The organism is Streptomyces sp. NPDC052016, assembly GCF_044548445.1.
GTDB lineage: Bacteria > Actinomycetota > Actinomycetes > Streptomycetales > Streptomycetaceae > Streptomyces.
In genome coordinates, this window is the sequence record NZ_JBIUBX010000022.1 from 1 (window position 1) to 54707 (window position 54707).

General features: G+C 72.6%; 52 protein-coding genes and 4 pseudogenes (1 of these 56 running past the window's edge). 28 read left to right on the top strand and 28 right to left on the bottom strand.

Annotated features, from left to right (window positions below):
- The coding region (locus tag ACIHAR_RS25875) for an alpha/beta hydrolase (protein WP_400022148.1) at window positions 1-533 on the top strand (533 nt) is incomplete at its 5' end.
- A 351-nt stretch (window positions 534-884) separates the two neighbouring features.
- Window positions 885-1637, top strand: a complete 753-nt coding sequence (locus tag ACIHAR_RS25880) for a maleylpyruvate isomerase family mycothiol-dependent enzyme (RefSeq protein ID WP_400022149.1) — start codon at window positions 885-887, stop codon at window positions 1635-1637.
- Between the two features lie 101 nt (window positions 1638-1738).
- On the opposite strand, the gene ACIHAR_RS25885 is transcribed toward ACIHAR_RS25880, so the two are convergent.
- A complete protein-coding gene (locus ACIHAR_RS25885) occupies window positions 1739-2131 on the bottom strand; it encodes a MarR family winged helix-turn-helix transcriptional regulator (protein ID WP_400022151.1) in 393 nt (130 codons plus the stop codon).
- A gap of 86 nt (window positions 2132-2217) precedes the next feature.
- Between ACIHAR_RS25885 and ACIHAR_RS25890 the strand changes: the two genes are divergently transcribed.
- Window positions 2218-3792: an MFS transporter gene (locus tag ACIHAR_RS25890; protein WP_400022153.1), complete on the top strand. Its 1575-nt coding sequence runs from the start codon at window positions 2218-2220 to the stop codon at window positions 3790-3792.
- A 117-nt stretch (window positions 3793-3909) separates the two neighbouring features.
- Here the strand turns inward: ACIHAR_RS25890 and ACIHAR_RS25895 are convergent, their stop codons facing one another.
- The 3 genes from ACIHAR_RS25895 to ACIHAR_RS25905 all read right to left on the bottom strand — a co-directional run bounded on the left by ACIHAR_RS25895 (window position 3910) and on the right by ACIHAR_RS25905 (window position 6849).
- Window positions 3910-4575: a response regulator gene (locus tag ACIHAR_RS25895; protein WP_400022155.1), complete on the bottom strand. Its 666-nt coding sequence runs from the start codon at window positions 4573-4575 to the stop codon at window positions 3910-3912.
- Window positions 4572-5840 carry a sensor histidine kinase gene (locus tag ACIHAR_RS25900; RefSeq protein WP_365464495.1) on the bottom strand — a complete coding sequence of 423 codons (1269 nt, stop codon included), beginning with the start codon at window positions 5838-5840 and terminating at the stop codon, window positions 4572-4574. Before ACIHAR_RS25900 ends, ACIHAR_RS25895 begins: the two co-directional genes overlap by 4 nt.
- Before the next feature lie 316 nt (window positions 5841-6156).
- Window positions 6157-6849, bottom strand: coding sequence for a TetR/AcrR family transcriptional regulator (locus ACIHAR_RS25905; protein ID WP_365464498.1), 693 nt, complete (start codon window positions 6847-6849; stop codon window positions 6157-6159).
- A 152-nt stretch (window positions 6850-7001) separates the two neighbouring features.
- On the opposite strand from ACIHAR_RS25905, the gene ACIHAR_RS25910 reads away from it, so the two are divergent.
- The gene (locus tag ACIHAR_RS25910) at window positions 7002-7457 is read left to right on the top strand and encodes a nitroreductase/quinone reductase family protein (RefSeq protein ID WP_400022158.1); all 456 of its coding nucleotides are present in this window, start codon (window positions 7002-7004) and stop codon (window positions 7455-7457) included.
- A gap of 355 nt (window positions 7458-7812) precedes the next feature.
- Here ACIHAR_RS25910 and ACIHAR_RS25915 read toward each other — a convergent pair whose 3' ends face one another.
- Window positions 7813-9045 (bottom strand): geranylgeranyl reductase family protein, encoded by a 1233-nt coding sequence (locus tag ACIHAR_RS25915; RefSeq protein ID WP_384648078.1) that lies wholly within the window; start codon window positions 9043-9045, stop codon window positions 7813-7815.
- 135 nt (window positions 9046-9180) lie between these two features.
- Here ACIHAR_RS25915 and ACIHAR_RS25920 point away from each other — a divergent pair, with 135 nt between their 5' ends.
- Window positions 9181-10536 carry a dipeptidase gene (locus ACIHAR_RS25920; RefSeq protein ID WP_365464507.1) on the top strand — a complete coding sequence of 452 codons (1356 nt, stop codon included), beginning with the start codon at window positions 9181-9183 and terminating at the stop codon, window positions 10534-10536.
- 65 nt (window positions 10537-10601) lie between these two features.
- The gene (locus ACIHAR_RS25925; RefSeq protein WP_400022161.1) at window positions 10602-11318 is read left to right on the top strand and encodes an MBL fold metallo-hydrolase; all 717 of its coding nucleotides are present in this window, start codon (window positions 10602-10604) and stop codon (window positions 11316-11318) included.
- Window positions 11319-11675: 357 nt separating this feature from the next.
- On the opposite strand, the gene ACIHAR_RS25930 is transcribed toward ACIHAR_RS25925, so the two are convergent.
- The 4 genes from ACIHAR_RS25930 to ACIHAR_RS25945 form a co-directional block, all read right to left on the bottom strand.
- On the bottom strand, window positions 11676-12719 hold the full coding sequence (locus ACIHAR_RS25930; protein ID WP_400022163.1) for an NUDIX domain-containing protein: 1044 nt from the start codon (window positions 12717-12719) through the stop codon (window positions 11676-11678).
- A gap of 139 nt (window positions 12720-12858) precedes the next feature.
- Window positions 12859-13059, bottom strand: coding sequence for a hypothetical protein (locus tag ACIHAR_RS25935; protein WP_365464516.1), 201 nt, complete (start codon window positions 13057-13059; stop codon window positions 12859-12861).
- A gap of 207 nt (window positions 13060-13266) precedes the next feature.
- Complete coding sequence (locus ACIHAR_RS25940; RefSeq protein ID WP_400022165.1) at window positions 13267-17520, bottom strand: hypothetical protein; 4254 nt, start codon at window positions 17518-17520, stop codon at window positions 13267-13269.
- Between the two features lie 208 nt (window positions 17521-17728).
- Window positions 17729-18682: an ROK family protein gene (locus tag ACIHAR_RS25945; protein WP_365464522.1), complete on the bottom strand. Its 954-nt coding sequence runs from the start codon at window positions 18680-18682 to the stop codon at window positions 17729-17731.
- Window positions 18683-18874: 192 nt separating this feature from the next.
- Here ACIHAR_RS25945 and ACIHAR_RS25950 point away from each other — a divergent pair, with 192 nt between their 5' ends.
- From ACIHAR_RS25950 to ACIHAR_RS25960, 3 genes are all read left to right on the top strand, one after another.
- On the top strand, window positions 18875-19924 hold the full coding sequence (locus ACIHAR_RS25950) for a LacI family DNA-binding transcriptional regulator (RefSeq protein WP_365464525.1): 1050 nt from the start codon (window positions 18875-18877) through the stop codon (window positions 19922-19924).
- A gap of 234 nt (window positions 19925-20158) precedes the next feature.
- Window positions 20159-20650, top strand: a complete 492-nt coding sequence (locus ACIHAR_RS25955) for a hypothetical protein (protein ID WP_400022168.1) — start codon at window positions 20159-20161, stop codon at window positions 20648-20650.
- An 86-nt stretch (window positions 20651-20736) separates the two neighbouring features.
- Window positions 20737-21156: a VOC family protein gene (locus tag ACIHAR_RS25960; protein ID WP_400022170.1), complete on the top strand. Its 420-nt coding sequence runs from the start codon at window positions 20737-20739 to the stop codon at window positions 21154-21156.
- A gap of 117 nt (window positions 21157-21273) precedes the next feature.
- On the opposite strand, the pseudogene ACIHAR_RS25965 reads toward ACIHAR_RS25960, so the two are convergent.
- A pseudogene (locus ACIHAR_RS25965) lies at window positions 21274-21357 on the bottom strand (deaminase); the annotation flags it as partial.
- Between the two features lie 31 nt (window positions 21358-21388).
- On the bottom strand, window positions 21389-22693 hold the full coding sequence (locus tag ACIHAR_RS25970; RefSeq protein ID WP_365464534.1) for a DUF6986 family protein: 1305 nt from the start codon (window positions 22691-22693) through the stop codon (window positions 21389-21391).
- A 173-nt stretch (window positions 22694-22866) separates the two neighbouring features.
- On the opposite strand from ACIHAR_RS25970, the gene ACIHAR_RS25975 reads away from it, so the two are divergent.
- Window positions 22867-23784 carry an endonuclease/exonuclease/phosphatase family protein gene (locus ACIHAR_RS25975; RefSeq protein ID WP_400022172.1) on the top strand — a complete coding sequence of 306 codons (918 nt, stop codon included), beginning with the start codon at window positions 22867-22869 and terminating at the stop codon, window positions 23782-23784.
- A gap of 74 nt (window positions 23785-23858) precedes the next feature.
- Here the strand turns inward: ACIHAR_RS25975 and ACIHAR_RS25980 are convergent, their stop codons facing one another.
- From ACIHAR_RS25980 to ACIHAR_RS25995, 4 genes and pseudogenes are all read right to left on the bottom strand, one after another.
- Complete coding sequence (locus ACIHAR_RS25980; protein ID WP_365464540.1) at window positions 23859-24821, bottom strand: electron transfer flavoprotein subunit alpha/FixB family protein; 963 nt, start codon at window positions 24819-24821, stop codon at window positions 23859-23861.
- 51 nt (window positions 24822-24872) lie between these two features.
- Window positions 24873-25661, bottom strand: a complete 789-nt coding sequence (locus ACIHAR_RS25985) for an electron transfer flavoprotein subunit beta/FixA family protein (RefSeq protein WP_365464543.1) — start codon at window positions 25659-25661, stop codon at window positions 24873-24875.
- 218 nt (window positions 25662-25879) lie between these two features.
- Window positions 25880-26389, bottom strand: a complete 510-nt coding sequence (locus ACIHAR_RS25990; protein WP_400022175.1) for a flavin reductase family protein — start codon at window positions 26387-26389, stop codon at window positions 25880-25882.
- A gap of 208 nt (window positions 26390-26597) precedes the next feature.
- Window positions 26598-27010 (bottom strand): annotated as a pseudogene (locus ACIHAR_RS25995) (TlpA family protein disulfide reductase).
- A gap of 75 nt (window positions 27011-27085) precedes the next feature.
- On the opposite strand from ACIHAR_RS25995, the pseudogene ACIHAR_RS26000 reads away from it, so the two are divergent.
- Together ACIHAR_RS26000 and ACIHAR_RS26005 are read left to right on the top strand one after the other, a co-directional pair.
- A pseudogene (locus tag ACIHAR_RS26000) lies at window positions 27086-27387 on the top strand (DUF4395 family protein).
- 186 nt (window positions 27388-27573) lie between these two features.
- Window positions 27574-28302 carry a lysophospholipid acyltransferase family protein gene (locus ACIHAR_RS26005; RefSeq protein ID WP_365464549.1) on the top strand — a complete coding sequence of 243 codons (729 nt, stop codon included), beginning with the start codon at window positions 27574-27576 and terminating at the stop codon, window positions 28300-28302.
- Between the two features lie 52 nt (window positions 28303-28354).
- On the opposite strand, the gene ACIHAR_RS26010 is transcribed toward ACIHAR_RS26005, so the two are convergent.
- The 4 genes from ACIHAR_RS26010 to ACIHAR_RS26025 form a co-directional block, all read right to left on the bottom strand.
- On the bottom strand, window positions 28355-28927 hold the full coding sequence (locus ACIHAR_RS26010) for a transglutaminase domain-containing protein (protein WP_365464552.1): 573 nt from the start codon (window positions 28925-28927) through the stop codon (window positions 28355-28357).
- A gap of 80 nt (window positions 28928-29007) precedes the next feature.
- Window positions 29008-30081, bottom strand: a complete 1074-nt coding sequence (locus ACIHAR_RS26015) for a low specificity L-threonine aldolase (RefSeq protein ID WP_365464555.1) — start codon at window positions 30079-30081, stop codon at window positions 29008-29010.
- Entirely contained in the window at window positions 30078-30824 is a 747-nt protein-coding gene (locus ACIHAR_RS26020; protein WP_365464558.1) for an SDR family NAD(P)-dependent oxidoreductase, read from the bottom strand. The genes ACIHAR_RS26015 and ACIHAR_RS26020 overlap by 4 nt, the downstream gene beginning before the upstream one ends.
- 44 nt (window positions 30825-30868) lie before the next feature.
- The gene (locus tag ACIHAR_RS26025; RefSeq protein WP_400022179.1) at window positions 30869-32266 is read right to left on the bottom strand and encodes a DUF6421 family protein; all 1398 of its coding nucleotides are present in this window, start codon (window positions 32264-32266) and stop codon (window positions 30869-30871) included.
- A gap of 259 nt (window positions 32267-32525) precedes the next feature.
- Here ACIHAR_RS26025 and ACIHAR_RS26030 point away from each other — a divergent pair, with 259 nt between their 5' ends.
- Window positions 32526-33209: a glycerophosphodiester phosphodiesterase gene (locus tag ACIHAR_RS26030; protein WP_400022181.1), complete on the top strand. Its 684-nt coding sequence runs from the start codon at window positions 32526-32528 to the stop codon at window positions 33207-33209.
- A 6-nt stretch (window positions 33210-33215) separates the two neighbouring features.
- Here ACIHAR_RS26030 and ACIHAR_RS26035 read toward each other — a convergent pair whose 3' ends face one another.
- Complete coding sequence (locus ACIHAR_RS26035) at window positions 33216-33755, bottom strand: GNAT family N-acetyltransferase (protein WP_365464566.1); 540 nt, start codon at window positions 33753-33755, stop codon at window positions 33216-33218.
- 69 nt (window positions 33756-33824) lie between these two features.
- Between ACIHAR_RS26035 and ACIHAR_RS26040 the strand changes: the two genes are divergently transcribed.
- Together ACIHAR_RS26040 and ACIHAR_RS26045 are read left to right on the top strand one after the other, a co-directional pair.
- A complete protein-coding gene (locus ACIHAR_RS26040) occupies window positions 33825-34217 on the top strand; it encodes a VOC family protein (RefSeq protein WP_365464569.1) in 393 nt (130 codons plus the stop codon).
- A 72-nt stretch (window positions 34218-34289) separates the two neighbouring features.
- Window positions 34290-35054 carry a VOC family protein gene (locus ACIHAR_RS26045; protein ID WP_365464572.1) on the top strand — a complete coding sequence of 255 codons (765 nt, stop codon included), beginning with the start codon at window positions 34290-34292 and terminating at the stop codon, window positions 35052-35054.
- Between the two features lie 71 nt (window positions 35055-35125).
- On the opposite strand, the gene ACIHAR_RS26050 is transcribed toward ACIHAR_RS26045, so the two are convergent.
- Window positions 35126-35716 (bottom strand): MarR family winged helix-turn-helix transcriptional regulator, encoded by a 591-nt coding sequence (locus tag ACIHAR_RS26050; protein ID WP_400022184.1) that lies wholly within the window; start codon window positions 35714-35716, stop codon window positions 35126-35128.
- Complete coding sequence (locus tag ACIHAR_RS26055) at window positions 35713-37359, bottom strand: FUSC family protein (protein WP_400022186.1); 1647 nt, start codon at window positions 37357-37359, stop codon at window positions 35713-35715. The genes ACIHAR_RS26050 and ACIHAR_RS26055 overlap by 4 nt, the downstream gene beginning before the upstream one ends.
- Window positions 37360-37557: 198 nt before the next feature.
- Here ACIHAR_RS26055 and ACIHAR_RS26060 point away from each other — a divergent pair, with 198 nt between their 5' ends.
- The 7 genes from ACIHAR_RS26060 (at window position 37558) to ACIHAR_RS26090 (ending at window position 42243) form a co-directional block, all read left to right on the top strand.
- Window positions 37558-38115 (top strand): DUF5134 domain-containing protein, encoded by a 558-nt coding sequence (locus tag ACIHAR_RS26060; RefSeq protein WP_365464581.1) that lies wholly within the window; start codon window positions 37558-37560, stop codon window positions 38113-38115.
- 106 nt (window positions 38116-38221) lie between these two features.
- A complete protein-coding gene (locus ACIHAR_RS26065; protein ID WP_400022189.1) occupies window positions 38222-39157 on the top strand; it encodes a M56 family metallopeptidase in 936 nt (311 codons plus the stop codon).
- A gap of 66 nt (window positions 39158-39223) precedes the next feature.
- Window positions 39224-39895, top strand: coding sequence for a phosphatase PAP2 family protein (locus ACIHAR_RS26070; RefSeq protein ID WP_400022191.1), 672 nt, complete (start codon window positions 39224-39226; stop codon window positions 39893-39895).
- A complete protein-coding gene (locus tag ACIHAR_RS26075; protein WP_365464587.1) occupies window positions 39892-40164 on the top strand; it encodes a hypothetical protein in 273 nt (90 codons plus the stop codon). Before ACIHAR_RS26070 ends, ACIHAR_RS26075 begins: the two co-directional genes overlap by 4 nt.
- Before the next feature lie 207 nt (window positions 40165-40371).
- Complete coding sequence (locus ACIHAR_RS26080; protein ID WP_400022193.1) at window positions 40372-40611, top strand: hypothetical protein; 240 nt, start codon at window positions 40372-40374, stop codon at window positions 40609-40611.
- Window positions 40612-40621: 10 nt separating this feature from the next.
- Window positions 40622-41314 carry an HAD family hydrolase gene (locus tag ACIHAR_RS26085; protein ID WP_400022195.1) on the top strand — a complete coding sequence of 231 codons (693 nt, stop codon included), beginning with the start codon at window positions 40622-40624 and terminating at the stop codon, window positions 41312-41314.
- Window positions 41315-41568: 254 nt separating this feature from the next.
- On the top strand, window positions 41569-42243 hold the full coding sequence (locus tag ACIHAR_RS26090) for a helix-turn-helix domain-containing protein (protein ID WP_365464593.1): 675 nt from the start codon (window positions 41569-41571) through the stop codon (window positions 42241-42243).
- On the opposite strand, the gene ACIHAR_RS26095 is transcribed toward ACIHAR_RS26090, so the two are convergent.
- The gene (locus tag ACIHAR_RS26095) at window positions 42231-43733 is read right to left on the bottom strand and encodes a hypothetical protein (RefSeq protein ID WP_365464596.1); all 1503 of its coding nucleotides are present in this window, start codon (window positions 43731-43733) and stop codon (window positions 42231-42233) included. The two genes, ACIHAR_RS26090 and ACIHAR_RS26095, sit on opposite strands and share 13 nt — an antisense overlap.
- Window positions 43734-43931: 198 nt before the next feature.
- Here ACIHAR_RS26095 and ACIHAR_RS26100 point away from each other — a divergent pair, with 198 nt between their 5' ends.
- The gene (locus ACIHAR_RS26100; protein ID WP_400022198.1) at window positions 43932-44576 is read left to right on the top strand and encodes a DUF305 domain-containing protein; all 645 of its coding nucleotides are present in this window, start codon (window positions 43932-43934) and stop codon (window positions 44574-44576) included.
- A gap of 129 nt (window positions 44577-44705) precedes the next feature.
- Here ACIHAR_RS26100 and ACIHAR_RS26105 read toward each other — a convergent pair.
- Window positions 44706-44861: pseudogene (locus tag ACIHAR_RS26105) on the bottom strand (DUF6214 family protein); the annotation flags it as partial.
- Between the two features lie 281 nt (window positions 44862-45142).
- Here ACIHAR_RS26105 and ACIHAR_RS26110 point away from each other — a divergent pair.
- Window positions 45143-46516: an FAD-dependent oxidoreductase gene (locus ACIHAR_RS26110; protein WP_400022200.1), complete on the top strand. Its 1374-nt coding sequence runs from the start codon at window positions 45143-45145 to the stop codon at window positions 46514-46516.
- A 94-nt stretch (window positions 46517-46610) separates the two neighbouring features.
- The gene (locus ACIHAR_RS26115) at window positions 46611-47999 is read left to right on the top strand and encodes a nucleobase:cation symporter-2 family protein (RefSeq protein ID WP_365464605.1); all 1389 of its coding nucleotides are present in this window, start codon (window positions 46611-46613) and stop codon (window positions 47997-47999) included.
- Here ACIHAR_RS26115 and ACIHAR_RS26120 read toward each other — a convergent pair.
- Window positions 47919-48272 carry a helix-turn-helix domain-containing protein gene (locus ACIHAR_RS26120; RefSeq protein ID WP_365464608.1) on the bottom strand — a complete coding sequence of 118 codons (354 nt, stop codon included), beginning with the start codon at window positions 48270-48272 and terminating at the stop codon, window positions 47919-47921. The two genes, ACIHAR_RS26115 and ACIHAR_RS26120, sit on opposite strands and share 81 nt — an antisense overlap.
- 118 nt (window positions 48273-48390) lie before the next feature.
- Here ACIHAR_RS26120 and ACIHAR_RS26125 point away from each other — a divergent pair, with 118 nt between their 5' ends.
- The gene (locus tag ACIHAR_RS26125; protein WP_365464611.1) at window positions 48391-49470 is read left to right on the top strand and encodes an NADH:flavin oxidoreductase/NADH oxidase; all 1080 of its coding nucleotides are present in this window, start codon (window positions 48391-48393) and stop codon (window positions 49468-49470) included.
- Window positions 49471-49573: 103 nt separating this feature from the next.
- Here the strand turns inward: ACIHAR_RS26125 and ACIHAR_RS26130 are convergent, their stop codons facing one another.
- The gene (locus ACIHAR_RS26130; RefSeq protein WP_400022203.1) at window positions 49574-50137 is read right to left on the bottom strand and encodes a DUF2087 domain-containing protein; all 564 of its coding nucleotides are present in this window, start codon (window positions 50135-50137) and stop codon (window positions 49574-49576) included.
- 499 nt (window positions 50138-50636) lie between these two features.
- Between ACIHAR_RS26130 and ACIHAR_RS26135 the strand changes: the two genes are divergently transcribed.
- Complete coding sequence (locus ACIHAR_RS26135; RefSeq protein WP_365464617.1) at window positions 50637-51428, top strand: pectate lyase; 792 nt, start codon at window positions 50637-50639, stop codon at window positions 51426-51428.
- A gap of 60 nt (window positions 51429-51488) precedes the next feature.
- Here ACIHAR_RS26135 and ACIHAR_RS26140 read toward each other — a convergent pair whose 3' ends face one another.
- Window positions 51489-52247, bottom strand: a complete 759-nt coding sequence (locus ACIHAR_RS26140) for a PaaX family transcriptional regulator C-terminal domain-containing protein (protein ID WP_400022285.1) — start codon at window positions 52245-52247, stop codon at window positions 51489-51491.
- Window positions 52248-52318: 71 nt separating this feature from the next.
- Here ACIHAR_RS26140 and ACIHAR_RS26145 point away from each other — a divergent pair, with 71 nt between their 5' ends.
- The gene (locus ACIHAR_RS26145; RefSeq protein ID WP_400022205.1) at window positions 52319-53983 is read left to right on the top strand and encodes an acyl-CoA dehydrogenase family protein; all 1665 of its coding nucleotides are present in this window, start codon (window positions 52319-52321) and stop codon (window positions 53981-53983) included.
- 257 nt (window positions 53984-54240) lie between these two features.
- On the opposite strand, the gene ACIHAR_RS26150 is transcribed toward ACIHAR_RS26145, so the two are convergent.
- Window positions 54241-54707, bottom strand: partial view of a hypothetical protein gene (locus ACIHAR_RS26150; protein ID WP_400022207.1) — the 3' portion only. It continues 118 nt past the right edge of the window; 467 of the gene's 585 nt are visible here — the last part of the coding sequence; its start codon lies beyond the right edge, outside the window — the gene reads right to left on this strand; the stop codon is at window positions 54241-54243.

Here is a 54707-nt window from a genome sequence, read left to right on the forward strand (position 1 = left end):
AGGGCGCGTCCAAGGGGCTGGACGCCACCCGCATCGCCGTCGCCGGCGACTCCGTCGGCGGCAACATGACCGCCGCACTCACCCTGATGGCCAAGGAACGCGGCGACGTCCCCCTGGTCCAGCAGGTGCTCTTCTACCCGGTCACCGACGCGAGCTTCGACACCGGCTCCTACCGCCAGTTCGCCGAGGGCTACTTCCTCCGCCGCGACGCCATGCAGTGGTTCTGGGACCAGTACACGACCGACGAGGCCGAGCGCGCCCAGATCACCGCGTCCCCGCTGCGCGCCACCACCGAGCAGCTCACCGGCCTGCCCCCGGCCCTCGTCATCACCGCCGAGGCCGACGTCCTGCGCGACGAGGGCGAGGCCTACGCCAACAAGCTGCGCGAGGCGGGCGTCCCCGTCACCGCCGTCCGCTACCAGGGCGTCATCCACGACTTCGTGATGCTCAACGCCCTCCGCGAGACCCACGCCGCCGACGCCGCCATCAACCAGGCCGTCGCGACCCTGCGCACCGCCTTCACCGCGGCCTGACCAGCGCACTCTGAAGCCGGGTGCAGAGGGAGGGGCGCGGAGGGAAGGGCCGGCCCGGGACGGGAACGTCTCCGGAGCCGGCCCTGCCGCACGGCCCAGCGCCACCCTTCCGCCCAGCGCAGCGCCGCTCCGTCGCCGCGGGGGCGACTCCCGGCGCCTTCCCGACAGGCGCCGCGCACGCGGTCTCGGTCCGGGACAAGAGCGCCACGCCCCTCGCACCCTCCGACCCGCCACCGACCCGCCCCCGCCCTCCCCGCCGGGACGGAGGCGCCGTAGGAGCCTGTCCACAGCCGCGGCTCGTCAGCGGGTGACGCCTAGGGTCGAGCTCACTCCATTTGGCACACTCACGCCATGGACACTGCCGAGTTCATCCACGCGCTCGACCACGAAGGCCAGTCGCTCGCCGCCGCCGCGGCCCAGGCCGGCCCCGACGCCAAGGTCCCGACCTGCCCCGACTGGGAGGTGCGGGACCTGCTGCGGCACACGGGGATGGTGCACCGCTGGGCGACGTCTTTCGTGGCCGAGCGCCGCACTTCCCCCCACGCGGGCGACGGGCTGCCGGATCTCGACGGCGAAGAGCTGCTCACCTGGTTCCGGGAGGGGCACCGGCGGCTCGTCGACACCCTGGCCGCCGCACCACCCGACCTGGAGTGCTGGCACTTCCTGCCCGCCCCCTCGCCGCTCGCCTTCTGGGTCAGGCGGCAGGCACACGAGACGGCCGTGCACCGGGTCGACGCGGAGTCGGCGCGCGGTACGACTCCCGAGGAGTGCGCCGCCTCCCTCTCCCCCGGCTTCGCGGCGGACGGGATCGACGAGTTGCTGCGCGCCTTCCACGCGCGTGCCAAGAGCAGGGTCCGCACCGGGACGCCGAGCGTCCTGCGGGTGCGGGCGACCGACACGGACGACGCCGTGTGGACCGTACGCCTGTCGCCCGAGCCGCCCGTCGCGGTGCGGGACGGTGCGGGGGACGCCGACTGCGAGGTGACGGGAACGGCCGCCCAGCTCTATCTGGCGCTGTGGAACCGGCTGCCGTTCCCCGCCGTCACGGGGGACGCCACGCTCGCCGACCTGTGGCGCGAGAACTCCGCGGTGACGTGGAACTGACCTGGAACTGAGCGGCCGGCAAACCCGGTTGCCCCTACCGAACGCCGCGCCGGTAGACCGGCCCGCCAGAAAGTCGGCTGTCAGCCGTGAGCCGTGGACCGTCAGTCCGCGAGCATCCTCGTCAGCACCGCGCGCTGCACCGGCAGCACCTCGCCGTGCAGCGCGCGCCCCTTCCCCGTGAGCGCCACGCGGACGCCCCTGCGGTCCTCGGGGCACATGGCACGCTCCAGGAGACCGTCCTTCTCCAGCCGGGCGATGAGCCGCGACAGGGCGCTCTGGCTCAAGTGGACCCGCCCGGCGATCTCCTGGACGCGGAAGCTGCACGAGCCGTCGGTCGGAGCTCCTCCGGCGAGGACGTCGAGGACCTCGAAGTCGCTGCCGCACAGGCCGTGTTGGTGCAGCGCCCGGTCCAGTTCGCACTGGGTCCGCGCATGCAGCGCCAGGATGTCCCGCCACTGTTCCACGAGCGCCTGTTCGGCCTTCTTCGCCGCCATGTCCGCACCGTAGCAGAGAACCGAGTTCATTGCACCGTAATTAAATGCGCTTGCATCTCATGCATACGCATGTAGTGTTCTGCGGCATGACCTCTCCGCTCTCCTCCTCCCCCGCGTCCTCCCCGTCGGAGGTTCGCTGGACCTCGCGGCTGTGGGGCACCCTGCTGGTGCTCTGCGCGGCGATGTTCCTCGACGCGCTGGACGTGTCGATGGTCGGCGTCGCCCTGCCGTCCATCGGCTCCGACCTCGGACTGTCCACCTCGACGCTGCAATGGATCGTCAGCGGCTACATCCTCGGCTACGGCGGTCTGCTCCTCCTCGGCGGCCGCACCGCCGACCTGCTCGGCCGCCGCCAGGTCTTCCTGGTCGCCCTGGCCGTCTTCGCGCTCGCCTCGCTGCTCGGAGGCCTGGTCGACTCCGGTCCGCTGCTGATCGCCAGCCGTTTCATCAAGGGCCTGAGCGCGGCCTTCACGGCCCCGGCGGGCCTGTCGATCATCACCACGACGTTCCCGGAGGGTCCGCTGCGCAACCGCGCGCTCTCCATCTACACCACCTGCGCCGCCACCGGCTTCTCCATGGGCCTGGTCCTCTCCGGCCTGCTGACGGAGGCCAGTTGGCGCCTCACCATGCTGCTGCCGGCACCGATCGCGCTGATCGCCCTGCTGGCGGGTCTGAAGCTGCTGCCGCGCAGCGCACGCGAACAGCGGCACAACGGCTACGACATCCCGGGCGCCGTCCTCGGCACCGCGTCGATGCTGCTGCTGGTCTTCACCGTCGTCCAGGCGCCCGAGGTGGGCTGGACCTCCGCCCGCACGCTGCTGTCCTTCCTCGCCGTGGCCGTCCTGCTGACCGTCTTCGTCCTCGTCGAGCGGCGCTCGGCCGGCCCACTCGTCCGCCTCGGCGTGCTGCGCTCCGGCAGCCAGATCCGGGCCCAGCTCGGCGCCATGACCTTCTTCGGCTCGTACGTCGGCTTCCAGTTCCTGGCCACGCTCTACATGCAGACACTGCTGGGCTGGTCGGCGCTGCACACGGCGCTGGCCTTCCTGCCTGCGGGTGCGCTGGTCGCGCTGTCCTCGACCAAGGTGGGCTCCATCGTGGACCGGTTCGGCACCCCGCGGCTGATCGTGGCGGGCTTCGCCCTGATGGTCGTCGGCTACGCGCTGTTCCTGCGCGTCGACCTGGACCCGGTGTACGCGGCCGTGATCCTGCCGAGCATGCTGCTGATCGGCGCGGCCTGCGCGCTGGTCTTCCCCTCGCTCAACATCCAGGCCACGAACGGCGTTGAGGACCACGAGCAGGGCATGGTCTCCGGTCTGCTGAACACCTCGGTGCAGGTGGGCGGTGCCATCTTCCTGGCCGTGGTGACGGCGGTGGTGACCGCGGGCGCCCCGGCCGACCCGACCCCGCAGGCCGTCCTGGACAGCTACCGTCCCGGCCTGACGGTGGTCACCGCGATCGCCGCCCTGGGCCTGCTGATCACCCTGACCGGCCTGCGGACCCGTCACGGCCGGCGGTCGGTCGTGGTCGCCAGGTCCACCGAGACCACCGCGTCCACCGAAGCCACCGAAGCCACCGAAGCCACCGAAGCCACCGAAGCCACCGAAGCCACCGAAGCCACCGTGGAGGAGGCGCGCGCGGAGCGGGTACCGGTCCGCGACTAGGGCCGCCCGCACACCTGCGCCCGGCGGGGCCGATGCCCGCCGGGCGCACGCCTGTGTGGGTCACCGTACGGGCGGCGGGGGTGGTGAGCGGCCGGCCCGTTTCCGCGGCGCGGGCGCTCAGCCCAGCCAGCCAGGCCGGACGAGGCCCGACTCGTAGGCGAGCACCACGAGCTGGGCCCGGTCACGCGCGCCCAGCTTGACCATGGTGCGGCTGACGTGGGTCTTGGCGGTGAGCGGGCTGACGACGAGCCGGCGGGCGATCTCCTCGTTGGACAGACCGATCCCGACCAGCGCCATCACCTCCCGTTCCCGCTCGGTGAGCAGGGACAGCGCACCGGCCGCGGCGGGCTCCTTGGAACGCGCGGCGAACTCGGCGATGAGCCTGCGGGTCACGCCCGGCGAGAGCAGCGCGTCCCCGGCCACCACCGCCCGTACGGCGCGCAGGAGTTCGTCCGGCTCGGTGTCCTTCACGAGGAAGCCGGAGGCACCCGAGCGGATCGCCTCGAAGACGTACTCGTCGAGCTCGAAGGTGGTGAGCATGACCACCTTGACGTCGGTGAGCGCCTCGTCCTCGGTGATACGGCGGGTCGCGGCCAGCCCGTCGAGCGCCGGCATGCGGATGTCCATGAGGACGACGTCCGGCCGCAGCGCACGCACCGCGCGCACGGCCTCCGCACCGTCGGCGGCCTCCCCGGCCACCTCGATGTCCGGCTGCGCGTCCAGCAGCGCCCGGAACCCCGCCCGGACCAGCGCCTGGTCGTCGGCGAGCAGTACGCGGATCACCGGTCCTCCCTGACGTCCGGCGGCGCCTCGCGGCCCACGCGCTCCTCCCCCGCCCTCGACGGCAGGACGGCCAGGACCCGGAAGCCCCCGTCGTCCCGGGGTCCCGCCTCGATCGTGCCGCCCAGGGCCGCGGCCCGCTCCCGCATGCCCGCGAGGCCGTTGCCGCTGCCGCCCGCGTCGGCGCCGGCCGCCGGGCCGTCGTCGTCGATCCGCAGCCGCAACGTCCCGCCCGTCCGATCGAGGTGCACGCGCGCGTGGCGCGAGCCCGAGTGCCGTACGACGTTGGTGAGGGCCTCCTGGACGATCCGGAAGGCGGCGAGGTCCGTGCCGGGCGGCAGCCGGGGCGGCTCCCCCGTGACCTCGACCGTCAGACCCGCGCGCGCCGCCTGCTCCACCAGCTCGGGAAGCCGGTCCAGGCCGGGCGCCGGGGCGCGCGGGGCCTCGCCCGGGGTCCGCAGGGTGTCGAGTACCTGACGCACCTCGCCGAGGGCCTCCTTGCTGGCCGACTTGATGGTGGTGAGCGCGGTGCGCGCCTGGTCCGGGTGGGAGTCGAGGAGAGCGAGGCCGACACCCGCCTGGACGTTGATGACGGAGAGGCTGTGGGCGAGGACGTCGTGCAGCTCCCGGGCGATGCGCAGCCGCTCCTCGTCGGCACGGCGCCGGGCGGCCCGGGCACGCTCCGCCCGCTCCCGGGCCCACTGTTCACGGCGGATCCGCGCCAGCTCCGACAGCGCCAGGATCGCCACCACCCAGGCGGCGACCACACCCTCCTGCGCCCACGAGGCCGCCGAGTCGCCGGCCGGCGGCAGCCACCGGTACAGCCGGTGCGCGACCAGCAGGTGAACGGCCCACAGCAGGCCCAGGGCCGTCCAGGCGGCCCGTCGGTGCCCGGCGACGACGGCCGCGAAGCAGGCCACGGCGACGGTCAGCAAGACCGGACCGTACGGGTAGCCGGCGCCCAGGTAGAGCGCGGCGGCCCCGGCCGTGCCGAACACCACGGGGACGGGGTGCCGGTTCCGCCACAGCAGTGATGCGGCGGCACCGAGCAGCAGCAGGCGCGCGAAGGCGTCGAGGGCCGCCCGCTCGCCCTGCTGCTCGTGGGCGGCGAAGTTCGAGCCGACGAGGACGAAGACCGTGAGCAGCAGGGTGGACCTCCAGGGCCACCGGCCACCCCGCTCCTCGTCCCCCCAGCGGCCCGGCCACGGCGGCCCGTGCCGCCACCACCGGGCGGGCCCACCGCGCTCACGCACCCGCTCCTCGTCCATGTCCGCCACGCTAGACGCCCCCGGCCGCCGCCGACGTCCGCCGGGCGAGGTGACCTGTGGTACTCCCCGCGAAGTACGCGGGGCGGTGCCGTCGGGGGCCGCTCGCCGCGTCGCGGCCAGGAGCCGTTCGCCGAAGGGGCGGCAGGGCGTCGCGGTCAAGAGCCGCTCGCCGAAGGCGCGGCTGGCCTCCGCGAACCCACTCCCCGGCGACTCGGTGATGCGGAAGTCCGCGGCCGGCAAGGCGAGGTGCCCGGGCCTCTCCCGGGCCGCGGCGCGGGTCTGCCCGGGGCCGGGGCACCCCGGGCACCCCGGTTACCTAGGCCAGTCCCACCCCGTGGGCGAGCCGCGTCACCGCGTGCCGGAAGAACGGCTCCCGCTCCTCCACCACCCGGTGGAACTGCCCGAACAGCTCGAAGCCGACCAGCCCGTACAGCTGCGCCCAGGCAGCGACCAGTACCGCGACGGTCTCCGGGGGAAGGTCGGGCGCGAGGTCGGCGGCCATGCGTTCGGCCTCGGCGCGCAGTTCGTCCGGCAGCGGCGGCAGCTCGGTCCCTCCGGCCCTCTGGCGTGCGTCGCGCACGATGCCGACGAGGAGGACGCCGACGCGGGCGGCGGAGGGAACGGTCGTCTCGGGTGCGTGGTAACCGGGCACCGGCGAGCCGTAGATCAGCGCGTACTCGTGCGGATGCGCCAGCGCCCAGCCGCGCACCCCCTCGCAGACCGCGACCCAGCGCCGGACGGGGCCGGCGTCCGCGACCGCGGCATGGGCGGCCTCCGCGGTCGCGCCCAGGGAGTCGTAGGCGTCGATGATGAGCGCGGTGAGGAGGTCGTCGCGGCTGGGGAAGTAGCGGTACAGCGCGGAGGAGACCATGCCCAGCTCGCGGGCCACGGCCCGAAGGGAGAGCTTGGCGGCGCCCTCGGCCGCGAGCTGTCTGCGCGCCTCTTCCTTGATGGCGGCGGTCACTTCGATCCGGGCGCGGGCGCGGGCCCCTCGTGCTGCGCTGCTCATGCCGTCAGTGTGCCACGGAAGCAGAGCGGTGCACGCGGTTCGGAGCGGTGAACACAAAAGAGAGCGGTGCTCTTGCTCTGGATCACCGATCCGGTGCAGACTCCTCACAAGGAAAGCGAGAGCACCGCTCTCTCAATAACTGGGGGCTCACCATGTCGTCGTCATCGCCGTACTACCTCAAGGGCAGCCCGCTCAACGTCCGCTTCAACAGCGTCATCGGCTGGCTGGCCCGGCGTGGACTCAGCATCGCGGGCACGGCGGAGATGTCCGTACGCGGCCGCAAGAGCGGTCGGATGCAGCGCATCCCGGTCAACCCGCACACCTACGAGGGCGCGCAGTACCTGGTCTCGGCCCGCGGCCACTCCCAGTGGGTGCGCAACATGCGCGTCGCCGGCGGTGGGGAACTGCGCGTGGGGCGCAAGGTGCGGACGTTCTCCGCGGTGGAGCTTCCCGACGCGGAGAAGCTCCCGATCCTGCGGACCTACCTGGAGAAGTGGGGCTGGGAGGTCAACCAGTACTTCAACGGGGTCACGGCCAGGTCGACCGACGAGGAGATCGCCGCCGCGGCCCAGGACCACCCGGTGTTCCGGATCACGGTCGACGGCTGAGCCGCGGTGCCTCCGACCACGGTCGACAACGAAGCCCCGCGATCCTGACCACGGTCGACAGCGGATCCCCCCGTCGTTCCGGATCACGGTCGACGGCTGAGCCCCGGTGCTCCCGACCACGGTGGACAGTTGAGCCGCGGTGCCTCCGACCACGGTCGACAACGAAGCCCCGCGATCCTGACCACGGTCGACAGCGGATCCCCCCGTCGTTCCGGATCGCGGTCGACGGCTGAGCCCCGGTGTTCCGGATCACGGTCGAAGACCTAGCTAGCACCGGTGTTCCAGATCGCCGTCGACGGCCAAGCCCCGCTGTTCCGGATCGCGCTCGACGACCGGGCTCGGTGTCTCGCGCCTCTCAGGAGCCGCTCTCCTCGGCGGACTGCCGCCGGTCCATCATCATCAGCGCGCGCTGGGCGAGCGGGTGCGTGCGGACCAGCTCGCCGAGCGAGGTCCGGCCGCGGGTGATGTCCGCGAACGCGCGCCAGGCCGGGCGGAAGCCGGTGAGGATCGCGTGGAGGAGGCCCGGGCGCCGCTCGAAGACGGCCAGCATCCGCTTGCCCACGCTCATCTCCACACCGAGGCCCGCCTTGATCGCGAACGCGTAGTTCAGGGCCTGGCGGCGGGCGTCCACCGCGTCGTGCGCCTCCGCGATACGGACCGCCCACTCGCCCGCGAGCCGGCCTGAGCGCAGCGCGAAGGAGATGCCCTCGCGGGTCCACGGCTCCAGCAGGCCCGCCGCGTCCCCGCAGACCAGCACCCGCCCGCGCGAGAGCGGGGAGTCGTCGGCGCGGCAGCGGGTCAGGTGGCCCGAGGAGATGCTCGGTTCGAATCCGGCGAGGCCGAGCCGCCCGACGAAGTCCTCCAGGTACCGCTTGGTGGCGGCGCCTTCACCGCGCGCCGAGATGACGCCGACGGTCAGCGTGTCGCCCTTGGGGAACACCCAGCCGTAACTGCCGGGCATGGGGCCCCAGTCGATGAGGACCCGTCCCCTCCAGTCCTCGGCGACGGTTTCCGGCACCGGGATCTCCGCCTCCAGGCCGAGGTCCACCTGGTCGAGCTTCACCCCGACGTGGGCTCCTATGCGGCTGGCGCTGCCGTCCGCGCCGACGACCGCGCGGGCCAGCAGTGTCTCGCCGCCCTGCAGGACGACCGCGACCGTCCGCCGGTCCGGCACCGCCGAGCCGTGCTGCTCGACGCGCTGCACGGTGACGCCCGTACGCAGCTCGGCGCCCGCCTTCTGGGCGTGCTCGACGAGCTGCTGGTCGAACTCCGGCCGGTTGATCAGGCCGAACAGCATCTGCCGGGAGCGGCGGGTGCGGGTGAAGCGTCCGTTGTGGGAGAAGGTCACCGCGTGCACCCGGTCCTGCAGGGGCAGTTCGAAGCCCGGGGGCAGCGCGTCGCGCGAGGGGCCGATGATGCCGCCGCCGCACGTCTTGTAGCGGGGCAGCTCCGCCTTCTCCAGCAACAGCACGCGCCGCCCCGTGACCGCCGCCGCGTAGGCGGCCGAAGCCCCCGCGGGTCCCGCGCCCACCACGACGACGTCCCACACCTGCCGCACGTCGTCCGCTGAAGAGTTCTCGCTGCTCACGATGGTCTACTGCTCCCGATCAAGCCGCCTGCCGCACCTGTCCCCCCGCATCCTACGACCGAGATCGCCACAGCCCGCTGTGGGAGGATCGACGGCACTCATCGGTACAACGTCGCACCCACAAGGAGCGTGCCCATGTCGTCGAATCCGGTCGCCGAGACCGTCGCCGCCCTGATGCCCAGGGCGAAGGCGGAGCTCACCGAACTGGTGGCGTTCAAGTCGGTGGCGGACTTCGACCAGTTCCCCCGCAGCGAGAGCGAGGCCGCGGCGAACTGGATCACGGCCGCGCTGCGCGCCGAGGGCTTCCAGGACGTGGCCCTGCTCGACACGCCGGACGGCACACAGTCGGTGTACGGCTACCTGCCCGGCCCCGCGGGGGCCCGGACCGTCCTGCTCTACGCCCACTACGACGTGCAGCCGCCGCTGGACGAGGCCGGCTGGGACACCCCGCCCTTCGAGCTGACCGAGCGCGACGGCCGCTGGTACGGGCGGGGCACCGCCGACTGCAAGGGCGGCTTCATCATGCACCTGCTGGCCCTGCGCGCCCTCAAGGCGAACGGCGGGGTCCCGGTCCACGTGAAGGTGATCGTGGAGGGCTCCGAGGAGCAGGGCACGGGCGGTCTTGAGCGTTACGCCGAGGAGCACCCGGACCTGCTCGAGGCCGACACCATCGTCATCGGCGACGCGGGCAACTTCCGCGTCGGCCTGCCCACCGTCACCTCCACCCTGCGCGGCATGACCATGATGCGGGTGCAGGTCGACACGCTGAAGGGCAACCTGCACTCCGGCCAGTTCGGCGGCGCCGCGCCGGACGCGCTCGGCGCTCTGATCCGCGTCCTGGACTCGCTGCGCGCCGAGGACGGCTCGACCACCGTCGACGGGCTGACCGAGGGCTCGGCCTGGGAGGGCCTGCAGTACGACGAGGAGCAGTTCCGCCGCGACGCCAAGGTCCTCGAGGGCGTCCGGCTCATCGGCTCCGGCACGGTCGCCGACCGCATCTGGGCCCGCCCCGCGGTCACCGTCCTCGGCATCGACTGTCCGCCGGTCGTCGGCGCCACCCCGTCCGTGCAGGCGAGCGCCCGCGCGCTGATCAGCCTGCGGGTGCCGCCGGGCGTGGACGCGGCAGAGGCCACCAAGCTGCTCCAGGCCCATCTGGAGGCGCACACGCCGTGGGGCGCCCGGGTGCAGACCGAGCAGATCGGGCAGGGCCAGCCGTTCAGCGCGGACACCGCGAGCCCGGCGTACGCGGCGATGGCCGAGGCGATGGCGGTGGCCTACCCCGGCCAGGAGATGCAGTACGCCGGCCAGGGCGGCTCCATCCCGCTGTGCAACACCCTCGCCGCCCTGTACCCGCACGCGGAGATCCTCCTCATCGGCCTGAGCGAGCCGGAGGCGCAGATCCACGCGGTCAACGAGAGCGTGTCCCCGGAGGAGCTGGAGCGCCTCGCGGTGGCGGAGGCGCTCTTCCTGCGCACCTACGCGGCGAGCTGAGCCACCGGCTCTGCCGACAGCAGAGGGCCTCGCCCACCCGGCGGGGCCCTCTCTACGGTCGTCCCATGGACGTCGTCGAGCTCCTCCCCCGCCTCCACCTCCTGCGCTTCCCGGTCGGCCAGGCCTACCTCTGGCGCGACGGCGACGAGCTGACGCTCGTCGACGCCGGACCGCCCGGCTCCGGCAGGGCGATCGCCGGCGCGGTCACGGCCCTGGGGCACACTCCCCAGGCCGTACGGCGTGTCGTGCTCACCCACTTCCACGAGGACCATGCGGGCGGCGCGGCCGAGGTTGCCGCCCTCACCGGGGCGGAGGTGCTGGCGCACGCCGCCGAGGCGGCCGTCGTACGAGGTGACGTCCCCGGCCCGGCGCCGGTGTTGGAGGACTGGGAGCGCCCCCTGCACGCGGCCGCCCTCGCGCAACTGCCGCAGGGTGACTACGAACGGCCCGATGTCGTCACGGAGTTGACCGACGGGGACGTGCTGGGCTTCGGCGGCGGCGTACGCGTGGTCCACGTGCCCGGCCACACCGACGGCAGCATCGCCCTGCTCCTTCCCCACCACGGGGTGCTGTTCACGGGTGATACGGTCGCCGCCTCGCCCGTCGACGGCGCGGTCATCCCGGGGGTCTTCAATCTCGACCTGCCCCTGACGGTGGCGGCGTTCCGGCGACTGGCCGCCCTCGACGCGGACGTGGCCTGCTTCGGCCACGGCGACCCGGTGCTCGGACGTGCCTCGGCGGTCCTGCGTGACGCGGCGGCCAAGCACCCGGCCTCCCGGTGAGGACGGGGTCATGCCCCCTCCGCGCGCGTCACCGCCCATCACGGCTTCGCCGCCGCCTCGCCCTCCTGAGCGACCGTGACCTCACGGACCTGGTGGCCCACGGTACGCCCACCTGGCGAAATGGCTCGTCACCGACGTGTACGGCCTCGTCGGCGAGGAACGCGCGGAGTTCGTGCGCGCCCGCGCCGAGGGGGGCCTGCGCCCCGAGGTAATCCGGACGGGGCCGCCGCTGCCCCCGTCCGGATTCCCTCGGGGCGCCACCGTGATGACCGATGTCGAGCGACGGCCGCGGGAGGAGAGCAGGTCGACCCCGTATCCGGCGGAGGGCGCTGTGGCGAGCCGGCTCCGCCGGGTGGCTCACCCGAGCGGGATTCCCGCCTCCAGGTACAGCGCGGCGCCCCGCTCGCGTGCCCTGAGCGCCCAGCGCAACCGCTCGTAGCGGACCGGCGGCAGCAGGCCGGCGGCCTCCTCCTCCGTGACGAAGCGCCAGGCCCGCAGCTCCGGTCCGGGCAGCAGCAGCCCCTCGGCCGTCGCGGAGTCGAGCCGGCCGCCGTCGAAGAGGAGGCGCAGTCCGCCGTACCCGGGAGGCGTCGGGCGCTCCCAGTCGACGACGAGCAGCCGGGGGACGTCGTCCAGCCGGACGCCGGTCTCCTCCTCGACCTCGCGCATCCCCGCGCGCGCGGGTGCCTCGCCGGGCTCCACGACACCGCCGGGGAACTCCCAGCCGGGCTTGTAGGTCGGGTCGACGAGCAGGACCCGGTCCCGCTCGTCGAAGAGCAGTACCCCGGCGGCCAGCGTCTCGGCGGTGGGCTCGGGGGTCTGCACGATGTCACAGGCGGGTACGGTCCCGCTGCCGACGGCCTCCGCGATGCGCACGGCGGTCTCGTACGGGGTGAGAGCGCTGGTGTCGACGGGGTGGGCGTCGGCGGTGAGCCAGGCGGCGAGGGCGGCGCGGTACGGCTCGATGTGGTCGTACGACCACTGCCGTACGCGTATCTCGCCGTCGGGGAGGTCGGGCGGGATCTCCCGCCCGGCTATTCGCTCGCGCAGGATCGTTTCCGCCGGAGCGAGGAGCACATGCCGGACGGGGATCCGCCGGGCGGCGAGGCCACCGAAGATCTCGTCGCGGTACTCCTGGCGCAGCAGGGTCATGGGGACGACGAGGGTGCCGCCGAGCTCGCCGAGCAGCGCGGCCGCGGTGTCGATCACCAGCCGGCGCCAGATCGGCAGGTCCTGGAAATCGCCGACCTCGGCGAGACGCTTGGCCGGCAGCAGATGCGGGAGCCCCGCGCCGACGACCTCCGGGTCGAAGAGCGTGCTGTTCGGGATCAGGTCGAGCAGTTCCCGTGCGGTGGTCGTCTTCCCCGCGCCGAACGCGCCGTTGATCCAGACGACGGTCACTTGTCCCCCTCTTCTGTTGGCCCCCTGTGGCTTGCCCGCTCCACCCTGCCACGGAAACCACCTCCCGTAGAGGGCGCCCGACGCCGTGGCGCCGGCCCCCTCACGGTGGGGGCCGGCGCCACGGTCTCTTTCGGAACCGTCAGTCCCTCTCGCCGCCCAGGGCGTCCTCGTCGACGCCGGACAGGCTGTCACTGGCGACGGCCGGGTCGATCGTGCTGAGGGTGTCCCCCACGTTCAGCCCGTCGAGGTTCTCGCCGCCGAGGCCGTGCGAGGGGGTGATGGCCGCGACGACGAAGCCGGTGGCGAGGGAGGCGATGGCGAGCATGCTGCGCTTCTTCATGGCCGGTTCAACGCGGGAACGCGGTCCGGGTCACGCGTTTCCGTGGGCGAGCCGGACGCCCGGTCGCGGACCGCCGTCGAAGCCGTCCGCAGGCGCGGCGGCCGGCGCCCGCCAGGCCCGAGACCGCCCTCGTCGCTGCCGCCGGGCGGCCGCGGAGGGGCTCGTCGTCGTGCCCTCCCCGCGCCTCGGCCTCCGTGTGACTCGGCGTCAGTAGAGCGGCCGGTACTCCAGCAGCTCCCGCCATCCGCCGGAACCGCCTTCGGCCCGCCCGTGCAGGTAGTTGCTGCCTCTCATGCTCTCCCTCAGCGAGGCGGGGGTGCCCTCCTCGCGGAAGAGGACGTCCAGCCACGCCGGTTTGGGCTTCAGCTGGGCCGCGGCCGACACCACCGGAGCGCAGAACGCCGGTTCGCACAGCATCCGGCGTACCCAACGCTCCTGTTCGGCGGGGGTCAGCCGGGTGCACAGGTCGCCCAGGAAGACCGCCCAGAGCCGGGCGATGTCCCGTTTCCACTTGACGTCCCTCGGCTGGACCCGGTGCAGTGCCTCCACGACGATCGCCGTGAGCCGGGCCGCCTCCCCGGGGTCCTCGGGCAGGAGCCTCTCCATGAGGAATCCCAGGGAGCGGAAGATCTCGCTGACCGTCCCGCTGCCCAGCTCCGTCCCCACGTCGTAACCGGCGCGTTCGGCCAGGCAGATCACGAACGCCACACTGCGGTCGGCACTGTGCGGCCCCGCGAGGTGGGCGTGTGCCTGGGCGAGCAGGATGCGGGCGTTGGACTCATGACTGATCACCTGCTCGGTGGCCCGCCTCGGCGGCTCGGCCCTGGCCTCCCGGCCGGCCTTGAGCAGCGGTCTGAGGAGACGCAGCAGCGCGGCCGGGGCGGTGGCGTCCCACACCCGGTCCGGAACCGTCACGGTCGCCAGCTCCAGCAGGGCGTTGCGCAGGTCCTGGGCCGCGGCGTCCTGCCACGCCCCTACGATCTCGTCGACCGTCGGACGGTCGTCGTGGCCGAGCCGGAGCAGCACCTTCCAGAGGATGTAGCCGTGCCGGCGGATGTCCGGTCTGCGGTCGAGAACGAGTTCCCGCCGGTACTCGACGAGTGTCCTGCGGTGTGTCGGCAGGACCCGGGCCCAGGCCGGCAGGGTGCCCTTCTCCCGCGCCCTCATGGCCTTGGCCATGTCCCCGAGCGTCTGGTGGAGTACCTCGGGGTCCGCAGCGGTACGGGCGTACGCGATGAGACGGCCGAGCAGCTCCGGGTGACCGGGCACGGCGTACTGCAACTGGCCGATCATGTTCTCCAGCGCGGCTCGCCCCGCCCGGGTGCCGCGCAGGTCCTCCTGGACGTTCCGGTCGTCGACGAGCGCGTCCAGGACCCGCTGTGCCTGTGGGTGTCCCGCGGTGGAGGCGGGGATCAGGAACGAGCTGAGGCCTGTGTTGCTCAGCCACAGCGACTGGGTCGGAGCTTCGGGCAGCAGCGTCAGGAGGACGTCCGGGGGGAGCTTGGCCTCCTGAAGGGCGTTGCGCCACAGCCATCTCTCGTCCTTGCCGCCCGACGGCGCGTTCTCCTCGCACGGCAGTGAGCGCAGGGCCTGGGCGCAACGGCGCCGGGCCTCGACGGTGAGGGCGTTCTCCGTCTCGGGAGGCGGTTCCTGATCGCTCGCGCCGGTCCGAGGGTCGTGGCGGAACCGGGAGGCCCGGCCGACGAGCGCCTCCGAGAGGACGCCGTAGCAGACGGCGAGTTGCCGTGCCGGGTGCCGGGTGGAGAGGGCCGCGTCCAGGAACTCGCCCGGGTCCAGGTCCATTCCGTTCAGTACGGCCGCTGTGTACATGCGCAGCCTCGTCCGCAGGGCCGGCACGCTCCCCGGCCCGCCGTCGTCTCCGGCCGCCGAATCCCCGGTGCCCAGCCGGCTGCGCAGCTCCCGCCGGACCTCCTCGGGCCGCGGCGCGCTGCCGAGGTAGAACCGGCTGAACGCGCGCTCGAAGGGCACGGTGTCCTGTTTGTCCGGGCGGATGCCCGCGAACGCCCGCAGGAACGCGTCGACCCCCTTGCGGACCAGGCGGGGCGGGATGCTCCAGTTCGCCATCCGGACCAGCAGGTCGGTCAGCAGGGTCAGGCGTCCCGTGCGGACGGCCGCCTGCCAGAAGTCGACGGCGAGGTCCACGGCGCGTTCGGCATCGGCTCCCGCGACGGCGTCGAGGAGACGGAACGGCAGCCTTTCGTTGTGGTGCAGTTCGTTCGCGGGCAGCGACTTCAGCCAGTCGAAGCAGGCGTGCTCGCGGGTGAACGTCTCGACGGCCACGATGTCCTGGGTCGCGAGCCGTACGAGCGCCTCGAGCACGCCCTTTCTGACCCGTCTGGTGTCCCGGTCCGCGGCCCACAGCAGGGCGAGGTCCCCCAGGGGGCGGCGCAGGTCGTCGTGCGTCACGGACGGCACGAGCCGCAGGAACCGGTCGATCATCGGGGTGTCCGCCCGCCGCAGGGCGAGCGGGGCTCGCTCGCGCACCAGAGGGCCGGGGCGTTTGAGCTTGGCGTAGACGCGCAGGCCCATGCCCAGCAGAGCCGGGTCGTCGGAGGCCAGCCACTCCGCGAGGGCCGCGTCCGCCCGTTCCGTCGAGAAGGTCTCGCCGTCCGCCTCGGGCAGCCGTCCGGCCATCAGCAGGACCTCACTGGCGACCTCACCGAAGTAGAGGTCCCCGGGGTCGCGGCTCACCCGTTTCATCAGGTCGTCGACGGCCGCGGGCCCGCAGGCGAGCACGCCGCGTGCCGCGGCGTGCTCGAAGAAGGTCTGGTGGAAGAACCAGAGGTATCCGGTCTGTTCCCGGATGGCGAGGACGCCTCGTGACCGCAGCGCCTCCACGGCCTCCGTGACATCGGTGCCGTCCTGCGCGGCGCGACCGGGTGTCCGAGCCAGCTGGTGGGCGATGCGGTGTTCGAGGTCGGCCCGCCGCGCGTCCAGCCGGCTGGAGGCGAGGATCAGCCGCGCGGCGGCGCGGGCATGCGGCGACAGATCGGGCGCGACCGGCGTCGTGGACGCCCGCCAGGCCCGTTGATCGCTCACCACCCGTCGCTGCCAGAACCGGTCGTACAGATGGGGCGTGTCCACGTCTTCGTCGGGTTCAGCGGGTGCGTACAGCTCGAACAGGAGCCGCAACGCGAAGGGGTTGACGCACACCTCGCGCAGTGCCCGGCCCCGGGAGGCGGCGTTCATCACCCTTTGGACCACCGCGTGAGGGGACGGTGCCTGTTCCAGGCCCTCGTAGAAGCCACGGGCATAGATGCGGACGGCTTCGGGCCACTCGTCGGCGTCATAGGAGGCGAGGATTCTCGTCCGGATGCTGATCCCGGCCCGCTCGACGGAGTGCGTCAGGCGCTGGGCCTCCACCGGGCGGCAGGTCAGGAGCGTGGGCAGGCGCAGCCGGTCCGCCGCGCGCACGACGTCCACGACGAGGGCGCAGGCGTCGTCGCTGTGCATGAGGAGGTCCACGGTGTCGATCAGGAGCACGGTCGAGGGGTCCCGCCGCGCCGCCTGTCCGACGGCACGGAGGACCGACTCGGGGCTCAGGGCGCCCGTTCGGCGGGCCGGGGCTTCGGGCGTGGATTCGTGGAGGCCGGACAGCAGGCTGCTCGCACGGATGAAGAGGGGCTGCCGTCCCTGCTCGGCGAAGCGCGTGTGGAGGCTCCAGACGAGGCTCGTCTTGCCGTAGCCAGCCTCGCCGACCACGGCCGTGCATCCCGGGGACCGCAGTGCCGAGACGAGGTCCTGCTCGATGGTGCGCTGGACGTACAGCCCCTCGGAGAGCCGCAGTTCCCGTCCCAGTGGATGCAGACCGACGATCTCCGCCTCGGCGGCGGACGCCTGCGAGCTACGCCATAACTCCGCCAGTTCGGCGGGGTCGCCCCCCTGTCGGCCGCCGGGTGTGGTGTCGCGTGGGGGAAGTACCGGTCGCGGGCCGAGCTCGGGTTCACGCTCGTACGGCTGGTCCAGCAGGTGACGCAGGAGCTTTTCGGCGCCCTCGACGGTGATCGGGTCGACGCGGAAGGGCGGTACGGCGGTGCTCAGGAGGTACGCGGGCAGGTCGTCCGGCGAACCGCCGGGCAGCAGGACGGTGAGGATGCGCCGGTGCCAGGTCCAGGGGTTCTCATAGACGTAATTCTCCAAATGTCCGGTCTCCCACGCGACCCCCCGTCCCACCCCGGGTCTCTCGGTGCCCTCGGCCCGCCGCCGGTAGGCGGGCGACCCGATCACGAGGACGAAGCCCGCCGCTCGGCTCTCGCTCGCCATCCAGCGGGGCCAGTTCGGGCGGTGCTCGGCGGCCACACGGTCCAGCTGCGCGTCGACGTGGTTGGCACGCAGGAGCAGGTACAGATCGCGCACGCGCTCGGCGTGGACACCACCGTCGTCCTCATGCGCGTAGGAGATGAACACCCGTGGCGCGTAGGCTGATCGGGCACGCGTCATGACGTCGCACCTTACCGCTCACGCTCCATGGCGGGTGCCCTGAAGGACCGGGTGGATCAGCGGAGTCGTGTGCCGGGCCCGGGTTTGCTCGAGCCGGCCCGGGGTTGCTCGAGCGTCCAGGACGTCAGGGAAGCCTCGTTCGATCGTCACGAGGTCGGTGGTGGCCCGCTGGGGCCCTTATCCGTCTGAACGTTCCTGCAGAGGCCGGTCACACGCCCGCCGCGGCCACCCCCGCGTTCCCCGCGAGGGCCGCGGCGGCCGCTCCCACCAGCCCCGCGTCCGTGCCCATCTGCGCGGGCACCACGGTCAGGCGCCGGACGAAGGACAGAGTCGCGTAGTCGGCGAGCGACCGCCGCAGCGGGGTGAGGAGGACGTCGCCCGCCTTGCCCACGCCTCCGCCGATCACCGCGATGTCGATCTCGACGAGCGTCGCGGTGGCGGCGATGCCGGCGGCCAGGGCCTGGGCGGCACGCTCGAACGAGGCCACGGCGACCGGGTCGCCCGCACGGGCCGAGTCGGCCACCGCGGCGGCGGAGGTGTCGCCGTCGGGGCCGGGACGCCAGCCGTTCTCCAGGGCGCGACGGGCGATGTGGGGCCCGCTGGCGATGCGCTCGACACAGCCGCGCGACCCGCACGGGCAGGGATCGCCGTCGAGGTCGACGCTGATGTGGCCGATGTGGCCCGCGTTGCCGGTGGGACCGGGATGCAGCCGGCCGTTCAGCACCAGACCGCCGCCGACGCCGGTAGAGACCACCATGCACAGGGCGTTGTCGTGGCCGCGCGCGGCCCCCTGCCAGTGCTCGGCCGCTGTGATCGCCACACCGTCGCCGATCAGCACCACGGGGAGGCCCCCGGTCGCGGCGCCCGCCCGTTCCACCAGCGGGTAGTCGCGCCAGCCGGGCACGTTCACCGGGCTGACCGTGCCGGCGGAGGCGTCGACCGGGCCCGCGCTGCCGATGCCCACGGCGTGCGCGCGCCCCCACAGCGGCGACGCCGTCAGGTCCTCCAGCACCTCTTCGACGGCCCGCATCACGGTGTCGCCGTCCTCCCGCGCGGGCGTGGGCCGCTGGGCGCGGACCAGGATCGTGCCGTCGCCGTCCACCAGCGCTCCGGCGATCTTGGTGCCGCCGATGTCGAGCGCGGCCACTAGGTCGGTGTGCATCAAGTCTCGGTACTCCCCGTCGACCTCGGAAAAGGGCTGGCCGGTCCATCGGTGGGGGACGCGGGCCGGAGATTGCGGTGGACAGTCTCCCTGGACCTGACAACGTTGTCCAGGGCCTATGCTCGACGGCACATCCTCATACACCTCCAGGGACGCGCGCATCCCCGCGGACAACAGGACAGGACAGCCCTCGTGCCCGAGACTCCCCGCCGCCCAGTCGGCCTCTCCGGAACCCGCTACGGCAACCGTCCCACCATGAAGGACGTCGCCGCCCGCGCGGGGGTCGGCCTGAAGACCGTTTCGCGGGTGGTGAACGGCGAGCCGGGGGTCACGCCGGAGACCGAGCGGCGCGTACAGGAGGCCATCGACGCGCTCGGCTTCCGCCGCAACGACAGCGCACGGGTGCTGCGCAAGGGCCGTACCGCGAGCATCGGCCTGGTCCTGGAGGACCTCGCCGACCCGTTCTACGGTCCGCTCAGCCGCGCGGTGGAGGAGGTGGCCCGCGCCCACGGCGCGCTGCTCATCAACGGCTCCAGCGCCGAGGACCCGGACCGCGAACAGGAACTCGCGCTGGCGCTGTGCGCCCGCCGGGTGGACGGCCTGGTGGTCATCCCGGCCGGCGACGACCACCGGTACCTCGAGCCGGAGATCAAGGCGGGCGTCGCCACCGTCTTCGTGGACCGGCCGGCGGGGCGGATCGACGCCGACTGCGTCCTGTCGGACAACTTCGGGGGCGCCCGGGAGGGCGTCGCCCACCTCGTCGCCCACGGGCACCGCCGCATCGGCTTCATCGGCGACATGCCGCGCATCCACACCGCGGCGGAGCGCCTGCGCGGCTACCGGGCGGCGATGGAGGACGCGGGCATACCGGTCGAGGACGCCTGGATGTCCCTGGGCGCCACGGATCCCGAGCGGGTGCGCCGGGCGGCCGAGGAGATGCTGTCCGGGCCGGCGCCGGTCACCGCGGTGTTCTCCGGCAACAACCGGGTGACGGTCACCGTGATCCGGGTGCTCGCCGAGCGGGCCCGGCCGGTCGCCCTCGTGGCCTTCGACGACCTGGAGCTGGCCGACCTCCTCCAGCCGGGCGTCACCGTGGTCGCCCAGGACGCGGCCGCCATCGGCCGCACCGCCGCCGAGCGTCTGTTCCGGCAACTGGACGGCACCCTGGTCGCTCCCGAGCGCATCCAGCTGCCCACCCGCCTCATCACCCGCGGCTCCGGCGAGCTGCCCCCCGCCGACTGAGCCGCGCGTGGACGGACGCGACGGGCACCGCACACCGACGCGCCGCGCGACCATCCGCTGACCTGTCCCGGCGCCTGGCCGACGGACTCCGGTCTGCTCGACGGGGACCTGCTGTTACCGCAAGACCAGCTGACGTTCCCCGACCGCACGCCGGTCCTGGCGGTCGGCTCCAACGCCTGCCCCGGCCAACTGCGCCACAAGCTGCGGGAGTCGCGGACCTCCTCGCCGATCCCGATGGTCAAGGCCCGCGTCACGGGCATCGACGTCGGCGTCTCCGGGCACGTCAGCCGCATGGGATACGTGTCGGCGTCGCCCGTCAACGATCCTGGAGTCATCCGGGAGTTCTTCCTCATCTGGCTGGACGACGACCAACTCGCCGCGGTCGACGCGACCGAGCCGAACGTCGACCGGGTCCGCCTGCCCGCCTCGGAGGTGGAGATCGCCTTCGAGGACGGCGGGAGGGCTCCCGAGACGTTCGTTCACGTCAACCGCCATGGAGTGCCGCACAACGGCGACGCCGCTCCGCACAGCCATCCTGGGCAGCACGCCCTGATCACCGAACTCCTGCGAGGGTCCGCGGAGTTGCGGCGGCTGTTGGGGGACACACCGGAGAAGTTCTGCGCCCGCGCCCGGGCCGACGCGCGGCTGTGCCGACGCGGCACCCGACTGTTCGCGCAGGAGGGACTGGTGACGCGTTCCGGGCTGGAGCACCTCGGCGTCCGTTAGGATCATCACACGGCATCGCGTGTCGGTCACCGGCCGGGTGAGACATGGAGGTGCCCGTGAGATTGCCTTACGGAGGCATTCCACACATGTCAGTCGAGCTGAACCACACCATCGTCCACTCCCACGACAACCGGGAGTCCGCCGAGTTCCTGGCCCACATCCTGGGACTCGAAGTCGGGGCCGAATGGGGCCCGTTCGTTCCGGTCGGCACCAGCAACGGAGTCACCCTGGACTTCGCCACCATCCCGGCGGAGTCGATCGTCATGCAGCACTACGCGTTCCTCGTCTCCGACGAGGAGTTCGACGCGGCGTTCGACCGGATCAGGCAGGCGGGGATCACGTACTACGCCGATCCGCACGGCAGGCAGCCAGGTGAGATCAACCACCACCACGGCGGCCGTGGCCTGTACTTCATGGATCCGGCGGGGCACGGGATGGAGATCATCACCACCCCGTACACCTTCCCCGACAACTCCGCCAAGGTAGGCCGACCGACCGAGGCGTGACGCGTTGGCCCGACTCAGGGCGGCCCCGGAGGCGAGACAGCCGGCCGGGGCTGCCCTGAGAACCGGTCACTTGCGCCAGAAGAGGTGGTGTGTCACGCCGCTCGGGCTGGGCACGACCTCCCGGGTGAAGCAGTCGTCGAGGCCCCGGCTGCCGCCGGGGTCGGTGCGCATGGGCCGGCCCGCCGTGGCGCCGGCCCCGGCGGTCGGGCGGGTGACCCGGGCCGGCGTCCGCCTACTGCGTGGAGGCCGTCAGGTCGCCTCGGCGGGGCGCCGCGAAGCCCTCGAGGGCGGCGCGGGTCAGACCGGTCGCCCCGGTCACCTCGGCGAGGTCGAGGGCCCCGCAGTCCAGACCGCGGAGCAGATAGCCGCTGAGGGCCTTGGCGGTGGCCGGCTCGTCCATCACGTCGCCGCCGGCCCGGCTGGCGTAGCGGGACAGTCGCTCGGCGGCCTGGGCGAACCCCTCGCGGTAGAAGGCGAAGACGGCCGCGTACCGGGTCGGGATGTGGCCGGGGTGCATGTCCCAGCCCTGGTAGTAGGCGCGGGCGAGGGCGCGGCGCGTGAGGCCGTAGTGCAGGCGCCAGGCGTCGTGCACCTTCTGCGTGGGGCCGACCGGCAGGACGTTGGTGGAGCCGTCGGAGACACGAACGCCGGTGCCGGCCGCCGCGACCTGCATGACCGCCTTGGCGTGGTCGGCGGCCGGGTGGTCGCTGGCCTGGTAGGCCGCGGAGACGCCGAGGCAGGCGCTGTAGTCGAAGGTGCCGTAGTGCAGGCCCGTGGCGCGGCCCCGGGCGGCCTGGATCATACGGGCGACGGTGGCGGTGCCGTCGGTGGCGAGGATGGCCTGGCTGGTCTCGATCTGGATCTCGAAGCCGAGCCGGCCGGGTGCGAGCCCGCGCGCCTTCTCGAAGGCCTCCAGGAGCCGGACCATCGCGGTGACCTGCTCGGGGTAGGTCACCTTCGGCAGGGTCAGCACGAGTCCGTCCGGCAGACCGCCGGCCTCCAGCAGACCGGTGAGGAAGATGTCGAGGGTGCGGATGCCCCGGTCGCGGACGGCGGCTTCCATGCACTTCATGCGTATGCCCATGTACGGGGCGGCCGTGCCCTTCGCGTAGGCGTCGGCGATCAGCCGGGCGGCCCGGGCGGCCGTCTCGTCCTCCTCGGCGTCGGGGCGGGGGCCGTAGCCGTCCTCGAAGTCGACGCGCAGGTCCTCGATCGGCTCGCGCTCCAGCTTGGCCCGCACGCGCGTGTACACCGGTTCGGCCAGCTCGTCGGAGAGGCCCAGGACGGCGGCGAAGGAGGCGGCGTCCGGTGCGTGCTCGTCGAGGGCCGCCAGGGCACGGTCGCCCCAGGAGCGCAGGGTGTCGGCGGTGAAGGCGTCGCCGGGGACGTAGACGGTGTGGACGGGCTGGCGGGTGCCGGGGTCGCCGGGGTAGCGGCGCTCGAGTTCGGCGTCGACCGGGGCGAGGGAGGCGCTGATCTCCTCGCTCACGGCGCCCGCGAGGCTCGTCGTCGCGGTCTCCTGCTGGCCCTGACCCATCCCGCACCCTCCTGTTTTCCGCTCAGCGGAATCAACAATCCGTAGAACGAAGCTATCCGTGGATCTTCGGGCCGGTCAACACCCTGTCCACGCCCTGGTCCCCTTCTGTCTCCCAGGCCCCCTTCCGCACGCCGGTTCGCCCCTTCATCCTGGCTCACGAGGGGAGGGTGCACATGGCGGGCGCCGGGTGGATCAGACGTCGTACGGGACTGAGAACCGTGGTGGCGGCCGCCGTCGCGGTCCCCGTGCTCGCTACGGTCCGCGCCTCCTCCAGGGCCGGGGCCCCCGGAGAGACCCCGGGCCGGGCGGGCCCCGTCCCGCCCCTGGAGGTCATGACGTTCAACCTCCGCTTCGCGAGCGCCAAGGAGCCTCACAGCTGGGCCGCCCGCCGGCCGGTCACCCGCGCCCTGTTGCGCGCGGCGGCGCCGCACGTCATCGGCAGCCAGGAGGGCCGCTCGTCGCAGGTGCGCGACATCGAGGCCGACCTCGGACCCCACTACGACCGGATCGGCACCGGCCGCGGAGGCGGCGACGACGAGTCGATGACCGTCTTCTACGACACCCGCCGGCTCACCCCGGTCGAACACGCCCACTTCTGGCTCTCCGACACGCCCGGGGTGCCCGGCTCCAACACCTGGGGAGCGGCCCATCCCCGCATGGTCACCTGGGTGCGCTTCCGCGACCTGCGCGCCGGCGGGCGGGAGTTCTGCGTCTTCAACACCCACCTCGACAACAGGAGCCGGTACGCGCGCCTGCGCTCCGTCTCCCTGATCGCCTCACGGCTCGCGCGGTTCGACCGCGCCCTGCCGATGCTGGTGACCGGCGACTTCAACGCCGTGGCCCACCGCGACGCGGTGCACGCCGGCTTACTGAACGCCGGTCTGGTCGACACCTGGGACGCCGCACGGCGGCGCGGCGCGGCGTACGGGACGTACCACGGCTACCGGGAACCCCGGCCGGGCGGCGACCGCATCGACTGGATCCTGGCGAGCCCGTTCGTCACGGTCCACCGGGCGCGGGTCGACACGTTCTCGGTGAACGGCCAGTACCCGAGCGACCATCTGCCCGTGCAGGTCTCCCTGAGCCTGTGAGCCGGGGACGAGCGAGGCCCCCGCGACCGGTGTGGTCGCGGGGGCCTCGGACAGCCGGGCTGCCGATCGGACGATCAGCCCTTGCGGGCCTTGATCTCCTCGGTGAGCTGCGGGACGACGTCGAACAGGTCGCCGACGACGCCGTAGTCGACCAGGTCGAAGATCGGGGCCTCGGGGTCCTTGTTGACCGCGACGATCGTCTTCGAGGTCTGCATGCCGGCGCGGTGCTGGATCGCGCCGGAGATGCCGTTGGCGATGTACAGCTGCGGCGAGACGGACTTGCCGGTCTGGCCGACCTGGTTGGTGTGCGGGTACCAGCCCGCGTCCACCGCGGCGCGCGAGGCGCCGACGGCCGCGCCGAGGGAGTCGGCGAGCGCCTCGATGATCGCGAAGTTCTCCGCGCCGTTGACGCCACGGCCACCGGAGACCACGATCGCGGCCTCGGTCAGCTCCGGACGGCCCGTCGACTCACGCGGGGTGCGGCCGGTGACCTTGGTGCCGGTGGCGAGCTCGCCGAAGGACACGCTCAGCGCCTCGACCGCACCGGCGGCCGGAGCGGCCTCCACCGCGGCCGAGTTCGGCTTCACGGTGATGACCGGGGTGCCCTTGGAGACCCGCGACTTGGTGGTGAAGGACGCGGCGAACACCGACTGGGTGGCCACCGGACCCTCGTCGCCGGCCTCCAGGTCGACGGCGTCGGTGATGATGCCCGAGCCGATGCGCAGCGCCAGACGCGCGGCGATCTCCTTGCCCTCCGCGGAGGAGGACACCAGCACGGCGGCCGGGGAGACGGCCTCGTAGGCGGCCTGCAGCGCGTCCACCTTCGGTACGACCAGGTAGTCGGCGTACTCGGACGCGTCGTGCGTGAGGACCTTCACCGCGCCGTGCTCGGCGAGCGTGGGGGCGGTGTTCTCGGCACCGGAGCCGAGGGCGACGGCGACCGGCTCGCCGATGCGGCGGGCCAGCGTCAGCAGCTCCAGAGTGGGCTTGCGGACGGCGCCGTCCACGTGGTCGACGTAGACGAGGACTTCAGCCATGGGATTGCTCTCCTGCGTACGAAACTTGAGGGGCGGTCAGCGTGTCGAGCCTCAGATGAACTTCTGGCTCGCGAGGAACTCAGCGAGCTGCTTGCCGCCCTCGCCCTCGTCCTTGACGATCGTGCCGGCGGTGCGGGCCGGGCGCTCGGCAGCGGAGTCGACCTTGGTCCAGGCGCCCTCGAGGCCGACCTCCTCGGCCTCGATGTCGAGGTCGGACAGGTCCCAGGACTCCACCGGCTTCTTCTTGGCGGCCATGATGCCCTTGAAGGAGGGGTAGCGCGCCTCGCCCGACTGGTCGGTGACCGACACCACGGCCGGCAGGGAGGCCTCGAGCTGCTCGGAGGCGGTGTCGCCGTCGCGGCGGCCCTTGACGGTGCCGTCCTCGACGGAGACCTCGGAGAGCAGGGTGACCTGCGGGACGCCCAGGCGCTCGGCCACCAGCGCGGGGACGACGCCCATGGTGCCGTCGGTGGAGGCCATGCCGGAGATGACCAGGTCGTACCCGGCCTTCTCGATCGCCTTGGCCAGCACCAGGGAGGTGCCGATGGCGTCGGTGCCGTGCAGATCGTCGTCCTCGACGTGGATGGCCTTGTCGGCGCCCATGGACAGCGCCTTGCGCAGCGCGTCCTTGGCGTCCTCGGGGCCCACCGTCAGGACGGTGATCTCCACGTCGTCGTCGGAGTTCTCGGAGATCTGCAGCGCCTGCTCGACGGCGTACTCGTCGAGCTCGGAGAGCAGACCGTCCACGTCGTCCCGGTCGACGGTCAGGTCATCGGCGAAGTGCCGGTCGCCAGTGGCGTCGGGCACGTACTTCACAGTGACAACGATCCTCAAGCTCACGCCGGCTCTCCTACTGCATCGTCAGTTCTCGGCTGCCTTCTTGCAGGCAGCATAGGCGCCACAAGCGGCCGATCCCGGTCGGGGCGGTCTGCGCTCCGACCGAAATATTACTCGTCAGTACACCCAGTTCGTTCCCACTAAGCAAGCGCTTTGAACTGTGACCTCTGCAACGCAGCGTAATCGGAATCCGACCGTTCCGCAGGAGAGGGGTGCAGTGATCAATCACGCAGAGCCGTGAACCGGCCCTGGTGGTAGAGCAGCGGACGGCCCGCACCGGCCGGGTCACCGACGACGACCTCGGCCAGCACGATGCGGTGGTCCCCCGCGGGAACGCGCGTGACGACCCGGCACACCAGCCAGGCGAGCACGTCGTCGAGGACGGGCACGCCCTCCGGCCCCTCCCGCCACGCCGTCGGGGCGCCGAACCGGTCGGCGCCGCTGCGGGCGAAGGTGGCGGCCAGCTCCTGCTGGTGCTCGCCGAGTATGTGCACGCCGACGTGGTCGGCCCGGGAGAGCGCCGGCCAGCTGGAGGCGCCAGTGCCGACGCCGAACGACAGCAACGGGGGCTCGGCGGAAACCGAGGTGAGGGAGGTGGCGGTGAAGCCGACCGGGCCGGCCTCGCCGGACGCCGTGATCACGGCCACTCCGGCCGCGTGGCGGCGGAAGACGGAGCGGAGCAGGTCCGGGGAGGCGAGGTGAGGGGTGCGGAGGCCGGGCGCGGCCGTCATCGAGTCGTCCTTCTGCGAGGAGTGGCGTGGGTGTCCGTGGTTGCTCAACGACCTGGACAGCGCGCGCTCGCGGTACGCACGAGGTCGACGTGGACCCGTCCGTGGAGAAGGAGTTCCTCAGGCATAAGGTCAGACTGACGATAGGCGTCGGGCGCGGTCAAGTGCGTCCCGGCATCCGGGAGACACCTCACACTCTCCGGGAGGCACCTCACACCGCCTCCCCCAGGGCCGCGATGACGTCCGCCTTCCGGGGCAGGCCGCCGGCCCGGCGGACGACATGACCGTCGGCGTCCAGGACCAGGACGGTCGGGGTCTTGAGGATGCCGAGTTCACGGACGAGGTCGAGCCGGGCCTCCGCGTCGATCTCCACGTGCGTCACGCCGGGGACCATGCCGGCGACGTCCCCGAGGATCCGGCGCGTCGCCCGGCAGGGGGCGCAGAAGGCGCTCGAGAACTGCACGAGCGTGGCGCGCTCACCGAGTTCGGCGCCCAGCCGGTCCGCCCCGAGCCGCTGTCCTTCGTCGCGCCCGCGCACGCGCACCCTCCCACTTCGCTTCCGGTGCGGCACTCCGCAGGCGCTCGCCGCCGCGAGCACCGCACGCACACCAAGAGTCCGGTCATCACCCGCACCAGCGTTCATGAGACCGCAATGATTCCCGCCTCCCTCGCGTCCGTCCGCTGCGGAATGCTTGATTCATGGAGATCGATGTGCGGGGGCCGCGGTTCCGGGCGGTCGTGACGGCGTCGTCCTGGCGGTGGCGCTGATCACACAGAATGCCTGGCTGCCGGCCTGACGGACGCTGGTGTTCGCACTCGGCGCGGGGGTGTCGGGCGCTCGCCCTACGGCTGGGGCCGGTTTCACGCTGTGCGCCGACCGGCTGGGGCTCGCGGCGACCGGGGCGGCGCTCGCGGCCGCGTTCCTCAACGCCGCGTTCGGGTACTGCGTGGGGTGCGAGATGTACCTGCTCGTACGGCGGATGTCGGTACGGGCGGAGTGAAGGTGAGCCCGAAGCGTAGGTACATCGAGGTACGACGTGACGAGAATCTCGCGGCTCGGCGGCACCAGGGCTGGCTACCCGGCCGTTCTTCGGGCACGATCTGCGAGATGCCGTAAACCTACGGCTGCGTAACTTTGCCGTCGGGAGTCCTTCCGCGGCAGAGAGTAGGAAGGGTCCGCCCCGCCCATGGCAGAGCTCGTCTACCGTCCCGTCGTCGGCCTCGCCCAGACGCTGTTCAAGGTCTGGGACCTCAAGATCGACTGCAAGGGGTCGGAGAACATCCCGCGCTCGGGCGGAGCCGTGCTGGTGAGCAATCACATCAGCTACCTCGACTTCGTCTTCAACGGCCTGGCCGCGCTCCCGCAGAAGCGGCTCGTGCGGTTCATGGCGAAGGAGTCCGTCTTCCGGCACAGGGTCTCCGGTCCGCTGATGCGCGGGATGAAGCACATCCCCGTGGACCGCAAGCAGGGCGAGGCGGCGTACGCGCACGCCCTGGACTCGCTGCGCTCCGGCGAGGTCGTCGGGGTCTTCCCGGAGGCCACGATCTCCGAGTCGTTCACGCTGAAGAGCTTCAAGTCGGGCGCCGCCCGGCTGGCCCAGGAGGCGGGCGTCCCGCTGATCCCGATGGCGGTCTGGGGCACCCAGCGTCTGTGGACGAAGGGCCACCCGCGCAACTTCAAGCGCAGCCACATCCCGATCACCATCCGGGTCGGCGAGGCGATCGAGGCCTCCCGCGACAAGTACGCGGGCGCGATCACCCGGCAGCTGCGCGAGCGCGTCCAGGAGCTCCTGGAGGCCGCCCAGCGTGCCTACCCGGTGCGTCCCAAGGACGCGAACGACACCTGGTGGATGCCGGCCCACCTGGGCGGCACGGCGCCGACGCCCGAGCAGGTCCGGGCTTCCGAGTCCCGCTGACGCCCGCCCTTCCGCGCCCCCGCGTCCGGGCCGGTCGGGGGTGCGGGGGTGGTCAGAAGGCGGTGGGGAGCGTCTTCCAGAGGTACGGCCGGTCGGGGGCGGCCCGCAGCGCGTTCAGCACGGAGGGGTGGGGTGCCGCGTACAGCACGGGGTGGTCCAGCTCGCCGGCCTCGGGGTCGGGCGTGAAGGCCAGTTCTTCGCCGTCCAGGGAGAAGCGGGCGTTCACGCCCGGCTTGTTGCCGCGGGGGTCCTGCCGGTGCCAGGCGCCGTTGAAGCGGACGGCGACCAGTCCGTGGAGCACGTCGAATTTCTGGTAGCACAGCGCGGTCGGGATGTCCTCGGCCCGCAGCAGCGCGGCCAGCGCGTGGGCCTTGGCGTAGCAGATGCCCGTCCGCTGCTCGAGCACGTCCGAGGCGCGCCAGGTGACGCGCAGGTCCCCGGAGTCCTGCGAGTGGGGGATGGTGTCGCGCACGAACTCGTAGGCCAGTCGCGCATAGGCATACGAGTCTTCCGCGTCCTTGGCGAGACGCGAGGCGGTGTCCCGGACCCGTGGATGGTGATGGTCGATGACCTCGTCGGCGGCCAGATAGGCGGACAGGTCGGGGTTCTCCTGGATCAGCTCCATGCCTGGAGAGCATAGGAACGCGATCACCCGCCAGTCAATTACTTTTCAGGCGACCGCATACCTATGCATAGCGTGGGCCGTTACTGGCGCGCCATCTCCTCCTTCAGCGCCGCCACGAACGCGTCCACGTCGTCCTCCGTCGTGTCGAAGGCGCACATCCAGCGGACCACGCCGGCGGCCTCGTCCCAGAAGTAGAACCGGAACCGCTTCTGCAGCCGCACGCTCACGTCGTGCGGGAGCCGGGCGAAGACGCCGTTGGCCTGGACCGGGTAGAGGATCTCGACGCCGTGCACGGCCCGCACACCCTCGGCCAGCCGCTGGGCCATCTCGTTGGCATGGCGGGCGTTGCGCAGCCAGAGGTCCTTGGCGAGCAGTGCCTCCAACTGCACCGACACGAAGCGCATCTTGGAGGCGAGCTGCATGGACAGCTTGCGCAGGTGCTTCATGTGGCGGACGGCGTCCTGGTTGAGGACGACGACGGCCTCGCCGAAGAGGGCGCCGTTCTTCGTGCCGCCCAGGGAGAGGAGGTCGACGCCGACCGCGTTGGTGAACGTCCGCATCGGCACGTCCAGGGAGGCCGCCGCGTTGGCTATCCGGGAGCCGTCGAGGTGGACCTTCATGCCGCGCGCGTGGGCGTGGTCGCAGATCGCGCGGATCTCCTCCGGCGTGTACAGCGTGCCGAGTTCCGTGCTCTGGGTGATCGAGACGACCTGCGGCATCGCGCGGTGCTCGTCCTCCCAGCCCCAGGCCTGGCGGTCGATCAGCTCGGGGGTGAGCTTGCCGTCGGGCGTGGGCACGGTCAGCAGCTTCAGGCCGGCCATCCGCTCGGGGGCGCCGCCCTCGTCGACGTTGATGTGGGCGCTCTCGGCGCAGATCACCGCCCCCCAGCGGTCGGTGACCGCCTGGAGGGCGACGACGTTGGCGCCGGTGCCGTTGAACACCGGGAAGGCCTCCGCGGTGGGCCCGAAGTGGCTGCGGATGATCCGCTGGAGGTTCTCGGTGTACTCGTCCTCGCCGTACGCGACCTGGTGGCCGCCGTTGGCCACGGCCAGGGCGGCCATCACCTCCGGGTGGGCCCCGGCGTAGTTGTCGCTGGCGAAACCGCGGATCTGCGGGTCGTGGTGGCGGCGAGCATCGGTCTTGGGCGGGTTCACGGCTTCTCGGTGAGCCACAGACGGTGTCCGTTCACTTCGGCGGCGGGCTTCTCCCAGACTTCGGTGATGGCCTCGGCCAGGTCCTTGACGTCGGTGAAGCCCGCGAACTTCGCGTTGGGGCGCTCGGCGCGCATCGCGTCGTGCACCAGGGCCTTCACCACCAGGATGGCAGCCGCGGAGGTCGGCCCCTCGGCGCCCCCGGCCTTGCGGAAGGCGTCGGCCAGCGCGAGCGTCCAGGCCTCGGCGGCGGCCTTGGCGGCGGCGTACGAGGCGTTGCCGGCGGTCGGCTTCGTCGCGCCGGCGGCACTGATCAGCACGTACCGTCCGCGGTCGCTGCGCTGCAAGGGCTCGAAGAAGGCCAGCGAGGTGTGCTGCACGGTGCGGATGAGCAGCAGTTCCAGGAAGTCCCAGTCGTCCAGGCTCGTCTTGATGAAGGTCTCGCTGCCGCGCCAGCCGCCGACGAGGTGGACCAGGCCGTCGACGCGGCCGAAGTCCTTCTCGATGTGGGCGGCCCAGTCGCGGGTGGACTGCAGGTCGAGCAGGTCGACCGGCTCGCCGGTGACGGTGGCGCCGCCTGCCGCGTAGCGGGCGGCGTCGACGGCCTCCGCCAGGCGCTCGGGGTCGTTGTCCGCGGCGGCGACGGTCGCGCCCGCCTCGGCGAGCCGGAGCAGCGCCGCCCGGCCGGCGGGTCCGCCCGCGCCGGCCACCGCGATCACCGCACCGCTGAGAGGTCCGTTCCCCATCTTCTTCGCCTCCTGCTGAGCCGTGTTCCCGGTACGGAGATCGCTCACGCGGCGACCCGCTCGGCGCTGTCCGCCGTGATGCCCTTGGTGGAGGCGATCACGTTCTTCAGCTTCTTGGACAGTGCCTCATAGAACATGCTCAGCGGAAACTCGTCGGGAAGCACCTCATCGACGAGCTTGCGCGGCGGCTGGGTCAGGTCCAGGGCGTCGGGGCCCTTGGCCCACCTGGAGCCCGGGTGCGGGGCGAGGTAGGTGGAGACCAGCTCGTACCCGGCGAACCAGTGCACGAGCTTCGGGCGGTCGATGCCGTCGCGGTAGAGCTTCTCGATCTCGGCGCACAGCTCGTTGGTGACCTGCGCGGCGCGCTGCCAGTCGATGGACAGCTTGTTGTCGGTCCAGCGCACGACGTCGTGCTTGTGGAGGTAGGCGAAGAGGAGCTGCCCGCCGAGGCCGTCGTAGTTGCGCACCCGCTCGCCGGTGACGGGGAAGCGGAACATGCGGTCGAAGAGCACCGCGTACTGCACGTCACGGGCCTGCGGGACGCCGTCGGCCTCCAGCTTCACGGCCTCCTTGAAGGCGGTGAGGTCGCAGCGCAGCTCCTCCAGGCCGTACATCCAGAACGGCTGTCGCTGCTTGATCATGAACGGGTCGAAGGGCAGGTCGCCGTGGCTGTGGGTGCGGTCGTGGACCATGTCCCACAGGACGAAGGCCTCCTCGCAGCGCTTCTGGTCGTGGACCATGGCGGCGATGTCCTCGGGCAGCTCCAGGCCCAGGATGTCGACGGCGGCGGCGGTGACGCGGCGGAAGCGGGCCGCCTCGCGGTCGCAGAAGATGCCGCCCCAGGTGAACCGCTCGGGGGCCTCGCGCACGGCGATGGTCTCGGGGAAGAGGACGGCGGAGTTGGTGTCGTAGCCGGCCGTGAAGTCCTCGAACTTGATGCCGCAGAACAGCGGGTTGTCGTAGCGGGTGCGCTCCAGCTCGGCCAGCCACTCGGGCCAGACCATGCGCAGCACGACCGCCTCGAGGTTGCGGTCGGGGTTGCCGTTCTGCGTGTACATCGGGAAGACGACCAGGTGCTGGAGGCCGTCGGCGCGGTGCGCGGCGGGCTGGAAGGCCAGCAGCGAGTCCAGGAAGTCCGGCACCTCGAAGCCGCCCTCGGCCCAGCGGCGCAGGTCCCGCACCAGGGCGCGGTGGTAGTCCGCGTCGTGCGGGAGCAGCGGGGAGAGCTCCTCGACCGCCCCGGTGACGCGGCGGACCGCCTGCTCGGCGTCGGCACGCTCCGGGGCGCCCTCGGAGGTGAAGTCGATCGACCCGTCCTTCGACTGCCAGGGGCGGATCCGCTCCACGGCATCCTTGAGCACGGGCCACGCCGGATGCTCCACCACCCTGGCCGCGGGAGGAACCTGGTCCTCCGTACCCACCTGCACAAGAATTTCCGTCATGTCCCATCCTCCACGGGAGAACCTCGCGTAAGGACACCGTATGCATACGGGGTTTCCTCCAGCAAGAGGATCATCCGAAAATTATCCTGCACACCTCCATGGTCACCGCGTTTTTTCCTGTTCGCCATCCGGCGGGCGACGACTTTCGCGACGGGCTCCGGGGTAGAGGAACCGGCGGTGCACACACATGTCCATGTCGGCCCGGGGCCACTAGGCTGCGGGCTCTTCCTGCGCCGCCGTCGACGGAAGGACCCGAGTCTTGAACCTCCTCACCATCGGTCACCGCGGAATCATGGGCGTCGAGCCCGAGAACACCCTCCGGTCGTTCGTCGCCGCCGAGCACGCCGGCCTCGACGTCGTGGAACTCGATCTGCATCTGAGCAAGGACGGCGCGCTCGTGGTCATGCACGACGCGGACGTGGACCGTACGACCGACGGGAGCGGGCCGATCGCGGACCTCACGCTCGCCGAGCTGCGCGCCCTGGACGCCGGGCGCGGGGAGCGGGTGCCGGTCTTCGACGAGGTCCTGGAGGCGGTGTCGCTGCCGCTCCAGGCCGAGATCAAGGACGTGCAGGCGGCTCGGGCGCTCGCCGAGGTGATGCACAAGCGGAACCTCGTGGAGCGGGTGGAGGTGTCGTCGTTCCACGACGAGGCCGTCGCCGAGATCGCCCGGCTGGTGCCGGGGGTGCGCACGGCGCTCATCGGCAGCCGCTACGGCCTCGACATCGTGGACCGGGCCGTCGCGATCGGTGCCGCGACCGTGTGCCTGAACATCCGCCGGCTCACTCTGGAGATCGCCGAGCACGCCCGCGAGCGCGGCCTGCGGATCATCGGCTGGGTGGTGAACACACCGGACCACCTGCGGCTGGTGCGGGCCCTGGAGCTGGACGGCGCGACCACCGACCACCCGGAGATCAAGCGCACCGGCCGCTTCACGGCGTGAGTCCTGCTACGCCAAAGGCTTGACCAGCAGCTCGAAGCGGAGGTCGTCCCGCTGGGGGATGCCGAAGCGCTCGTCGCCGTACGGGAAGGGGGTCATCCGTCCCGTGCGGCGGTAACCCCGGCGCTCGTACCAGGCGATGAGGTCGTCGCGCACCGAGATCACCGTCATGTGCATCTCGGTGACGCCCCAGCTCTCGCGGGCCAGGCGCTCGGCCATCGCCAGCACCGTCCTGCCCAGGCCGCCGCCCTGTGCCGTGGGGCTGACCGCGAACATGCCGAAGTAGGCGTGGTCGCCACGGTGTTCGAGCTGGCAGCAGGCGACGAGCCGGCCTCCCCGCTCGGCGGTGAGCAACCGCCCCGCAGGCGACCTGATGACGTCGAGGACGCCCTCGGGGTCGGTCCGCTGCCCCTCGAGGATGTCCGCCTCCGTGGTCCACCCGGCCCGGCTGGACTCCCCGCGGTAGGCCGACTCGACGAGCGCGACGAGCGCGTCCACGTCGTCTTCGGTGGCGTCACGGAAGGTGAGGTCGACGGCGGTGGCGTCCATGCGGGGGTCTCCGGTCTCCGGCGCGGCTGATGCATCGCCGAGCCTAACCCTCCCCTACGCTCCCGATGCATGGTGCATGTACTCAGCAGCCGGATCCTCCTGCGCCCCACCGACCCCGAGCGCTCCCGCGCCTTCTACGGCGAGCAGTTGGGCCTCGCCGTCTACCGCGAGTTCGGGACCGGGACCGAGCGGGGCACCGTCTACTTCCTCGGCGGGGGCTTCCTGGAGCTCTCGGGGCGTTCGCAGCAGCCGCCGGACCCTGCCGTGCGGCTCTGGGTGCAGGTTCCCGACGCGGCGGCGGCCCACGAAGAGCTGCGCGCGAAGGGCGTCGAGATCGTCCGGCCGCCGGTGAGGGAGCCCTGGGGGCTGCTCGAGATGTGGATCACGGACCCGGACGGCACCCCGATCGTGCTGGTGGAGGTGCCGGCGGACCATCCGCTGCGGTACCGGCCGGGAATCTGAGGCACAGCGGATGCCGGGGAGGTGAGGCGGGCTTAGCGTGCTGGAGGGGGTGCTTTCTCCGGAAGGAACGCCATGAAGCTCGACGCGCCCGTGCCCGGCGGACCCTGCTGGGTCGAGCTGGGCACCAGTGACCTGGCGGCGGCCCAGCGGTTCTACACGGAACTGTTCGGCTGGCGATGCGAGACGGATCCACGCCAGGAGGCGGGCGGCTACACCGTGGCGCACCTGCGTGACGCGGCCGTCGCCGCGCTGAGCCCGCTGTACCAGGAGGCGCAGCCCGTCGCCTGGAACGTGTCGTTCGCGGTGTCCGACGCCGATGTCAGCGCCCGGCTGGTCGACGAGGCCGGGGGCAAGGTGCTGGTCGGGCCGATGGACGTGTTCGACATGGGCCGGTTCGTGGTCGCCCTGGACCCGGGCGGCGCCGCCTTCCAGCTCTGGCAGGCACGGACCTTCCCGGGGGCGGGCCTCTTCAACACGCCGGGCTCACTGGGCTGGGTGGAGCTGATGTCGCGCGAGCCCGAGCGGGCGGAGGCCTTCTACACGACGGTGTTCGGCTGGACCGTGAGCACCTCGGAGCACTACACGCAGTGGGGCGTCGGCGGCGCCGACTTCGGCGGCATGATCACGATGGACGACAAGTTCCCGCCCGAGGTGCCGCCGCACTGGCTGCCGTACTTCGCCGTGGCCGACGTCGACGCCACCGCGGCGACGGCCGGGCAGGCGGGCGGCACGGCGCTCATGGAGCCGACCACGGTGCCGGACGGCCCGCGGATCGCCGTGCTCCGGGACCCGCAGGGCGCGGTGTTCGGCGTGTACCGGGCCGGTGACGAGCGGTAGGCCGGGCGACCGGTGATCCGTCGCACGGCCGTCGGACCGCTCGGCCCCGGGCGTCGGCCGGCCCGCGGGCGTCAGGCCCGCACCGGCCGCATGTGGCCCTCCAGCCGGCTCAGCAGCTCGCCGAGCAGGACCGCGAGTTCCGCCTGCCGGTCCGCGTCGAGCGCGGACAGCGCGGCGCCCTCGTAGGCGAGCTGCTCGGGCAGGATCCCGTCGACCAGGTCGCGGCCGGCGTCGGTGAGGCGGACGTGGGCGACACGGCGGTCACGGGTGTCGCCGCGGCGTTCCACGAGGCCGCGCTCGGTCAGCTGCTTGAGGCGCTTGGTGACCGCGGCGCCCGAGGAGAAGGTCTCGCGGGCCAGCTCGCTCGGGGTCAGTTCGCGGCCGGTGCGGCGCAGGGCGCCCAGCAGGTCGAACTCGGGGCGGCTCAGGCCCGCCCGGCGCAGCGGGGCGTCCTCGGCCTGCTGGAGGAGGGCGGCACAGCGGTTCACGCGGCCGATGATCTCCATGGGGGCGGTGTCGAGGTCGGGACGGACGGTCCGCCACTGCCCCACGACCGCGGCGACCGTGTCGCCCCGGGCCGGGTCCCCGGGGTCGGTGGACCGTCGCCGCGCACCGCCGTCGCCGCCGTCCCCGCCGACCGGTCGTCCCTGCGTCCCCGTCATCGCCGTACGCCCTCCGCTTTCGTGCTCGTGTGCCGGGCCGGGAGAAGTCCCTGGCGCCGTACCGTCGCGGCGAGCGTACGGTGTCCGGACTGTTCGGCAGCGACGACCCGCTCCTCGGGCAGCGCCCGCTGCCACCACTCGCCGGACGCGGCGTCGGCCGCGGCGCGCAGGTCGACCAGGGCGGCGGCGAGACCACGGCGGGCGGACTCCAGGGCGCCGGTGGCGGGACACGGCTCGGCCAGCAGCCGGGCGGCGTGCTCGCGGGCGCGTTCGACGGCCGTGAGGGCGTGTCCGAGGTGGTCGCCGGCGCGGCGGTTGGTGACGACGACCGCGGCGGCGAAGCCGACCAGGGCGCCGACGAGCGTGTCCACGACCCGCTCGGTGATCAGCTCGCCCGGGTCCTGGAAGCGGGTGAACTCGGTGATCAGCAGGGCCATCGGGGTCACGCAGACGCTGCCGAGCCAGTAGTTGCGCCCGATCAGCGCCTCGGCGCCGAAGTTGAGGGCGAGGCAGACCAGGACCAGGGCCGCCTGGTGGAGGTGGGCGAGCGGGACGATCACGGCGAAGGCGAGGACGCCGACGAGGTTGCCGACGACGCGCTGGACGCCGCGGCTCCAGGTGAGGGTGACGTTCGCCTGGTAGAGGGAGGCGGCGGTGACCAGAGCCCAGTAGGGACGGCCGATGCCGAGCACGAGGGACGCGTAGCCGGCGAGGGCGCAGCCGAGGGCGGTGCGCACGGCGAGCGGGGTGAGCGGGCCGAGCCGGCGCCACAACGGCGGCTGGCCGGTGGCGCGTCCGACGTCGACGCCGAGGAGTTCGTCGTCCTCGGGGAGGTCGTCGGGGCGGGGCACCGGTCCGGTGCCCCGCAGGGCGCGCGCCCAGCCGAGCAGGCGTGCCGGGTCGGTGTCGGTGGGGGCGGCGAGGGCCACCTCGGCGCAGATCACGAGCCGTTCCAGGGCACGGGTGGTCTCCCCGGCGCGGGCCGACAGAAGGGTCTGCCAGGCGGCGTGCACGGCGGCGGCCGCAGCGGCACGGGTTCGGGTGCGCCCGTCGCCGGTGCCCTGGGCGGCGGCGTGGGCGGCGGCCGCGTTCAGGGCCTGGGCGACGGCCCGCCGCTCCGGGCCGTGCGGACGCAGCAGCCCCGGCGCCATGCCGACGAGCCATGCCCAGGCGCCCGCGGCGAGGGCCAGGGCCAGGTGGCCGGGCACCTGCCCGAGGGTCTGCGGGACGAACAGCGACGCGGAGGTGATGAAGGTCAGGACGACGTTGCCCGGCGGGCCGATGCGCGTGGCGTCGCAGAGCGTCTTCTGGGCGGCGGCGAGCAGGGCGCCGACGGTGACGAGGATGACGGCGTTCGCGGTGAGGGAGGCCGCGAGCAGGGCGGCGGCCAGTCCCCCGGTCATGCCGAGCACCACCCAGGCCAGGGCCCGGGCCCGGGCCGCGTAGGGGCGGTTGTGGGCGTACAGGGCGCACAGGGATCCGGCCATCGTGTACATCGCCAGGTCCAGGCGGCCGAGCGCCAGCAGGATCAGGTTCGGCGGGGCGACCGCGACGACCACGCTGAGCGCGGGCTTGTACCAGATGGCGGAGGGCCGGCCGAGGCGCAGGGCACCGGCGAGCGGGAAACGGGTCGCACTACTCATATCCACCAACTTAGCAGGTGTTTTACTAGTGAAATAGTTCCGTCGGTGTGCGGGTCGCCACTCCACTCCTCCGCCCACCCGTCGCCGCTCACCTGCCGCGCTCCGCCGAACGCTCCCCGTGTACACCCTTGCGCTCGCGTGCGCTCCGCGTGTCCCGGGCATCGCATCCTCGACCGACCGTCGAGCGGGGAGGTGCGCGTGCACGGACCGGCTTCGCCCGGCTGGCTGCTGGTCGCGCTGTGTGCGGCGACCGGCGCCTACTGCCTGCTGCGGATGCGCGGCGCGGACGAGGAACAGCGCCGGGCCGCCGGCGGCGAGGCGCTCATGGGTTTCGGCATGGCGGCGATGGCGGTGCCCGCGGCGGCGTTCACCCCGCCGGAGTGGGCCTGGCCGGTGTACGCCGCGGTGTTCGGCGCGGCCGCGCTGCCGGCCCTGTGGGCGGCCCGCACCGGCGTCCACCACCTGCACCATCTGGTGGGGGCCGCGGCCATGGTCTACATGGCGGTCGTCATGGCCGGCTCTCCCGGCGACGGGCACGGCGCCCACGCCGGCCACAGCGGCTCGGGCGTCCCGCTGCTGACGGGCGTGCTGCTGCTGTACTTCGCCGGATACGTCCTCGTCTCCGGGGTCCGGCTGCTGCCGGTGGCCCCGGCGGGCGGACGGACGGCACCGGCATGGCGCGACCGGCCCGAACTGGTGCGGGCGTGCCGGTTGTCGATGGGGATCGGGATGCTGGCCATGCTGCTGACGATGTGAGGCTCGAGCCGCCGTGCCGCGGGCGCGGACCGGCGGTCGTGGCCTGCGTCACTTTGCCGTGACAAGCCGTACCGGCGAGCGGTAGGGCGCTCATAGGGTGCTGTTCATGATGGTCCCCGCGGTCCTGCTGCTGCTCGCTGCCCTGACCGCCGTCGTCGCCCCCCGGCTGCTCGCCCGGGCCGACTGGCCGGACCGTGAACCGGTGGTCGCGCTGTGGGCGTGGCAGTGCGTCGTGGCGGCGGTGCTGCTGTGCTGTGCGCTGTCGATGACGCTCAGCGCTGCGGCGGCCTGGCACGAGGTGCGCGGTCCTGTCTTCGCCCCGGCCCCGCGCGCGGTCGTGGAGGCCTATGCGCTGGGCGCGGCGGGCCCCTGGGCGGCGGCGACCGCGGTGGCGCTCGCGAGCGCCGGGGTGTGGAGCGGGGCGATGCTGATGCGGGAGATCTCCCGGGCCCGTGCCCGGCGTCGGCGCCGGCGGGCCGATCTGCGGCTGCGCGCCCCCCTGTTGCCGGGCGAGGAGCCCGCGACCGGACGGCTCGTGGTGCTGGAGGGCGAGCGGCCCGACGCCTGGTGGCTGGCGGGCGGGGCACCCCGGCTGGTGGTCACGACCGCCGCGTTGCACCGTCTGAAGGGGCGTCAGCTGGATGCGGTCCTGGCGCACGAGCAGGGGCACGCCCGGGCGCGGCACGACTGGCTGCTGCACTGCTCGTCCGCGCTGGCCAACGGGTTCCCGCAGGTGCCGGTGTTCGCCGCGTTCCGTGACGAGATGCACCGGCTGGTCGAACTCGCCGCCGACGACACGGCCTCCCGCCGCTTCGGCCGGCTGACGACCGCGCTCGCCCTGGTGGAGCTCAACGAGGACCGGGGCGTGTTCGGCCCTTCCCCCACCCCGCAGGCGTACGTGCCGCAGCGCGTGCACCGCCTGCTCACTCCCCCGGACCGGCTCACGGCGGCCCGCCGACTGCGGTTGACGGCGGCTGCCGCACTCGCGCCGGTGATCCCGGTGCTGGTGACGCTGGTGCCGGGGTTGCGGGCGCTCGGCTGAGTGACCCGAGGCCGGAACTCCGCCCCGAGTTGGCTTCGGACGCCGCACATCGGCAAGGATCACTGCATGCACAACCCGACCGTCGACTCCCCGCCCGCTCCGTCGCCCTGCCGCACGGCCGCTCGCACCGGTCTCGCCCTGGGGCTGTGCTCCCTGCTGCTGCTGATCCTGGTCTGGGCCGAGTGGCATCCCCTCATGTCCGTCGACGGCGACGTCTCGCGCACGACCCACCGCTGGGCCGTCGCCGACCCGGACGTCACCCAGGCCTTCCGCATCCTCACCGACTGGGTGTGGGACCCGCTGACGATGCGCCTGCTGTGCGCGGCGGTCGCCGTATGGCTGGTGTGGCGGCGCTCGGCGTGGTGGACGGCGGCATGGCTGGTCACCACGTCGGCCGTGGGCACGCTCCTGCAGCAGGGCCTGAAGGCCGCGGTCGACCGCGCCCGCCCCGTCTGGCCCGATCCCGTCGACTCGGCCCACTACGCGGCCTTCCCCTCCGGCCACGCCCTCACGGCGACGGTGGTCCTCGGCCTCCTGCTGTGGCTCCTGTACCGCCACGGAGTCGCTCGCGTCGTGTGGCGTACGGCGGTTGCGGTGGCCGTCGTCTCCGTGGTGGGTGTCGGGCTGACCCGGGTGTGGCTGGGCGTCCACTGGCCCTCGGACGTCGTCGGCGGCTGGCTCATGGGGACGGCGGTGGTGGCGCTGGCGATCGCGGCCCATCTGCGCTGGCGGCCGTGAGAGCGCCGGGCCGGCGGTACCGCTACGTCGGGCCGGAGGAGGTACGGCGGGCGGTCGCGCCGGGCGCCGGAGGGCGGGTGGTCCGCGGCGCCGCGGACCTCGACGCGTGGGCGGCCGAGCAGGGGACCGAGGGGCGGGCGCCCGGGGCACAGAGGCCGGAGGAGACGTTCACCTTCGTCGTCGGACCGGACGGTCTCCTGCGGCTCGCGCATCGCCGGAGCGAGCACGTGGCCTGCGCGGGCGGCGGCGACGTCCCAGGGCCCGTCTGACGATTCCCGTCGTCGCCCGGAGGGCGGCACCGCGGCGTCAGGTGCGTGCTCTCGGCGTGCCGGGCGCAGACCCTCGTACCGGGTGTACTCGGGGCTGTGCCCGGTGCGGCGAGAGTGCGTGCATGGCGCCGCGATGCAGACGGGAATCGCCAGACAGGCCCTGGGCGCGGGCGAGATCGGTTCCGCCGCACGGACCACGGCTGGGAGGTGAGCGAGGTCAGCAACCAGTCCACCGGTTATTGTCCCGACCCCGACTCCTGGCCGGCGGTCGCCGCCGCCCTGGACCGCGCCGGCGTCGCACGCCCCGGCGGCTTCACGCACGCGCTGGTCTTCCGGCGCTGCGCGCGCTGCCTGCAGGACAACGTGGTCCGCGAGGGCGTCTTCGTCTGTGTGTTCTGCGACGCCGGACTTCCGCACGCGTGGAACGTGGACCCGGGGCATTCGTAGGATCCGGTCCATGACCGCCGCCGTGCTGTTCGACTTCTCCGGGACCCTCTTCCGTATCGAGTCGGCCGAGTCCTGGCTGCGTGCCGTGCTCGACGCCGCGGGCGTCGAGCTGCCCGAGGCGGAGTTGCGCGCCACGGCGCAGGCCCTGGAGGCGGCCGGCGCGCTGCCGGGCGGGGCGCCCCCGGTGCGCGTGCCCGGGGAGCTGGCCGGGCTGTGGCGGGTGCGGGACGAGAGCGCCGAGCTGCACCGGGCCGCGTACACCGGGCTCTCCCGTCAGGTGCCGCTGCCGGACCCGGCCCTGCACGACGCCCTGTACGAGCGGCACCGGACCCCGGCCGCCTGGGCCCCGTATCCGGACGCCCTTCTCGTGCTGAGCGCGCTGCGCGAGCGCGGGATCCCCGTGGGTGTGGTGAGCAACATCGGCTGGGACCTGAGGCCGGTGTTCCGCGAGCACGGCCTGGACCCGTTCGTCGACGCGTACGTGCTGTCGTACGAGCACGGGGTCCAGAAGCCGCACCCGCGGCTGTTCGAGACGGCCTGCGAGGCGCTCGGGGTCGATCCGCGGACGACGCTGATGGTGGGCGACAACCGGCGGGCGGACGGCGGGGCGGCGGCGCTGGGCTGTGGTGTGCACCTCGTGGACCATCTGCCGGCGGCCGAACGGCCGGACGGGCTGCGGCCGGTGCTGGACCTGGTCGGCTGAGGCCGGTCCGGGGCGCCGCGGGAAACCGGTCCCCGGCGGCCCCACACCGACGATGTCACGCAGGACGCGGCTTCCTCCGACACCGGAACCGATGAAAGGAGCCTCAGGCGACCATCGGAGGAAGAAGCACGCCCACTCTGGACGATCCCCCGTGTCGCCCAGAGCAGGCGGCCACCCGGCGCGGTTCCGGACGGAACGGACCGGGATGCGCTGAGTATAGTTGGCTGGCAGCCAGTCAACGCAGGAGTTACAGCATGTCCCCGCGCAGCGCCTCGGTCAATGAAGAATTGCGGCGGCGTTCCCGGGAGCGACTCCTGCAGTCCGCGGTCGAGTTGGTGAGCGAGCACGGCTACGAGGCGACGACGCTCGGGGACATCGCGGACCGGGCGGGCTCGGCCCGCGGTCTGGTGTCGTACTACTTTCCCGGCAAGCGCCAGCTGGTGCAGTCGGCCGTGCACCGGCTGATGCACCGCACGCTGGAGGAGGCGCTGGAGCGGGAGCCGCGCACGGAGGACGGCCGCGAGCGCATGGCGCGGGCCATCGACGCGATCCTGGGCCTGGCCCGGGACCGGACGGTGCTGATGCGCCAGCACATGGCGGGCCTGCTGGACACGGAGGGCTTCGTGCAGTGTCCGGAGCAGCGGCGGCTGGCGGAGCTGCTGCGGGACGCGGTGGCCCGGCACGGCTCGCGGGACGTCGACGCCGACTACCCCCTGCTGCGCGCCCTGCTCATGGGGTCCGTCTACGCGATGGTGCTGCCCAACATCGGGATGCCCCTCGCGCGCGTGCGCGCCGAGCTGTTCGCGCGCTACCGGCTCGACTGGGACCTGGGGGTCCCGCCGGACGCCGAGGCGTCCGGCGGGAGGTGTGACGCGGATGTGTCGCGGTTCTTCGCGACGGGACTGCCGGCCGGCGATCAGTCGAAGTAGTCCGGCTGGGTCTGGACGTTGAGTTCACGCATCCGCACGTACTGGGCCGGATCCGTGCGCCGGTCGCTGATCTTCAGCACGTCGAGGCCCTTGGCGATGTCGTTCGAGTAGATGTAGCCGTTGTAGTAGTACGCCGACCAGGGGCCGGCGGTCGTCAGCCGCTCGGTGTTCACCGGGCCGCGCTCGAAGTAGGCGATCTCCTTGGGGTGGGCGGAGTCGGTGAAGTCCCAGACGGAGACACCGCCCTGGTACCAGGCCTGGACCATGAGGTCCTTGCCCTTGACCGGGATCAGCGAGCCGTTGTGGGCCACGCAGGCCTCGACGTCCGCCTGGTGGCGGTCGATCTTGAAGTAGCTGCGGAAGACGAGCTTGCGCTTGTCGCCCTTGCCGACGATGTCGTAGATGCCGTCGGCACCGCGGTTGGGGCCGATCTCCGCGTTGCAGGTGGCCGCGCCGCCGCCGCCCAGCTCGTCGGTGAAGACGACCTTGTCGGCCTTCAGGTTGAAGGTCGCCGAGTGCCAGAACGCGAAGTTCACGTTGTCCTGCACCTGGTCGATGATCTTCGGGTTCTCCGGGTCCTCGATCGAGAACAGGATGCCGTCGCCCATGCAGGCGCCGGCCGCCAGGTCCTTCTCCGGGAGCACCGTGATGTCGTGGCAGCCGGTCGTCTTGGAGACGCCCGGGTTGGTGGGCCCGCCCGGGTTGCCGCCGCCGTCCGGTCCCTCACCGGGGAAGAGGACGGGGAAGTTGACGATCGCGGCCCTCTCGGGGGCGTTGCGCGGCACCTTGATGACCGAGATGCCGTCGTGCGGGGGCTGGCAGTCGGGGTAGGCCGCGTTGGGCGAGTACGAGGAGACGTAGACGTAGACGTTCCTGCGCTCGGGCACCAGCGTGTGGGTGTGCGAGCCGCAGGCGGTCTCGACGGCGGCGACGTAACGGGGGTTCGCCTTGTCGCTGATGTCGAAGATCTTCATGCCCTCCCAGGAGGACTTCTCGGTCGCGGGCTGCGTGGTGCTGTTGCAACTGCTGTCGCTGCGCGAGGAGTCGGTGGAGAGGAAGAGCAGGTTGCCGGAGACGGAGATGTCGTTCTGCGAGCCGGGGCAGAGCACCTGGGCGACGGACTTCGGGGCCTTGGGGTTGCTGATGTCGAAGATGCGGAAGCCGTCGTAGTTGCCCGCGAAGGCGTACCTGCCCTGGAAGGCGAGGTCGGAGTTGGTGCCGGCGAGCGCGTCCTTGGGGACGTTGACGACGTGTTGGATGTTGGCGGAGTGGACGATCTCGTCCTGTCCGGGTATCTCGCCCTCGGCGATCGCGTCGGCCACCTCGGCCTGCGTGCCTCGGGACACCTCTTGCTCCACGGACGGGCCGTCCCCCGGGTCGGGGGTCGCGGCCGCCGGGACCGCCGTGAGCAGCGCGGCGAGGAGTCCGGCACACGCCGCGGCGACTCCCAGCCGTCTGTGCCGCGTTCGGGGATCGTTCAACAGGGTCACTGCGTCCTCCCTTGTTGCCGTTCTCAGGGAACGGTTCACGGTCCTCCGAAGTATCGTCTTCATCATGCACAGATCAACAGACGGCAACACACTCGTCATGAATGTTTTCGAGCGGTAGGGCAAGAACTCGTGCCAGGACGGTACGAGGAGTCGTCAGATCCTCACAGGTCGTCAACCCGGTTCAACCAGGAGGTCGTTGTGCCTGTTCGCCGCGCGCCCCTCGTCACCGCCTCGCTGCTGGCGCTCCTTCTCGCGAGCTGTGACTCCGACTCGGACACCAGGTCGGCGGCGCCCGACGGACCGTCGGTGATCGCGCCGGGCATGCCGGGCGAGGCGAACCGGACGCTGTCCGCCGAGGAGGCGGCGGCGCATCGCGCCGAGGACGACACCCCGAACTCGGCGGACGTCTCCTTCGCCCGCATGATGATCGAACACCACGGACAGGCCCTGGAGATGACCGCACTCGCCCCCGGACAGGCCGAGTCGGCGAAGGTCAAGTCGCTCGCCTCCCGGATCGCCGCGGCCCAGGGGCCGGAGATCAAGGCCATGAAGAGCTGGCTGACGACGCACGACAAGGACGGCGCGAACACGGCGAGCGGCGGGCACGATCACAGCGCGATGCCCGGGATGGCGACCGAGGCGCAGATGAACAAGCTGCGGGCGGCGCGCGGGAAGGCCTTCGACGAACTGTTCCTCACCCTGATGATCACCCATCACGAGGGAGCCATCACCATGGCCGCGGACGTGAAGGCGCAGGGCAACAACATCCGCATCGAGGAGATGGCGGACGACGTGGTGGCGGAGCAGACGACGGAGATCAGCCGCATGCGGGCCATGCTGTGAAACGCCCCCTGCGTGCGGCGGTTCGACGCGCGGCGTGACGGGGGGCCAGGGACCCGGCCTCCCGCCGCCGCGTGTGATCGGACGCAGGGACCTGCGGCGACTGCGCCCGGTGGCGCAGCTGATCGCGAGGGCGGGGCCGACGCCCTCCTCCCGAGCCGCGCGGTACTCCTGGGCGACCGCTCGCCGGCCCTCGACGCCGCACGGCGGGGCCGGGCGCGCCCGATGGGGGCCGAGCCCCGCTACGCCGCCAGGGTGACCCGGCCCTCGGAGGGCGCCCCACCGCACCTCTCCCGTTCCCCTGGCGGCCCCTCACCCTTCCCCCGGCGGCCCTCGCCGCACCTCTCCCCTCCCCTGGCGGCCCCTCGATCCGGTCCGCGAGCACCGTGACCGTCGACGAGGAACAGGGCCGGCCGCGCCCGTACCGCCGTCCCCGACGCCTGGTCGCCGCCCCTGCGCACGCACACGCGCACCCGCTTGGCGTACGGCACCTGTCAGCGCGGCGGCGTCGGTGCGATGCTGGAAGCACCAGCGCTCTCCTGCGCCTGCCTCGGGTAAGGAGTTCCACCGTGCTGCGTGTCGCCGTCGTCGGTTCCGGGCCCAGTGGGGTCTACACCGCCCAGAGCCTCGTCCAGCAGGACCCCGAGGTGCTCGTCGACGTCCTGGACCGGCTGCCGTGCCCCTACGGGCTGGTGCGCTACGGCGTCGCCCCGGACCACGAGAAGATCAAGTCGCTCCAGCAGAACCTGAGGACCGTGCTGGAGCACGAGCGGGTGCGCTTCCTGGGCGGGGTGCGGGTCGGAGCGGGCGGCGTGCCCGCCGCCCGGCTGCGGGAGCTGTACCACGCGGTCGTGTACTGCGTGGGCGCCGCGGCGGACCGGCGGCTGGGGATCCCCGGCGAGGACCTGCCGGGCAGCTGGTCGGCGACCGAGTTCGTGGCCTGGTACAGCGCCCACCCCGACGCCGTCGCCGACGGCTTCCTGTCCGGCGCCCGCGCGGCCGTGGTGATCGGCGTGGGGAACGTCGCCGTGGACGTCACGCGGATCCTGGCCCGCGGCGCGGCGGAGCTGAGCCCCACCGACATGCCGCAGGCCGCGCTGACGGCGCTGACCGCCAGCGAGGTGACCGCGATCCACATGGTGGGGCGGCGCGGCCCGTCGCAGGCACGCTTCACCACCAAGGAGCTGCGGGAGCTGGGCGGGCTGCCGGACACCGAGGTGGCCGTCGACGAGGCGGAGCTCGCCCTGGACCCCGCGTACACCGACCCGTCGGCGCTGCCGGCGGCACAGCGCCGCAACATCGAGGTGCTGCGCGGCTGGGCGGCAACACCGCCGAGGGGCCTGCGGCGCCGGATCGGCCTGCGGTTCTTCCTGCGGCCCGTCGAGCTCCTCGCCGACGGCGGCCGGGTGGGCGCCGTGCGCTTCGAGCGGACGGCTCCGGACGGGCGTGGCGGCGTGACGGGGACCGGCCGGTACGAGGACGTCGAGGCGCAGCTGGTGCTGCGGTCGGTGGGCTACCGCGGAGTGCCGCTGGAAGGGCTGCCGTTCGACGCGGAGCGGGGCACGGTGCCGCATGCCGCCGGGCGGGTGCTGCGCGAGGGCGCCGTGGCGGCGGGCGAGTACGTGGCCGGCTGGATCAAGCGGGGCCCGACGGGTGTCATCGGCACCAACCGGCCCTGCGCGAAGGAGACGGTGACGTCCCTGCTCGAGGACGCCCCCGCTCTCCTGCGGCGGGAGCTGCCCGGTGATCCGCTGCCGCTGCTGCTGGCCGCCGGGGCCGAGCCGGTCGAGTGGGCGGGATGGCTGGCGATCGAGCGGGCGGAGGCGGAGCTCGGAGCCTCGCTGGGGCGTGGTGTGGTGAAGCTGCCGGACTGGGCGTCGCTGCGGGCGGCGGCGGTACCGACCGACACCGGTGTACAGGACACACATCAGCAACACCCGTGAAATCAACAAACTGTTCAATCCTCGTACGGTTTCGTGCTGTCCGCATGCCGACACGCCTCACCCGCGTCCCCTCCTCCGCAGCTCTGGAGCGCCCATGGCCACGACCGCGCCCGTTCATCCCGTCGACGAGGTGCCCCCCGCACGGCAGTTGGCCGCCTTCGGCCTCCAGCACGTGCTCGCGATGTACGCCGGCGCGGTGGCCGTGCCGCTGATCGTGGGCGGCGCCATGGAGCTGCCGCCCGCCGACCTGGCGTATCTGATCACCGCCGACCTGCTGATCTGCGGTGTCGCCACGCTCGTGCAGTGCGTGGGGTTCTGGCGCTTCGGGGTGCGGCTGCCGATCATGCAGGGGTGCACGTTCGCGGCCGTGTCCCCGATGGTGCTGATCGGAACGACGGGCGGCGGACTGCCCGCGATCTACGGCTCGGTGATCGTCGCGGGGTTGGCGATCGTGCTGCTGGCGCCGGTGTTCGGCCGGCTCCTGAGGTTCTTCCCGCCGCTGGTCACGGGCACGGTGATCCTGATCATCGGCATCTCCCTGCTGCCGGTCGCGGGCAACTGGGCCGCGGGCGGGGCCGGCTCGGCGGACTTCGGGGAGCCGAGGAACATCGCGCTCGCCGCGTCCGTGCTGGCGGTGGTGCTGGGCGTGCAGCGCTTCGCGCCGGCGTTCCTGAGTCGGATCGCGGTACTGATCGGCATCGCGGTGGGCCTCGCGGTCGCCGTGCCCTTCGGCTTCACGGACTTCGGCGGGGTCTCGGACGCCGACTGGATCGGGATCAGCACGCCGTTCCACTTCGGGGCGCCCGTCTTCGAGGCTTCGGCGATCATCTCGATGCTGGTGGTGGCGCTGGTGACGATGACCGAGACCACCGGTGACCTGGTCGCGGTCGGCGAGATGACCGGCCGCAAGGTCGAGCCCCGCTCCCTGTCGGACGGCCTGCGCGCCGACGGTCTGTCGACCGTCCTCGGCGGTGTCTTCAACACCTTCCCCTACACGGCGTACGCGCAGAACGTCGGTCTGGTCGGCATGACCCGGGTGCGCAGCCGCTGGGTCGTCGCCGCCGCCGGCGGCATCCTCGTCCTGCTCGGCCTGCTGCCCAAGCTGGGCGCGGTGGTCGCGGCGATTCCGGCGCCGGTCCTCGGCGGCGCCGGTCTGGTGATGTTCGGCACGGTCGCCGCGAGCGGTCTGCGGACGCTGGCGGAGGTCGACTTCGAGGGCAACCACAAACTGACCGTGGTCGCCGTGTCGGTCGCGATGGGCGTGCTGCCGGTCGGCGTCCCGACCGTCTACGAGAAGTTCCCGGACTGGTTCCAGACGGTGATGAACAGCGGGATCAGCGCGGGCTGTGTGACCGCGATCGTGCTGAACCTGCTCTTCGACCACCTACCCGGGAAGGCTGGTTCAGCCGCCCTGGAGGCGGGCGGACTGGCGGGCGGCAGCGCCGAGGAGGGCGTCGACAAGTCCCGGGAAGAGGTCGTCTAGGTCGTCCCGGCGCAGGCCGTTCATCTTGGCCGTGCCGCGGTAGGTCTGCCGGATCACCCCGGCTTCGCGCAGCACCCGGAAGTGGTGCGTCGTGGTCGACTTGGTGACCGGCAGGTCGAAGTGCGAACAGGAGAGCTCGTCGCGGCCGGCGGCGAGCTCTCGCACGATCCGCAGCCGCATCGGGTCGGAGAGCGCGTGCAGCACGAACTCCAGACGGATGTCCTCGCGCGCCGGATGCGGGAGATCACGGCTGCTGACGGCGGGGGCGGTCACGGGGGCTCCACTCCTTCGGGGAGACCATTGTACGACGCCCTTCATAGTTTGACGTCTGACGTACTACGATGCCTATCGTACGAGTCGACCACCGGCCCAGTGACGATCGGAGTCCGCCGTGAGTGCGCTCTTCCAGCCCTACACCCTGCGTGACGTGACCATCTCCAATCGGGTGTGGATGCCGCCCATGTGCCAGTACTCGGCCGCGCCCGAGGGTCCGCTGACCGGCGCCCCGACCGACTGGCACTTCGCGCACTACGCCGCCCGTGCGGCCGGCGGGACGGGCCTGGTCATCGTCGAGGCGACCGCCGTGTCGCCCGAGGGCCGGATCTCCCCGTACGACCTCGGCATCTGGAACGACACCCAGGTCGAGGCCTTCCGGCGGATCACCCGCTTCCTCGCCGAGCAGGGCTCGCTCCCGGCGATCCAGCTCGCCCACGCGGGACGCAAGGCCTCCACCGACCGGCCCTGGAAGGGGGGCGCGCCCGTGGGCCCGGAGGCGCACGGATGGCAGCCGCTGGGACCGAGCGCGCTCCCGTTCGACGAGCGCCACCCCGTACCGGCAGAGCTGACGAAGGCTCAGATAAGCGAGATCGTGGCTCAGTTCGCGGAGGCGGCCCGCCGGGCCCTCGCCGCCGGTTTCGAGATCGCCGAGATCCACGGCGCCCACGGCTATCTGATCGGCAACTTCCTCTCCCCGCACTCCAACCGCCGCGGCGACGAGTACGGCGGCACCCACGAGAGCCGCACCCGGTTCGCCCTCGAGGTCGTCGACGCGGTGCGCGAGGTGTGGCCCGACGACAAGCCGCTGTTCTTCCGGATCTCCGCGACCGACTGGCTGGAGCAGGACGGCTGGACGGCCGACGACACGGTCCGCTTCGCCCGTGAGCTCCACGCCCACGGCGTCGACCTGCTCGACGTCTCCACCGGCGGCAACGCCTCCGGCGTACGCATCCCGGTAGGCCCCGGTTACCAGGTCCCCTTCGCCGCCCGGGTGAAGGCCGAGACGCCGATGCCGGTCGCGGCCGTGGGGCTGATCACCGAGCCCGAGCAGGCCGAGAAGATCCTCGCCAACGGTGAGGCGGACGCGGTCCTGGTCGGCCGCGAGCTGCTGCGCAACCCGTCGTGGGCGCGGCAGGCGGCGCGGGTGCTGGGCGGCGAGGTGCGGGTGCCGGAGCAGTACCACCGGTCCGTGTGAGCGCCCGGGCGGTCGGACCGCCCCCGCCCGCGGCGGCCGGTCGGGCCGCCGCGGAGACCGCTGCGAAGGCGTCCGCGGCAGCCGGTCGAGCGCCCGCCGGGCGTCAGTCCCGCAGCGCGGTGTCCTCGGGCGAGCGCCTGTAGATTCCGCCCTGGCGGTCCAGATGGTGGAGGTCGACGAGATAGCGGCGCAGGCTCACGTGGTCGACGGCGCCGCCCTCGCACCAGGCGCGCAGCCTGTCGTTGACCTCCCGCTCGGAGTACTCCCGCCCCGGCTCGAAGCTGTGCTCCGCGAGATGGCGCAGGACGACCTTCTTGCGCTCCCACTGGGCCGGGAGGCGCACCAGCCGCCCGTCGCGTACGAATGTCCGCAGCAGCGTCTCGGTCCGTTCGTCACCGGACCCGTGATCCCGCGGCGGCTCGGCGCCGGCCGCGGCACGGGCCAGGCCGCGGAAGTGGCCGTACGACACCGTCAGGCCGCCGCCGTCCGACACGAGGAGCTCGCGCTCCTCGAGGCGGCGCAGCGCACCGAGGGCGTCCTTGGCCGACAGCCCGGTGCGCTCGACGACCTCGGCGGCGCTCCGGGCTCCCAGCGCCACGGCGGCGAAGGCGCGCACCCGGGTCTCGTCGGCGAACAGCCTCACCACGTCGTCGGCCGTCATGCTCATCTCTCTCCATCCCCGAGGACAGGGGCTCTCCCGGCCCCGAGGACGCTACCTTCCGCCTCCGCCGGCCGCCCGGCATTTTTCCGCGCGGGGCCCGCGGCGGCCCTCCAAGGGCCGGGCGGGAAGGGGACCGTGCGTCAACCGACCGTGCAGGGCGATCCGTTGAGCGTGAAGGCGGTGGGCGGTGAGCTGTCGCCGGTGTGGCTCGCCTGGTAGCCGACGGTGACGCGCTCCCACAGCGTTGGATGGAAGGCCTTCCCGGTCTGTCGGGGTGACTGGATGTCGCCTACGCGAGGCGTTGACTAGAAAGCGCTTGCCCCCTACGGTCCGTTCAACAGTGTGACCGAGCCGCTCACTCCGGTCCCCGAAAGGCCGTACTGCCCGGCGAACGCCGTCCACGAAAAGGAACACCGTCCACATATGCAATCGCCAGCTCAACCCTTCGAAGGGAAACAGGGCACCGGAAAGCTCTGACCCACCCCCACGACAGAAGGAACGGGACATGACTTCTGCGACACGACCGCGCGCCACCCGTGGGCGCGCACTGACCGGAGCACTGGCCACCCTCGGCCTCTCGGTTGGCATGATCATGACTACAGCTACGGCCCCCGCCGGTGCCGCCACCTGGCCGTCCGCGTCCGGCAGCCAGGCGGTCACCGCGACCATCAACCTCACCAGCTCGAAGGACTACGGGATGCTGCGCCTCTACGGCAGCGGCGCCCTGGGCACGGGAGACCAGGCCGAGGACCAGCAGCCGATCCTCACCCTCGCCAACGGCGTGACCCTGAAGAACGTGATCATCGGCGCACCCGGCGCCGACGGCATCCACTGCCTCGGCAGCTGCACGCTGCAGAACGTCTGGTGGGAGGACGTCGGCGAGGACGCCGCCACCTTCCGCGGCGGCAGCAGCGCGACGTACAACGTCGTCGGCGGCGGCGCCAAGAAGGCGAGCGACAAGGTCTTCCAGCACAACGGCGGCGGCACGGTGAACATCTCCAACTTCGCCGTGCAGGAGTTCAAAACCCTCTACCGCTCCTGCGGTGACTGCTCCACGCAGTACACGCGCAAGGTCAACCTCAACACCATCGAGGTGACCGGGACGGGCTCCACCGCACGGATCGTCGGCATCAACGTCAACCGCAACGACGTGGCGACGCTGCGCAACATCACGATCCTCAACGACGCGAGCCGCAAGGTAGTCCCCTGCCAGAAGTACAACAACAACACGGCGGTCGGGGTGGGCCCGGACAGCACCAACTGCCTGTACGCCACCTCGGACATCACCTACCGCTAGCCCCTTCTCTTCCCCCCACGGACGGCCTGGGGAGCGGCTCGCCTCCGCCTCCCCAGGCCGTCAGGCCTGTTCCCGCCCGTGGACGGCGTCCGCGACCTCCCGCTGGTAGGCGGTGTACGCGGCGCGCAGGGCGGCGCCCGGCCAGTCGGCGGGCAGCAGTTCGGGCGGCAGGACCGGATCCGCGAGGAGGTGCCGCACGGCGGCCGCGAAGGCGGTGAAACGGTCGGCGGGCCGCCGGGCGCGCCCGATGTGCGCCAGCAGGTCACGGGCGGTGTCGGCCCACTCCTCCAACGGCCAGAGAGCGGCGGCCAGTTCCCGCCCCGGCATCCCGGGTCGGGCGGTGAGGTACAGAGTGATCCCGGTGAGCTCGTCCGGCCAGGGACGGAGCAGCGTGGCGGGACGCAGCCACACCCCCTCGCGCAGCTCGGCGAGGCGCAGACGGGTCAACTCGCTCCGCAGTTCGGCGCGTTCGGCCGGTCCGCGGCCGGTCGCCGTCACCACGGCCATCTCCCAGTCGCCGTCCCAGGGGCGGGTCGCCGGCCGGACGGCGTCATCCTGCCTGCGCTGACGCTCCAGCAAGCGCTCGCTGAGTCCGTAGACGGCACCGGCGCGTCGCAGATCACCGGCCGCCACCATCCGGCTGAGGGCCGCCCGCAGAGTGGATCCCCCGACACCGAAGGGCTCCACCAGCCGGACGAGGTCCTTCACCGGCAGCTCCGGCGGATGCGTGCCGAGCAGCAGACTCAGCACCACCGATCGGGCCGACAGCGGCCGCAGCTCCACCTCACCGGCCCCGGCCGTCGACTCGTTCCCGCGCATGAGCACGTACTGTACGTCCGCCTTCATGTTGCACTGTTGCTGCGACCGCAGGAAGAGTGCAACATGAGGCCATGAGCCTCACCCTCGCGCAGTCCCCCGGCCCCGCCTCCGCCACCCACGACGTCACCAACCAGGCCTCCCCCCTGAGCCCGTACGACGCCTCCGACGACGCCGCCCTGCTGGAAGGGCTGCGACGCGAGGGCGCCGGATGGGCCGAGGTGGACGTCCGACGCCTCGGTCAGCGGGCCGGCAGCCCCGGGCCGCAGGAGTGGAGCGAGCTGGCCAACCGCCACGAGCCCGTGCTGCGCACGCACGACCGGTACGGGCACCGTGTCGACGAGGTCGACTTCCACCCCGCCTGGCACGAACTGATGCGGGTGGCCGTGACCGAGGGCCTGGCCGGTGCGCCCTGGGCGGACGACCGGCCCGGCGCCCATGTCGCCCGGACGGCGGGCGGCCTGGTGTGGGGCCACACCGACGCGGGGCACGGTTGCCCGACGTCGATGACGTACGCGGCGGTCCCCGCCCTGCGCCGGCAGCCGGACCTGGCCAAGGTGTACGAGCCGCTGCTCACCAGCCGGGAGTACGACCCGGGCCTCCGGGTGCCGACGGAGAAGCGCGGGCTGCTCGCGGGCATGGGCATGACCGAGAAGCAGGGCGGCTCGGACGTACGGACGAACACCACCACGGCCACTCCCACCGCCGAGCCCGGCGTGTACACGCTACGCGGGCACAAGTGGTTCACGTCGGCGCCGATGTGCGACGTGTTCCTGGTCCTGGCCCAGGCGCCGGACGGTCTGTCCTGCTTCCTGGTGCCGCGCGTGCTGCCGGACGGCACCCGCAACCCGTTCCGCATCCAGCGGCTGAAGGACAAGCTCGGCAACCGTTCCAACGCCTCCTCGGAGCCGGAGTTCGACGGCACGGTGGCCTGGCTGGTCGGACCCGAGGGGTGGGGCGTGAAGACCATCATCGAGATGGTCAACTGCACGCGTCTGGACTGCGTGATGATGTCGGCGGCGCTGATGCGCAAGACGCTCGTCGAGGCCGGCCACCACGTGCGGCACCGCAGCGCGTTCGGCGCGCGGCTGATCGACCAGCCGCTGATGCGCAACGTGCTGGCGGACCTCGCGCTGGAGTCGGAGGCGGCCACCACGCTCACCCTGCGGCTGGCCGGGGCGGCCGACCGGGCGGTGCGCGGCGACGCGGGTGAGCAGGCCTTCCGGCGGATCGCCACCGCCGTGGGCAAGTACTGGGTGACCAAGCGCGGTCCGGCCTTCACCGCGGAGGCCCTCGAGTGCCTGGGCGGCAACGGCTACGTGGAGGACTCCGGCATGCCCCGCCACTACCGCGAGGCCCCTCTCCTGTCGATCTGGGAAGGCTCCGGGAACGTCAACGCCCTGGACGTCCTGCGGGCACTGACCCGCGAGCCCGCCACCGTGGACGCCCTCTTCGGCGAGATCGCCCTGGCCCAGGGGGCGGACACCCGGCTGGACGCGGCGGTCACCCGGCTCAGGGCCCGGCTCGGCGAGGCGACACAGGCCGGGGCCCGCCGTCTGGTGGAGCAGATGGCCCTGACCCTCCAGGCCTCCCTGCTGGTCCGGCACACCCCCGCGGCGGTCGCCGACGCCTTCTGCGCGACCCGGCTCGGCGGCGACTGGGGGTACGCCTTCGGCACCCTCCCGGACAGCGCGGACCTCGACGGGATCCTGGGGCGTGCCCTGGGCGGCGGCAACTGAACTCCCCGGCTCCCCGGCTCCCCGGTTCCCGCCCCAGCTGCTCTCGCCTGTGCGTCAGCGGCGGAACGGGCGGCGGTGGCGGGAGTGGGGCGCGGCACCGCGTCTCACGCTCGCCCGCCCGGCGGGTTACCGCCTTTCGGCGGTGGCGGGAGTGGGGCGAGGCGCGGCACCGCGTCTCACGCCCACCCGCCGGCGGGTTACCGCCTTTCGCCGCCCCCCGGGGGACCCCGCTCACCCCCGCCCCGTCCGCTCGTGCCTCACCCCGCGGGCCTCCCCCACAGCGCGGCGAAGTGTGCCCAGTCCACGTCCCACTGATCCACCCGGCGGCGTTCCAGGCGGCCGCGCAGCATCCGGGCGCCCGCGAAGGGGACGGCTGCCGCCGCCACGCCCGCCAGGGCGCCGACGAGGCAGGCGCGGACACGGGCCTGGTCGGCGGTGGTCGGCTCGGTGACGAGGCGGCCCCGGCGGTCCGTCCAGACGGTGACGCGGGTCCCGGCGGCGCTGCCGGGGGTGACGCGGACCCGGCCGGTGTGGGCGGAGCCGTCGGGGCCGGTCCAGCCGACGCTCGCCCACACCCGGTCCCCGCTGGAGGCGGCCTGGCGTGCGGCGGCCTTTCCGGGCGCCTGCTCGGTGAGCCGCCCCGCGACAGGCCGCCACTCGACGCGTTCCCGGGCCAGCCCGTCCTCGACGGATCGGGCCGCCGCCCACCCGGCCGGCACTCCGA

Excerpts from the sequence above, each read along its gene's own strand:
- ACIHAR_RS26065 (WP_400022189.1), top strand. The coding sequence starts at position 38,222 with ATGATGGTCCCCGCGGTCCTGCTGCTGCTCGCTGCCCTGACCGCCGTC.
- ACIHAR_RS26020 (WP_365464558.1), bottom strand. The coding sequence starts at position 30,824 with ATGGGGAACGGACCTCTCAGCGGTGCGGTGATCGCGGTGGCCGGCGCG.
- ACIHAR_RS25885 (WP_400022151.1), bottom strand. The coding sequence starts at position 2,131 with ATGGCGGCGAAGAAGGCCGAACAGGCGCTCGTGGAACAGTGGCGGGAC.
- ACIHAR_RS25940 (WP_400022165.1), bottom strand. The coding sequence starts at position 17,520 with ATGACGCGTGCCCGATCAGCCTACGCGCCACGGGTGTTCATCTCCTAC.
- ACIHAR_RS25980 (WP_365464540.1), bottom strand. The coding sequence starts at position 24,821 with ATGGCTGAAGTCCTCGTCTACGTCGACCACGTGGACGGCGCCGTCCGC.
- ACIHAR_RS26055 (WP_400022186.1), bottom strand. The coding sequence starts at position 37,359 with ATGAGTAGTGCGACCCGTTTCCCGCTCGCCGGTGCCCTGCGCCTCGGC.
- ACIHAR_RS25905 (WP_365464498.1), bottom strand. The coding sequence starts at position 6,849 with ATGAGCAGCGCAGCACGAGGGGCCCGCGCCCGCGCCCGGATCGAAGTG.
- ACIHAR_RS25900 (WP_365464495.1), bottom strand. The coding sequence starts at position 5,840 with ATGGACGAGGAGCGGGTGCGTGAGCGCGGTGGGCCCGCCCGGTGGTGG.
- ACIHAR_RS25975 (WP_400022172.1), top strand. The coding sequence starts at position 22,867 with ATGGCGGGCGCCGGGTGGATCAGACGTCGTACGGGACTGAGAACCGTG.
- ACIHAR_RS25960 (WP_400022170.1), top strand. The coding sequence starts at position 20,737 with ATGTCAGTCGAGCTGAACCACACCATCGTCCACTCCCACGACAACCGG.
- ACIHAR_RS25955 (WP_400022168.1), top strand. The coding sequence starts at position 20,159 with ATGGTCAAGGCCCGCGTCACGGGCATCGACGTCGGCGTCTCCGGGCAC.
- ACIHAR_RS25945 (WP_365464522.1), bottom strand. The coding sequence starts at position 18,682 with ATGCACACCGACCTAGTGGCCGCGCTCGACATCGGCGGCACCAAGATC.
- ACIHAR_RS25990 (WP_400022175.1), bottom strand. The coding sequence starts at position 26,389 with ATGACGGCCGCGCCCGGCCTCCGCACCCCTCACCTCGCCTCCCCGGAC.
- ACIHAR_RS26040 (WP_365464569.1), top strand. The coding sequence starts at position 33,825 with ATGGTGCATGTACTCAGCAGCCGGATCCTCCTGCGCCCCACCGACCCC.
- ACIHAR_RS26135 (WP_365464617.1), top strand. The coding sequence starts at position 50,637 with ATGACTTCTGCGACACGACCGCGCGCCACCCGTGGGCGCGCACTGACC.
- ACIHAR_RS26145 (WP_400022205.1), top strand. The coding sequence starts at position 52,319 with ATGAGCCTCACCCTCGCGCAGTCCCCCGGCCCCGCCTCCGCCACCCAC.
- ACIHAR_RS26090 (WP_365464593.1), top strand. The coding sequence starts at position 41,569 with ATGTCCCCGCGCAGCGCCTCGGTCAATGAAGAATTGCGGCGGCGTTCC.
- ACIHAR_RS26010 (WP_365464552.1), bottom strand. The coding sequence starts at position 28,927 with ATGGAGCTGATCCAGGAGAACCCCGACCTGTCCGCCTATCTGGCCGCC.
- ACIHAR_RS25935 (WP_365464516.1), bottom strand. The coding sequence starts at position 13,059 with ATGAAGAAGCGCAGCATGCTCGCCATCGCCTCCCTCGCCACCGGCTTC.
- ACIHAR_RS26070 (WP_400022191.1), top strand. The coding sequence starts at position 39,224 with ATGCACAACCCGACCGTCGACTCCCCGCCCGCTCCGTCGCCCTGCCGC.
- ACIHAR_RS26115 (WP_365464605.1), top strand. The coding sequence starts at position 46,611 with ATGGCCACGACCGCGCCCGTTCATCCCGTCGACGAGGTGCCCCCCGCA.
- ACIHAR_RS26005 (WP_365464549.1), top strand. The coding sequence starts at position 27,574 with ATGGCAGAGCTCGTCTACCGTCCCGTCGTCGGCCTCGCCCAGACGCTG.
- ACIHAR_RS25890 (WP_400022153.1), top strand. The coding sequence starts at position 2,218 with ATGACCTCTCCGCTCTCCTCCTCCCCCGCGTCCTCCCCGTCGGAGGTT.
- ACIHAR_RS26050 (WP_400022184.1), bottom strand. The coding sequence starts at position 35,716 with ATGACGGGGACGCAGGGACGACCGGTCGGCGGGGACGGCGGCGACGGC.
- ACIHAR_RS25910 (WP_400022158.1), top strand. The coding sequence starts at position 7,002 with ATGTCGTCGTCATCGCCGTACTACCTCAAGGGCAGCCCGCTCAACGTC.
- ACIHAR_RS26045 (WP_365464572.1), top strand. The coding sequence starts at position 34,290 with ATGAAGCTCGACGCGCCCGTGCCCGGCGGACCCTGCTGGGTCGAGCTG.
- ACIHAR_RS26025 (WP_400022179.1), bottom strand. The coding sequence starts at position 32,266 with ATGACGGAAATTCTTGTGCAGGTGGGTACGGAGGACCAGGTTCCTCCC.
- ACIHAR_RS26140 (WP_400022285.1), bottom strand. The coding sequence starts at position 52,247 with ATGCGCGGGAACGAGTCGACGGCCGGGGCCGGTGAGGTGGAGCTGCGG.
- ACIHAR_RS25925 (WP_400022161.1), top strand. The coding sequence starts at position 10,602 with ATGGACGTCGTCGAGCTCCTCCCCCGCCTCCACCTCCTGCGCTTCCCG.
- ACIHAR_RS25880 (WP_400022149.1), top strand. The coding sequence starts at position 885 with ATGGACACTGCCGAGTTCATCCACGCGCTCGACCACGAAGGCCAGTCG.
- ACIHAR_RS26085 (WP_400022195.1), top strand. The coding sequence starts at position 40,622 with ATGACCGCCGCCGTGCTGTTCGACTTCTCCGGGACCCTCTTCCGTATC.
- ACIHAR_RS25920 (WP_365464507.1), top strand. The coding sequence starts at position 9,181 with ATGTCGTCGAATCCGGTCGCCGAGACCGTCGCCGCCCTGATGCCCAGG.
- ACIHAR_RS26035 (WP_365464566.1), bottom strand. The coding sequence starts at position 33,755 with ATGGACGCCACCGCCGTCGACCTCACCTTCCGTGACGCCACCGAAGAC.
- ACIHAR_RS26130 (WP_400022203.1), bottom strand. The coding sequence starts at position 50,137 with ATGAGCATGACGGCCGACGACGTGGTGAGGCTGTTCGCCGACGAGACC.
- ACIHAR_RS25970 (WP_365464534.1), bottom strand. The coding sequence starts at position 22,693 with ATGGGTCAGGGCCAGCAGGAGACCGCGACGACGAGCCTCGCGGGCGCC.